Annotated in this window: 62 protein-coding genes and 1 tRNA gene (2 of these 63 cut by a window edge); 23 read left to right on the top strand and 40 right to left on the bottom strand. The window is 66.6% G+C overall.

Features of this window, described 5'->3' with window-relative positions; genetic code table 11:
• The 3 genes from Q0D93_RS06110 to Q0D93_RS06100 all read left to right on the top strand — a co-directional run.
• Positions 1-956: the 3' portion of a M28 family peptidase gene (locus tag Q0D93_RS06110; RefSeq protein ID WP_294392064.1), read on the top strand. 559 nt of this gene lie to the left of the window's left edge; the window shows 956 of its 1,515 coding nt (coding positions 560-1,515); its start codon lies beyond the left edge, outside the window; its stop codon occupies positions 954-956.
• A gap of 381 nt (positions 957-1,337) precedes the next feature.
• The gene (locus Q0D93_RS06105) at positions 1,338-3,791 is read left to right on the top strand and encodes a zinc-dependent metalloprotease (protein ID WP_294392063.1); all 2,454 of its coding nucleotides are present in this window, start codon (positions 1,338-1,340) and stop codon (positions 3,789-3,791) included.
• A gap of 71 nt (positions 3,792-3,862) precedes the next feature.
• Complete coding sequence (locus Q0D93_RS06100) at positions 3,863-5,233, top strand: L-serine ammonia-lyase (RefSeq protein WP_294392062.1); 1,371 nt, start codon at positions 3,863-3,865, stop codon at positions 5,231-5,233.
• Positions 5,234-5,264: 31 nt separating this feature from the next.
• On the opposite strand, the gene Q0D93_RS06095 is transcribed toward Q0D93_RS06100, so the two are convergent.
• The 7 genes from Q0D93_RS06095 to Q0D93_RS06065 form a co-directional block, all read right to left on the bottom strand.
• A complete protein-coding gene (locus tag Q0D93_RS06095; protein ID WP_294392061.1) occupies positions 5,265-5,882 on the bottom strand; it encodes a flavin reductase family protein in 618 nt (205 codons plus the stop codon).
• Between the two features lie 60 nt (positions 5,883-5,942).
• Positions 5,943-6,413, bottom strand: coding sequence for a YaiI/YqxD family protein (locus Q0D93_RS06090; RefSeq protein ID WP_294392060.1), 471 nt, complete (start codon positions 6,411-6,413; stop codon positions 5,943-5,945).
• A gap of 132 nt (positions 6,414-6,545) precedes the next feature.
• The gene (locus tag Q0D93_RS06085; RefSeq protein ID WP_294392059.1) at positions 6,546-8,750 is read right to left on the bottom strand and encodes a TonB-dependent siderophore receptor; all 2,205 of its coding nucleotides are present in this window, start codon (positions 8,748-8,750) and stop codon (positions 6,546-6,548) included.
• A gap of 154 nt (positions 8,751-8,904) precedes the next feature.
• A complete protein-coding gene (locus Q0D93_RS06080) occupies positions 8,905-9,576 on the bottom strand; it encodes a spermidine synthase (protein WP_294392113.1) in 672 nt (223 codons plus the stop codon).
• Positions 9,577-9,710: 134 nt separating this feature from the next.
• Positions 9,711-9,974, bottom strand: coding sequence for a hypothetical protein (locus Q0D93_RS06075; protein ID WP_294392058.1), 264 nt, complete (start codon positions 9,972-9,974; stop codon positions 9,711-9,713).
• A 34-nt stretch (positions 9,975-10,008) separates the two neighbouring features.
• On the bottom strand, positions 10,009-10,707 hold the full coding sequence (locus Q0D93_RS06070) for a DUF2161 family putative PD-(D/E)XK-type phosphodiesterase (protein ID WP_294392057.1): 699 nt from the start codon (positions 10,705-10,707) through the stop codon (positions 10,009-10,011).
• Positions 10,708-10,711: 4 nt separating this feature from the next.
• Positions 10,712-12,013 carry an Hsp70 family protein gene (locus Q0D93_RS06065; RefSeq protein ID WP_294392056.1) on the bottom strand — a complete coding sequence of 434 codons (1,302 nt, stop codon included), beginning with the start codon at positions 12,011-12,013 and terminating at the stop codon, positions 10,712-10,714.
• A 137-nt stretch (positions 12,014-12,150) separates the two neighbouring features.
• On the opposite strand from Q0D93_RS06065, the gene Q0D93_RS06060 reads away from it, so the two are divergent.
• Positions 12,151-14,529: a glycoside hydrolase family 127 protein gene (locus tag Q0D93_RS06060; protein ID WP_294392055.1), complete on the top strand. Its 2,379-nt coding sequence runs from the start codon at positions 12,151-12,153 to the stop codon at positions 14,527-14,529.
• Positions 14,530-14,585: 56 nt separating this feature from the next.
• Entirely contained in the window at positions 14,586-15,929 is a 1,344-nt protein-coding gene (locus tag Q0D93_RS06055; protein ID WP_294392054.1) for a glutamate--tRNA ligase, read from the top strand.
• Between the two features lie 3 nt (positions 15,930-15,932).
• Here Q0D93_RS06055 and Q0D93_RS06050 read toward each other — a convergent pair whose 3' ends face one another.
• The 10 genes from Q0D93_RS06050 to coxB all read right to left on the bottom strand — a co-directional run bounded on the left by Q0D93_RS06050 (position 15,933) and on the right by coxB (position 25,435).
• On the bottom strand, positions 15,933-16,799 hold the full coding sequence (locus Q0D93_RS06050; RefSeq protein WP_294392053.1) for a class I SAM-dependent methyltransferase: 867 nt from the start codon (positions 16,797-16,799) through the stop codon (positions 15,933-15,935).
• On the bottom strand, positions 16,796-18,025 hold the full coding sequence (locus Q0D93_RS06045) for a pitrilysin family protein (RefSeq protein ID WP_294392052.1): 1,230 nt from the start codon (positions 18,023-18,025) through the stop codon (positions 16,796-16,798). Before Q0D93_RS06045 ends, Q0D93_RS06050 begins: the two co-directional genes overlap by 4 nt.
• Positions 18,022-19,422, bottom strand: coding sequence for a threonine synthase (gene thrC / locus Q0D93_RS06040; RefSeq protein WP_294392051.1), 1,401 nt, complete (start codon positions 19,420-19,422; stop codon positions 18,022-18,024). The genes Q0D93_RS06045 and thrC overlap by 4 nt, the downstream gene beginning before the upstream one ends.
• A gap of 11 nt (positions 19,423-19,433) precedes the next feature.
• A complete protein-coding gene (locus tag Q0D93_RS06035; protein ID WP_294392050.1) occupies positions 19,434-20,075 on the bottom strand; it encodes an SURF1 family protein in 642 nt (213 codons plus the stop codon).
• 27 nt (positions 20,076-20,102) lie between these two features.
• Positions 20,103-20,924 (bottom strand): cytochrome c oxidase subunit 3, encoded by an 822-nt coding sequence (locus Q0D93_RS06030; protein WP_294392049.1) that lies wholly within the window; start codon positions 20,922-20,924, stop codon positions 20,103-20,105.
• A gap of 34 nt (positions 20,925-20,958) precedes the next feature.
• Positions 20,959-21,516, bottom strand: coding sequence for a cytochrome c oxidase assembly protein (locus Q0D93_RS06025; protein WP_294392048.1), 558 nt, complete (start codon positions 21,514-21,516; stop codon positions 20,959-20,961).
• On the bottom strand, positions 21,516-21,638 hold the full coding sequence (locus tag Q0D93_RS06020; protein WP_294392047.1) for a hypothetical protein: 123 nt from the start codon (positions 21,636-21,638) through the stop codon (positions 21,516-21,518). The genes Q0D93_RS06025 and Q0D93_RS06020 overlap by 1 nt, the downstream gene beginning before the upstream one ends.
• Complete coding sequence (locus Q0D93_RS06015) at positions 21,635-22,543, bottom strand: heme o synthase (RefSeq protein ID WP_294392046.1); 909 nt, start codon at positions 22,541-22,543, stop codon at positions 21,635-21,637. Before Q0D93_RS06015 ends, Q0D93_RS06020 begins: the two co-directional genes overlap by 4 nt.
• A 101-nt stretch (positions 22,544-22,644) precedes the next feature.
• On the bottom strand, positions 22,645-24,318 hold the full coding sequence (gene ctaD, locus Q0D93_RS06010; protein WP_294392045.1) for a cytochrome c oxidase subunit I: 1,674 nt from the start codon (positions 24,316-24,318) through the stop codon (positions 22,645-22,647).
• Between the two features lie 13 nt (positions 24,319-24,331).
• The gene (coxB, locus tag Q0D93_RS06005) at positions 24,332-25,435 is read right to left on the bottom strand and encodes a cytochrome c oxidase subunit II (protein ID WP_294392044.1); all 1,104 of its coding nucleotides are present in this window, start codon (positions 25,433-25,435) and stop codon (positions 24,332-24,334) included.
• A 167-nt stretch (positions 25,436-25,602) separates the two neighbouring features.
• Between coxB and pyrE the strand changes: the two genes are divergently transcribed.
• The 10 genes from pyrE (at position 25,603) to ribH (ending at position 32,883) form a co-directional block, all read left to right on the top strand.
• Positions 25,603-26,187 (top strand): orotate phosphoribosyltransferase, encoded by a 585-nt coding sequence (gene pyrE, locus Q0D93_RS06000; RefSeq protein ID WP_294392043.1) that lies wholly within the window; start codon positions 25,603-25,605, stop codon positions 26,185-26,187.
• A complete protein-coding gene (locus Q0D93_RS05995; protein ID WP_294392042.1) occupies positions 26,187-26,906 on the top strand; it encodes a pyridoxine 5'-phosphate synthase in 720 nt (239 codons plus the stop codon). Before pyrE ends, Q0D93_RS05995 begins: the two co-directional genes overlap by 1 nt.
• Positions 26,903-27,304, top strand: coding sequence for a holo-ACP synthase (gene acpS, locus Q0D93_RS05990; protein WP_294392041.1), 402 nt, complete (start codon positions 26,903-26,905; stop codon positions 27,302-27,304). Before Q0D93_RS05995 ends, acpS begins: the two co-directional genes overlap by 4 nt.
• A gap of 14 nt (positions 27,305-27,318) precedes the next feature.
• Complete coding sequence (lepB, locus tag Q0D93_RS05985; RefSeq protein ID WP_294392040.1) at positions 27,319-28,197, top strand: signal peptidase I; 879 nt, start codon at positions 27,319-27,321, stop codon at positions 28,195-28,197.
• Complete coding sequence (locus Q0D93_RS05980) at positions 28,194-29,258, top strand: AI-2E family transporter (protein WP_294392039.1); 1,065 nt, start codon at positions 28,194-28,196, stop codon at positions 29,256-29,258. The genes lepB and Q0D93_RS05980 overlap by 4 nt, the downstream gene beginning before the upstream one ends.
• Before the next feature lie 74 nt (positions 29,259-29,332).
• Complete coding sequence (locus Q0D93_RS05975) at positions 29,333-29,656, top strand: hypothetical protein (RefSeq protein ID WP_294392038.1); 324 nt, start codon at positions 29,333-29,335, stop codon at positions 29,654-29,656.
• A gap of 13 nt (positions 29,657-29,669) precedes the next feature.
• Positions 29,670-30,716: a bifunctional diaminohydroxyphosphoribosylaminopyrimidine deaminase/5-amino-6-(5-phosphoribosylamino)uracil reductase RibD gene (gene ribD / locus Q0D93_RS05970; protein WP_294392112.1), complete on the top strand. Its 1,047-nt coding sequence runs from the start codon at positions 29,670-29,672 to the stop codon at positions 30,714-30,716.
• 1 nt (position 30,717) lies between these two features.
• On the top strand, positions 30,718-31,332 hold the full coding sequence (locus Q0D93_RS05965; RefSeq protein ID WP_294392037.1) for a riboflavin synthase: 615 nt from the start codon (positions 30,718-30,720) through the stop codon (positions 31,330-31,332).
• Entirely contained in the window at positions 31,316-32,464 is a 1,149-nt protein-coding gene (gene ribB, locus Q0D93_RS05960) for a 3,4-dihydroxy-2-butanone-4-phosphate synthase (RefSeq protein ID WP_294392036.1), read from the top strand. Before Q0D93_RS05965 ends, ribB begins: the two co-directional genes overlap by 17 nt.
• Positions 32,464-32,883, top strand: coding sequence for a 6,7-dimethyl-8-ribityllumazine synthase (gene ribH / locus Q0D93_RS05955; RefSeq protein WP_294392035.1), 420 nt, complete (start codon positions 32,464-32,466; stop codon positions 32,881-32,883). Before ribB ends, ribH begins: the two co-directional genes overlap by 1 nt.
• A 7-nt stretch (positions 32,884-32,890) precedes the next feature.
• Here the strand turns inward: ribH and Q0D93_RS05950 are convergent, their stop codons facing one another.
• The 8 genes from Q0D93_RS05950 to Q0D93_RS05915 form a co-directional block, all read right to left on the bottom strand.
• Positions 32,891-33,301 (bottom strand): hypothetical protein, encoded by a 411-nt coding sequence (locus tag Q0D93_RS05950; RefSeq protein WP_294392034.1) that lies wholly within the window; start codon positions 33,299-33,301, stop codon positions 32,891-32,893.
• Between the two features lie 143 nt (positions 33,302-33,444).
• Positions 33,445-35,235, bottom strand: coding sequence for an ATP-binding cassette domain-containing protein (locus tag Q0D93_RS05945; RefSeq protein ID WP_294392033.1), 1,791 nt, complete (start codon positions 35,233-35,235; stop codon positions 33,445-33,447).
• 190 nt (positions 35,236-35,425) lie between these two features.
• Positions 35,426-36,061 (bottom strand): hypothetical protein, encoded by a 636-nt coding sequence (locus Q0D93_RS05940; RefSeq protein WP_294392032.1) that lies wholly within the window; start codon positions 36,059-36,061, stop codon positions 35,426-35,428.
• Between the two features lie 85 nt (positions 36,062-36,146).
• A complete protein-coding gene (gene lepA / locus Q0D93_RS05935) occupies positions 36,147-37,949 on the bottom strand; it encodes a translation elongation factor 4 (protein ID WP_294392031.1) in 1,803 nt (600 codons plus the stop codon).
• Between the two features lie 114 nt (positions 37,950-38,063).
• Positions 38,064-38,330 (bottom strand): accessory factor UbiK family protein, encoded by a 267-nt coding sequence (locus Q0D93_RS05930; RefSeq protein ID WP_294392030.1) that lies wholly within the window; start codon positions 38,328-38,330, stop codon positions 38,064-38,066.
• Positions 38,331-38,435: 105 nt separating this feature from the next.
• Complete coding sequence (locus tag Q0D93_RS05925) at positions 38,436-39,182, bottom strand: TlyA family RNA methyltransferase (protein ID WP_294392029.1); 747 nt, start codon at positions 39,180-39,182, stop codon at positions 38,436-38,438.
• 37 nt (positions 39,183-39,219) lie between these two features.
• Positions 39,220-39,969, bottom strand: coding sequence for a DUF6456 domain-containing protein (locus Q0D93_RS14865; RefSeq protein WP_366510254.1), 750 nt, complete (start codon positions 39,967-39,969; stop codon positions 39,220-39,222).
• Positions 39,970-40,057: 88 nt separating this feature from the next.
• Positions 40,058-40,729, bottom strand: coding sequence for a CAP domain-containing protein (locus Q0D93_RS05915; protein ID WP_294392028.1), 672 nt, complete (start codon positions 40,727-40,729; stop codon positions 40,058-40,060).
• 292 nt (positions 40,730-41,021) lie between these two features.
• Between Q0D93_RS05915 and Q0D93_RS05910 the strand changes: the two genes are divergently transcribed.
• Positions 41,022-41,846: a PEPxxWA-CTERM sorting domain-containing protein gene (locus Q0D93_RS05910; protein WP_294392027.1), complete on the top strand. Its 825-nt coding sequence runs from the start codon at positions 41,022-41,024 to the stop codon at positions 41,844-41,846.
• 26 nt (positions 41,847-41,872) lie between these two features.
• On the opposite strand, the gene Q0D93_RS05905 is transcribed toward Q0D93_RS05910, so the two are convergent.
• A tRNA-Val gene (locus Q0D93_RS05905) sits at positions 41,873-41,948 on the bottom strand.
• Positions 41,949-42,254: 306 nt separating this feature from the next.
• Here Q0D93_RS05905 and Q0D93_RS05900 point away from each other — a divergent pair.
• From Q0D93_RS05900 to Q0D93_RS05870, 7 genes are all read left to right on the top strand, one after another.
• The gene (locus Q0D93_RS05900; RefSeq protein ID WP_294392026.1) at positions 42,255-42,428 is read left to right on the top strand and encodes a hypothetical protein; all 174 of its coding nucleotides are present in this window, start codon (positions 42,255-42,257) and stop codon (positions 42,426-42,428) included.
• A 67-nt stretch (positions 42,429-42,495) separates the two neighbouring features.
• Positions 42,496-43,146 (top strand): Fic family protein, encoded by a 651-nt coding sequence (locus Q0D93_RS05895; RefSeq protein WP_294392025.1) that lies wholly within the window; start codon positions 42,496-42,498, stop codon positions 43,144-43,146.
• A 48-nt stretch (positions 43,147-43,194) separates the two neighbouring features.
• Positions 43,195-43,836, top strand: a complete 642-nt coding sequence (locus Q0D93_RS05890; protein ID WP_294392024.1) for a hypothetical protein — start codon at positions 43,195-43,197, stop codon at positions 43,834-43,836.
• 163 nt (positions 43,837-43,999) lie between these two features.
• On the top strand, positions 44,000-44,647 hold the full coding sequence (locus Q0D93_RS05885) for an SOS response-associated peptidase family protein (RefSeq protein WP_294392110.1): 648 nt from the start codon (positions 44,000-44,002) through the stop codon (positions 44,645-44,647).
• A gap of 97 nt (positions 44,648-44,744) precedes the next feature.
• Entirely contained in the window at positions 44,745-44,936 is a 192-nt protein-coding gene (locus tag Q0D93_RS05880) for a hypothetical protein (protein WP_294392023.1), read from the top strand.
• Positions 44,933-45,124, top strand: coding sequence for a hypothetical protein (locus Q0D93_RS05875; RefSeq protein WP_294392022.1), 192 nt, complete (start codon positions 44,933-44,935; stop codon positions 45,122-45,124). The genes Q0D93_RS05880 and Q0D93_RS05875 overlap by 4 nt, the downstream gene beginning before the upstream one ends.
• Positions 45,121-45,399, top strand: coding sequence for a hypothetical protein (locus Q0D93_RS05870; RefSeq protein WP_294392021.1), 279 nt, complete (start codon positions 45,121-45,123; stop codon positions 45,397-45,399). Before Q0D93_RS05875 ends, Q0D93_RS05870 begins: the two co-directional genes overlap by 4 nt.
• 117 nt (positions 45,400-45,516) lie before the next feature.
• Here Q0D93_RS05870 and Q0D93_RS05865 read toward each other — a convergent pair whose 3' ends face one another.
• The 14 genes from Q0D93_RS05865 to Q0D93_RS05800 form a co-directional block, all read right to left on the bottom strand.
• Positions 45,517-46,614 (bottom strand): acyltransferase, encoded by a 1,098-nt coding sequence (locus Q0D93_RS05865; protein WP_294392020.1) that lies wholly within the window; start codon positions 46,612-46,614, stop codon positions 45,517-45,519.
• A gap of 147 nt (positions 46,615-46,761) precedes the next feature.
• Positions 46,762-48,219 (bottom strand): hypothetical protein, encoded by a 1,458-nt coding sequence (locus Q0D93_RS05860; RefSeq protein ID WP_294392019.1) that lies wholly within the window; start codon positions 48,217-48,219, stop codon positions 46,762-46,764.
• A 157-nt stretch (positions 48,220-48,376) separates the two neighbouring features.
• Positions 48,377-48,787 (bottom strand): hypothetical protein, encoded by a 411-nt coding sequence (locus tag Q0D93_RS05855; RefSeq protein WP_294392018.1) that lies wholly within the window; start codon positions 48,785-48,787, stop codon positions 48,377-48,379.
• Positions 48,784-49,053: a hypothetical protein gene (locus Q0D93_RS05850; protein ID WP_294392017.1), complete on the bottom strand. Its 270-nt coding sequence runs from the start codon at positions 49,051-49,053 to the stop codon at positions 48,784-48,786. Before Q0D93_RS05850 ends, Q0D93_RS05855 begins: the two co-directional genes overlap by 4 nt.
• Positions 49,050-49,667: a putative peptidoglycan-binding domain-containing protein gene (locus Q0D93_RS05845; protein ID WP_294392016.1), complete on the bottom strand. Its 618-nt coding sequence runs from the start codon at positions 49,665-49,667 to the stop codon at positions 49,050-49,052. The genes Q0D93_RS05850 and Q0D93_RS05845 overlap by 4 nt, the downstream gene beginning before the upstream one ends.
• A 90-nt stretch (positions 49,668-49,757) precedes the next feature.
• Positions 49,758-50,078, bottom strand: a complete 321-nt coding sequence (locus Q0D93_RS05840; protein ID WP_294392015.1) for a hypothetical protein — start codon at positions 50,076-50,078, stop codon at positions 49,758-49,760.
• Complete coding sequence (locus Q0D93_RS05835; RefSeq protein WP_294392014.1) at positions 50,053-50,544, bottom strand: hypothetical protein; 492 nt, start codon at positions 50,542-50,544, stop codon at positions 50,053-50,055. Before Q0D93_RS05835 ends, Q0D93_RS05840 begins: the two co-directional genes overlap by 26 nt.
• Positions 50,545-50,584: 40 nt before the next feature.
• Positions 50,585-51,454, bottom strand: coding sequence for a hypothetical protein (locus Q0D93_RS05830; RefSeq protein WP_294392013.1), 870 nt, complete (start codon positions 51,452-51,454; stop codon positions 50,585-50,587).
• A gap of 4 nt (positions 51,455-51,458) precedes the next feature.
• A complete protein-coding gene (locus Q0D93_RS05825) occupies positions 51,459-52,319 on the bottom strand; it encodes a hypothetical protein (RefSeq protein ID WP_294392012.1) in 861 nt (286 codons plus the stop codon).
• Between the two features lies 1 nt (position 52,320).
• Positions 52,321-52,752: a hypothetical protein gene (locus Q0D93_RS05820; RefSeq protein WP_294392011.1), complete on the bottom strand. Its 432-nt coding sequence runs from the start codon at positions 52,750-52,752 to the stop codon at positions 52,321-52,323.
• 95 nt (positions 52,753-52,847) lie between these two features.
• Entirely contained in the window at positions 52,848-53,294 is a 447-nt protein-coding gene (locus tag Q0D93_RS05815; RefSeq protein ID WP_294392010.1) for a hypothetical protein, read from the bottom strand.
• Between the two features lie 7 nt (positions 53,295-53,301).
• Positions 53,302-53,640: a hypothetical protein gene (locus Q0D93_RS05810; protein ID WP_294392009.1), complete on the bottom strand. Its 339-nt coding sequence runs from the start codon at positions 53,638-53,640 to the stop codon at positions 53,302-53,304.
• Entirely contained in the window at positions 53,640-54,473 is an 834-nt protein-coding gene (locus Q0D93_RS05805) for a hypothetical protein (RefSeq protein ID WP_294392008.1), read from the bottom strand. Before Q0D93_RS05805 ends, Q0D93_RS05810 begins: the two co-directional genes overlap by 1 nt.
• Before the next feature lie 12 nt (positions 54,474-54,485).
• Positions 54,486-54,776, bottom strand: the end of a protein-coding gene (locus Q0D93_RS05800) for a hypothetical protein (RefSeq protein ID WP_294392007.1). Its footprint extends 609 nt past the window's final position; the window shows 291 of its 900 coding nt (coding positions 610-900); its start codon lies off the right edge, out of view; the stop codon is at positions 54,486-54,488.

Below are 54,776 nucleotides of genomic sequence, written 5' to 3'. Positions count from 1 at the left end.
TCGCTTATGCACGGGCCGTGTGGATCGCCGGCAAACCGCCCAAATCGAGCGGGCCCGTCCGGTTCACCCTCAACGCCGATGCTCTCGCCGCCGTGATCGCCGGCAGCGGTCGCGATGCGGGGCGATTGATCGCCGCCGGCGCAGCCGGGCAACCGCTTCCGGCCTTTGATCCGCCAAAGCCGTTCCATGCGACTTTCCGTCTGGCGCAGCGGACGATCAGCAGCCCCAACGTGCTTGGCATCCTGCCCGGCACCGACCCGTCGCTGGCCGCACAGACGATCGTGCTGTCGGCGCACCTGGACGGCTATGGGCCGGGCGAGCCGGTCGCGGGCGATGCCCTCTACAACGGTACGCTGGACGATGCCGCTTATGTCGCGCTGCTGATCCGGGTGGCCGAGCAGCGCGCCGGCAAGGGCTTCCGCCGTCCCGTCCTCTTCGCCGCGTTTACAGGTGAGGAAAAGGGGCTGCTCGGCGCACGCTGGTTCGTGGATCATCCGACGGTGCCGAAGCCGCGCATCGCCGCCGACATCAACCTCGACCAGCTCCGCCCGATCTTTCCGCTCAAGCTGCTGACCGTGCACGCGCTGGACGACACGACGCTGGGCGACGATGCCCGCGCCGTTGCGGCCGCGATGGGCGTGGAGGTGCAGCGCGACCCGGAACCCGAGCGCAACCTGCTGCGCCGTGCCGATCAATGGCCCTTCATGCAGGCTGGCATCCCGGCGACCGCCTTTGTGTTCGGCTACCGTCCCGGCAGTGAGAGCGAGCGGATCTACCGGCAATGGTACCGCACCGGCTACCACAAACCGCAGGACGACCTTGCGCAGTTGATCGATTGGCAGGCGGCGTCGGACTTCAACCGGTTCTTCACCACCCTCGTCACCCGCGTCGCGGATCAGCCTGCGTCACCAGTCTGGAAGCCCGCAAGTCCCCTCCGTCCGCAAACCGCCAGGTAGCGCGACCTGAACGATGCGGACCTTGTTGGTGGAAAACCAAGCGTCCGGTTTTTGCGGCACCGGCGGTGGGGGAGAGGCGAGCTCCGCCGGCTATCGGTGGGGCGACACGGCGGAGCTCTAAAGCCAGCTTTCGATCCGAGAGGGAAATCGCAAACCGCTCTGCATGGGCGTTAACCATAAAAATCGTTGTTTGCGAAGGCCATTCACGACTGAGGCGAGATCAGGCCGCAACCCTTTCCACGAGGAAGGCGGTCGTTATCAGTCGGAGGCTGCTGGTTCGCCTGCGCTGAGGATGGTGTGGGGTGATGCGATGTGCAATTCCTCGGCAGCCAGCCTGTCGCGTGACGGCGCGCCGGCACATCACAGGGGACACACAGGACGATGAAGCTGTTTGCGCGTGGGGGAATTGCGGCATCGGCCCTGGCACTCGGGCTGAGCAGCGCCATGACGCCGGTGGCGGCGGCGGCGGCACCGATGGCGCTACCGGTGCAAGACGGCGGCGCGCTGCTGCCGGTCAAGGTCGATGCGGCGGAGGGGCGCATCCTCGTTACCCTTCCGCCGGCCGCTGCCGATGGCGTGTCCGGTCGGTTCCTCTACGCCACGGCGATCAAGACCGGGATCGGATCGGCGCTGATCCCGATCGATCACGGCATGCTGGGCGAAACGCGGGTGCTGGCGTTTCGCCGGATGGGGCGAAAGGTGGCGGTGATCTTTGAGAATCCGCGCTTCACGGCCAGCGGCGGCCCGGACATCCAGCGCGGGGTGAAGAACAGCTTTCCCTTCACCACCGTGGCGCTGCTGGACATCGCCGCCACCAATGCCGATGGCGGGGTCACCGTCGATCTCGCGCCGTTGCTTACCCGCGACACGATGCGGCTGGCCGAAACGCTGAACGACACCGCCAAGGGCTTCAAGCTGTCGGACGCGCTGAGCGTTGCCGATCCCGCATCGGTCAAGGTCTTCCCCGACAATATCGAGATGGAGGCGGTGCAGACCTATGTCTCGGACACGCCGGGCAAGGAGGTGGACACGATCGCCCCCGACGGGCGGCAGGTCAGCTTCACCGTGCATCACTCCCTGATCCGCCTGCCCGCGCCGGGCTTCGTGCCGCGCGCGTTCGACATACGATCGGGCGCGCATGCCACTGCGGTCTATGATTTCGGCCTGCCGCTGGGACAGCCGGTGGTCCGGCATTATGCCAACCATTTCCGGCTGGAAAAGGTGGATCCGGCCGCGCCGCGCTCCGCCGTGAAGAAGCCGATCATCTTCTATATCGACAGCGCGGCACCCGAACCGATCCGCTCCGCGCTGGCGGAGGGCGTGGCGTGGTGGAACCAGGCGTTCGACGCCGCCGGCTACATCGACGCCTTTCAGGTCAGGATCCTGCCGCCCGGCGCCGATCCGCAGGACGTGCGCTACAACATGGTGAACTGGGACGAGCGGCAGACGCGCAGCTGGTCCTATGGCGGCGGCGTGATCGATCCGCGCACGGGCGAGATCATCAAGGGCAACGTCATCCTGGAAGGGCTGCGCCTGCACCAGGACATCCAGATCTTTGAAGGGCTGGTGGGCACTGCCGGGGAAAATCGGGGCGGTGCCAACGATCCCGTGCGGGTGGCGCTCGCCCGCATCCGCCAGCTGGGCGCGCACGAAGTAGGCCACGCCATCGGCTTCGCCCACAATTTCGCGGCGAGCACGCAGGATCGCGCGTCCGTTATGGATTATCCGTTCGCGCGGGTGAAGATCAGGGACGGGAATCTCGATCTGTCGGACGCCTATGCGGTCGGCGCCGGCAAGTGGGACATATTTGCGGTCGACTGGCTCTATGGCCAGCCGAAGCCGGGCATCGAGCCGAGCGTGGATGCAGCCCGCAAGGCCGCCGCGATGCAGGCCGCCGGCCTGCGCTACATGACCGATATTGACGGGCGCGCGGCTGATCTGGGCGTGCCCGGCAACAATATGTGGACCGATGGCGACGACACGGCGCCGGAACTGGCCCATGTCATGGACGTGCGCCGCATCGCGCTGGCCCGGTTCGGCACCGCCGTGCTGCACCCAGGCGAACCGCTGTCCAACCTGCGCCGCAAGTTCGTGCCGATCTGGCTGTTCCACCGTTATCAGGTGGAGGCGACCGGCAAGCTGATCGGCGGCGTCAACTACACCTATGCCGTGGCGGGCGACGGCAGCCCGACGCCCACCGCCGTGCCACAGGCGGAACAGGATGCCGCGCTCGATGCGATGCTGGCAACGCTGTCCGCCGACGCGCTGACGGTGCCGGCGGCCTTGTCGCTGCAGCTTTCCTCCGGCGTCAACGGCCCGGCCGATCCGCAATTCGATACGGAGGTGTTCGACACCGCCGGCGCGGCCGTGTTCGATCCGCTGGTAGCGGCGGACGTCGCGGCGCAGGTGACGCTCGACAGCCTGCTCGCGCCGGCGCGACTGACGCGCGTCTACCTGCAGCATGCCCGCAATCCGTCGCTGCTCGGCCTGGACACGCTACTGGACCGGCTGATCGCGGCGACGGTGGAACGGCGGCGGGACGCGGTGGAGCGGCGGATCGCGACCCGCACCATCCTCACCATCGCCGCGACGGCGCGCAATCCGGCCACGTCCATCGACGTGGCGGCGTTACTCGGGGGCAGGCTGGACAGGCTGGCCGCCCGGCTCGCCACGGCCAAGGGCGACGGCGAGGATGCGGCCTGGTCGCGGACCATGGCCGCCCTGCTGCGCGACGACGGCAGGCTGTCGCGTGAGATCGGCAAGGGTGCGCGGCCCGAACCCGCCATTCCCCCCGGCATGCCGATCGGCGGCGAGAGCAACTGGTTCGGCGGGTGACCGTTCGATGATCGGGCGCTGGCGCTACTCACGCCGGCACCCGATATGACGGACATGCCGAAGAGAAGATCATGACGGCGACGTCGCCCGCCGCCTTCAGCATCGTGGACCTGTTCACGATCGGGGTTGGCCCGTCATCGTCCCACACCGTCGGGCCGATGCGCGCCGCCGCCGATTTCGCCGCGCGCGTGCTGGACGAAGGCGATCCGCAAACGGTGCGTTGCGACCTGTATGGCTCGCTGGCGCTCACCGGACGCGGCCATGCGACCGATCTGGCCGTGCTGCTCGGCCTGTCCGGCTGGCACCCGGAGACGGTGGACCCCGATGCCGCGCCCGGCCTGATCGCGGCAATCCGGCAGGATCGGGCGCTGCTGCTGGACGGGCGCCGCAAGGTCGCGTTTTCGGAAGACGGCGACCTCAACTTCCACATGGGCGAGTTCCTGCCCGGTCATGCCAATGCGATGCGATTGTCGGCCGTGCTTGCGGATGGCGGGACGTTCGGGCGGACCTATTTCTCGATCGGCGGCGGCGCGATCCGCAGCGACGGCGACGATGGCCGCGAACGGCCCAACGTGGCCCTGCCGCTGCCCTTTCGTGCCGGCGCCGACCTGATCGCGCTGGGGGAGGAGCATGGCCTTTCGATCGCCGACATCATGTGGACCAACGAGGAGGCGTGGCGCAGCCGGGAGGAGACGGAAACCTTTCTCGACGCGGTGCGCCGGGCGATGCTCGACTGCATCGATCGCGGCTGCCGGCAGGACGGGCTGCTGCCCGGCGGGCTCAAGGTTCGCCGCCGCGCCCGCGCCCTCCATGCGGCGCTGCTGGCGCGCGGCCCGTCCGCCATGCCGTCGCACATTTTCGAGTGGGTCAGCCTGTTCGCGCTGAGCGTGAACGAGGAGAATGCCGCCGGCGGCCGGGTCGTCACCGCGCCCACCAACGGAGCGGCGGGCGTCTTGCCGGCGGTGCTGAAATATTATGAGATGTTCGTGCCCGATGCCGACCGCGCCGGCGCGCACACGCTGCTGATGACCGCCACCGCGATCGGCTTCCTCTACAAGCTCAACGCCTCCATCTCGGCGGCGGAAATGGGGTGCCAGGGCGAGGTCGGCGTCGCCTGCTCGATGGCGGCGGCGGGGCTGACCGCCGCGCTCGGCGGCACCAACCGCCAGATCGAGAATGCGGCCGAGATCGGGATGGAGCATAACCTCGGCCTCACCTGCGATCCGATCGGCGGGCTGGTGCAGGTGCCCTGCATCGAACGCAACACGATGGGCGCGATCAAGGCGATCAACGCCGCCTATCTGGCCCTGATGGGGGACGGGCACCACATCGTCAGCCTGGACCAGGTGATCGAAACCATGCGCCAGACGGGCGAGGACATGCGCTCCAAATATAAGGAAACGAGCCTGGGTGGCCTGGCCGTGAATGTGGTGGAATGCTGATCGCGCGTCCCGGTGCCGCCGTCCGCCTCGATCATGCGGGACGCGGCATCCTGAACAGGGCGTCCTCCCTGATCTCGAAATAGTCTGCGGGCCCACCGCCGCGCAGGATCGGTCGTGCCCGCGCCGTCCGGTACACGCCGTCCTCGATCATCGCGCGGTCGATGTGGATGCCCACCGCCTCCCCGATCACCAGCCATTGGTCCAGCGCGCGTCCCGCCACCGTTTCCAGGCGGACGATCTGCGTCACCCTGCATTCGAAGGTCACGGGGCTGGCCGCGACGCGATCCGGACCGACCAGGCGCGACGGCAGCGCCGCCAGCCCGCTATGCGCGAACTCGTCCATTTCAGGCGGCAGCGTGGCCGAGCTTGCATTCATCTGCTCGGCCAGTCCCGCGGTGGCCAGGTTCCAAACGAACTCACCGGTCGCCTGCGCGTTGGCGACGCTGTCCTTCCACCCCATCGACGAAAAGCCGATCAGCGGCGGTTGGTAGTTGAACAGGTTGAAGAAACTGTAGGGGGCAAGGTTGCGCACCCCATCGGGCGACACCGTGCTGATCCACCCGATCGGCCGGGGCGCCACGATCGCGTTCAAGGGATCGTGCCGCAGCCCATGGCCGGCGGCGGGTTCGTAGAAGTGCCAGTCCGTCATGGACCCATCAACGGCGCGGCGGATGGATCGTGCCGCAGCATGCGGGCAGGCCGGGGCACCTTATCGCCCGAACTTGCGCTGGAGGCCGGTCAAGGCCACGTCCAGCGCCGACAGGAACCGTGAGCGGTCCTCCTTGCCGAACGGCGGCGGTCCACCCACCCGTTCACCGCCCGCGCGAAGGTCATTCATGATCGCGCGGACGGCCACGGCATTGCCGATAGAACTGCTGGTGAACGGCCTGCCATTGGGTGCGATCACGGCCGCAGCGCCGGCTTTGAGGCAGCGATCGGCCAGCAGGATGTCTGCGGTGACGACCACGGTGGCGGTGTCCACCTGCTCCGCAATCCAGTCATCCGCCGCATCGAACGCCTCGCTCACCACCACCCGCTCGATCAGCGGGTGCTGTGGTACGCGCAGATGGGCGTTGCTGACCACGACGACGGGCACGGCCAGCCGGTAGGCGACCCGGTATACCTCCTCCTTTACGGGGCAGGCGTCGGCATCGACCAGAATACGGATCTGCTGCAACATGCACGCCCCATGCCACAGCGACGGCCGGCCCGCGACAGTCGATCCGCTCCGGCCCGGGCAAGGCGGACGGTGCTACGGCTGGTCTGGCGGGGGAGAAGGGCGACCGGCAGCGCGGTCGCCCCTCTTTGAGCGTCAGAAGCGGTAGTTGGCGCCGATCGTGAAGTTGCGCGGCCGCCCGTAGCGGTACTGGCTGAAATTGCCGACCTGGCTGAAATAGGACTTGTCCAGCAGGTTGTCGACATTGGCCTGCACGCTGACCTGCTCCGTCACCGCCAGACGGGCCATCAGATTGACCACCGCGAAGCTGCCCTGCTTGAACCGGAACGGCACCGGCGTGGTTCCGGGGATCGTGCCGTTGGAGTAAGCCGCGCTGCGGTAATTGACGCCGCCACCGAACGTCAGGCCGCCCAGCACCTCGGGGATCGTATAGGTGGTGAACGCCTTCAACAGGCGGCGGGGCTGGTCGGTATTGGCGTTGTCGCCATTGGCGTCATGCGCCTTGAACTGGCTGTAGCCGACATTGATGTTCCAATTGTCCAGCGGGCTTCCGGTCGCCTCAACCTCCAACCCCTTGCTGACCACGCCATCGGCGGCACGATACGGCTGGAACGGCAGGGCGAAACCCGGCCGCGTGATCGGCGGGCCGTCGATCTGCGCCAGATTATCCTGCTCGATCCGGAACAATGCCACCGAGGTCTGCAATGCTTCGTTGAAAAAGGCGCTTTTCAGGCCGACTTCATAGGCCTTCCCACGGATCGGATCGAGCTGCGTGAACGTGCGATCCTGGGCGTTCTGCGGCAGGAAAATGGTCGTGTAGCTCGCATACAGCCGATGGTTGGGCGTGATGTCGGCCAAGACGCCCACATAGGGGATGAAGACATTCTTGTCGCCATAGTCGCGATCCACGCCATAGGCGACGCCCTTCAACTTCCACTCCGCCAGGCGCCCGCCGCCGATCACCTTCAGCCAATCGGCGACGTTGACGCGTACCGCACCGTAATAGCCGATCTGCCGGATCCGCTCTTTCTCGACACCAACGGTGGGCGTCTCGGCAAAGCCGGGGAAGGGATAGGAGTTCTCGTTCCAATTGTTGAAATCGCCGGCGGGCGGGAACTGGAAGTTGCCGAATGGCGGGATTTCATTCAGCGCCTGGTAGGTGTCCGTTTGGCGATTGAGTTCGCTGTTGAGATAGCCGAGCACCAGTTCATGGTCGCGCCCGAACAGCGAGATGCGGCCCTTGAGTTGGGTGTCGTAGCTGTTCTGGATGCTCTCGCCATATGCCGAATAGGGATTGCTGCTCAGGCCCAGCCCGGTGACGCGGTCCACATTGCCGAACAAATACAGGATCTGGGTGAACTGGGTGTTGCGCAGCCGGTTGTAATTGCCGGTCAGGCTCCAGCCTCCGCCGAAATCGTGGCTCAGCGTCGCAAAGAAGTTCTGGTTCACCGTGGTCCAAGTCGTCCACGGTTGCGCGGTGCTCTTGGACCGATCCCATTTCGCGATGGTGCCGTCGCTGTAGAAGGTCGGCAGGCTGCCCCAGAAGGCACCATAAGGCTCGTTGCGCTGGTGGCTGAACCCGACCCGCAGCAACGTATGGTCGGTGACATCAGCTTCCAGGGTGCCGTACAGGACCAACTTCTTGTTGTTGTAGAAGTCGGTGAACGAATTGCCCTCTTCGTAGCGGCCGACGCCACGCACGCGCAGGCGGCCGTCCGAGGTCACGGCGCCGCCGATGTCGCCGGACACGCGCCAGGTGTCCCAGCTGCCATAAGCGGCATTGAGGTAGCCGCCCCAATCCTTGCGGTCGGCATGCTTGCGGACGAGGTTGATCGACGCCGAGGGGTCGCCCGCGCCGCTGAGCAGGCCGGTCGCGCCGCGCACGATCTCCACGCGTTCATAGATGGACACGTCGGCAATGGTTTCGCCGCGATCCCCGCCCAGCGCCCAGGCGGTCGGCACGCCATCGATCTGCGTGTTGCGGATCTCGAACCCGCGCGCAAAGAAGGAGTTGCGGACGTCATCCGTCTCGTTGACGGCCACGCCGATGCCATTCTCGATCACGTCGCGGACGCTGATCAGGTTCTGGTCGATGATGCGTTGCGCGGTGACGATGCTCACCGATTGCGGCGTCTCGCGGACGGTCAGGCCCAGGCCCGTCGCCGTGTCGATCCGATCGGGGATGGTATAGGCGCCGGTGACGACCAGCTCTTCCGCATCCGACACCGTCGACGACGTTGCCGCCGTCTTGCTTTCCTCCTCGCCGGTCAGTGCCATGGTCGGCGTGGCGGCGAAGGCGCAGGCTGCGCACCCCAGTGTGAGAGAAAGCTTGAACGACATGGATGCTGGCCCCGATTGTTGATTCCCCGCATCGGCTCACCCTTCTGTTGAGGTGCGACCCCGATGCGTGGGGGCCTGATAGAGGTTGTGCGAATAACTCGCAATAGCAGTCGAGCGATGAATCGGCGGGGCGGGTGGCAGGGCGAAACCGGGCCTAGCGGCGGGTGGCGAACCAGATGGTGTGGATCGGGCCCTTGCCATTGTCCCGTGCCCTGACCTGGACCTCGTCCACGGCGAAGCCTTCCTGCTTCAGCCGGCGGGTGAAGGCGGGGTCGGGGCCGGCCGACCAGACCGCCAGGATGCCGCCGGGCGTGAGCGCCGCCCGCGCGCGTGCCAGGCCATAGGCGCTGTAGAGGCCGTCATTGGCCTGTCGGGTCAGCCCGTCCGGCCCATTGTCCACATCCAGCAGGATCGCGTCGAACCGGCCTTTCCCGGCGTCGATCACTGCGCCGACATCCGCGATGCGGACATCCACCCGGGGGTCGTCCAGGCAGTTGCCGGTCATGGCAGCCATCGGCCCGCGCGCCCATTCGAGGATGCCGGGCACCAGTTCCGCCACGGTCACCCGCGCATCGGGGCCGACCTCTCCCAGGATTGCGCGCAGGGTGAAGCCCATGCCGTAGCCGCCGACCAGCAGGCGCATATCGGCGCGCGACCGCAGCCGGGCACAGGTCATGGTGCCGAGCGCCACCTCCGAACCGCTCATGCGGCTGCTCATCAACTCGTTGCGGTCGAGCATGATGATGAAGTCGCCGCCATGCCGCACCAGGCGCAGCGGCGGGCCGCCCGGCACCTCCGCCACGCCGACCAGTTCGCGCGGGATCATCGCGCCTCGGCCCCGCATGCCGCATCGACAGCGCCATGCGCGATTGCGGATCGGGCGCCGCAACTGGAAATGTCCTGAACTCTCATGTCAATCCGATACATCACTTCAGCCGAATAGCGCGGCGGAAATGGTACTCAGTCTTCCTCGATCTCCGCGTCGGCCATGTCCATGAAGTCGCGCGCGGCCTCCCGGTCGTCCTCATCCTCGAATGCGGATTCGAGGTCGGGCGCGACGCCGAGCATGTACATCAGGCACCACAAGGCGAAGCGGCGGCCGGAGTCGCGCTCCAGCCCGAATTGCAACCGCACCCGTTCCACGCCGGAGACCAGTTGCTCCTCCGACATGCTGGCGAAATCGTCGGTTCCGAAGAAACGAACAAGAAGCTGATCGAAGTCCATGCGCCTTTGTAGCCGCAAACCGCCCGCGCGCCCATCACCCGTGTTGGAGCGATCCGCCGGGTTCCGGTTCGATCGGCTCCGCTGGCTGATCCCGCAGCGCGGTCAAGCCGGCTTCGCTCAGGCGGTAGATGCCTTTTTCCGCCCGATCGAACCAGCCATAGACGTTGCGCAACAGGATGGCGCCCGCATCCTCCGCCAGATGCTTCAGGTCGCGCGGGCGGGCGGTTCCGCCGCCGATGGCGGCCGCGCAGGCCAGCGCGCGCTGGCGATAGGCGGTCATGATCGGCTGGCGGGTCGATCCGCCCCGGGTGGGATCGCCCTTGCGGCTGGCATGTTCCCGCAACAGCCGGCGACGCCGCGGCAGGTTGGGACGCGGCCGGTAGGGCGTCGGCTCGCACAGCAGGACCACCTTGCCCAGCCGCATGTCGACCGCGAGCAGGCCCAGGCCGAGCAGGCGGCACAGCCGATGCACGCGCTTGTCCTGGTCGCGTCCCCGTCGGCTCGCCACCACGGCAAGGTAGACCTGGTCCGCCGCGCGCAGCCGATCCACCGCCTGCAACGCCAGTTCGAGGGTGAAGGACAGCTTCAGCTCGGCAATGACCAGCACCGGCGGCTCGCCCGGCCGCACCGCGACCACGTCGCACCCACACACCTCGCCCTTCACCGCGAAACCCTGCGCTTCGAGGAAGCTCTTCACCGGGCCATAGAGCGCGGTTTCAGCCAAAGCGGTCACTGCGTCATGCCGTCCAGGCGGACAGGTCATCCTCCTGCGCCACCAGCGCCAGGCCGTGCGCAATCGAGGTAAGCTCCCCACCCGACATGATCCGCTCCGTCCCGAAGCGGCTGGTGAAGACGGCGCGGACCGCCGGCACCAGTGATGTGCCGCCGGTCAGGAACACGCGGTCGATGTCCGCCTCGCCCAGCCCGGCATCGGCCAGCGCATCGTCCACCGCCGCCGCCATCCGGGCGATGTCGGGCGCGATCCAGCCCTCGAACGCCTCCCGGGTGACCGCCGCCTCGATCTCGACGCCCGCGCCGGAAAAGTGGAATGTGGCAGCGTCCTGATCCGACAGCGCGCGCTTCAGCCGGCCCACCGCATCGTAGAGCGGGAAGCCCAGTTCATTCTCGATCATCGCGATCATGCGGCCGATCGCGTCCGGTTCCAGCGCGTTGCGGCGCAGCCGTTCCAGTTCGTCCAGCGTCCGCCGGTTACGCATCAGCGCCAGCCGGGACCAGTCGGAAAAATCCGCGAAATAGCCGCCGGGTATGTCCAGCAGCTTGTCGAACGACCGGTATTGCCCGCCCTTGCCCAGCATCGGCAGGACCAGCCGGTCGACGATGCGCTGGTCGAACCGGTCGCCGGCGAGGCCCACGCCGGCATGGCCCAGCGGCACGCAACGCTGCGCCGCGCCCGGTTCCTTGACCTGCACCACCGAGAAGTCGCTGGTGCCGCCGCCGAAGTCGGCGACCAGCAGGGTGGCGGGTTCGGTCAGGCGCGCGGCATAGCTGAAGGCGGCCGCCAGCGGCTCGTAGACATAGTGGATCTCGCGCGCGAAGCCCGTGAACATGGCGTCGTAGCGTTGCCGCGCCAGCGCCGAATCGGGCCGCGCGCCCGCGTAATGGACCGGCCGCCCGACCACCAGCCGGTCGAGCCGGTCGAGCTTGCCGCCGCCATGGGACGCCAGCTTGTCCAGAAACAGCCGGCCCAGTTCCTCGAACCGGAACCGCTTGGTGAAAACGGGCGCGCTGTCGAACGAGGCCGTGGCCGCAACCGACTTGAACGATTGCAGGAAGCGGCTGTCGCTTGGATATTCCAGATATTCGTGGATCGCCGCCGGTCCCGCCTCGACCGCCAGGCCGCCGCGCGCATCCTCGTCATGCCAGAAGCACAAAGCGGAGCGGAATACGTCGGTCGGCCCGCCCGGCCCGTCGAGCGCGATCAGCTGCGGCGCGTCACCGGAGCTGCCGGCAAGCGCCGCGACGCTGTTGGTTGTACCGAAATCCAGGCCGGCCGAGCGGCCCTGATGAAGGGAGGTCATGAATCGGGAGGTGCCTGAACAATGCGGGGGAGCGCGGCCTTATGTTCGCGTGGGCGGATCGGGACAAGCCACCTGCAAACTGCCTTGACTAGGTGCGCGCCATGCCCAATCGTATACCATATTCTTGGAGAGGGCGTATGATGCTGAGGACGAGCCGCCGCGAATTGCTGCTGGGTGCCGGCGGCCTGGCGATCATGGCGCATGTGCCCGCTCGCGCCGCCGCATCCGCGCTGCCGACCCGGACCGCGAGGCCGTTGCCGCTGTGGGCCGTGCGCCTGCGCCCGTCCGATTATGCCAACGCGGTGGAGGTCAACCGCGCCTATCTGTACCGCCTCCAGCCTGACCGGCTGCTCCACAATTTCCGCAAATATGCCGGGTTGGAGCCGAAGGCGCCGATCTACGGCGGGTGGGAAAGCGATACGATTGCGGGCCATACGCTCGGCCACTACCTGACCGCGCTGGTGCTCACCTACGAGCAGACCGGCGACCCCGAAATGCGCCGCCGTGCGGACTATATCGTCGATGAACTGGCCGAAGCGCAGGCCAAGCGCGGCACCGGCTATGTCGGCGCGCTCGGCCGCAAGCGGAAGGACGGCACGGTCGTCGACGGGGAGGAGATCTTCCCGGAGGTGATGCGGGGCGAGATCAAGTCGGGCGGGTTCGACCTCAACGGTTCCTGGTCGCCCCTCTACACCGTGCACAAGGTCTTTGCCGGCCTGCTCGACGTCCATGGGTCATGGGGCAATCCCAAGGCGCTGACGGTCGCCCAAGGGCTCGGCGGCTATTTCGAGCGGGTCTTCGCCGCGCTGACGCCCGAACAGGTGCAGGAGGTGCTGGGCTGCGAATATGGCGGCATGAACGAAAGCTATGCCGAACTGTATGCGCGGACCGGCGACGCCCGCTGGCTGAGGATGGCGGAGCTGATCTACGACAATCGCGTGCTGGATCCACTGACCCGGCGCGAGGACAAGCTCGCCAATTTCCACGCCAACACGCAGGTGCCGAAGCTGATCGGCCTCGCGCGCATCCATGAGGTGCGGAAAGGCGATCCGGCCAAGGCGACGGCGGCCACCTTCTTCTGGGACGCGGTAACCAAGCATCACAGCTACGTCATCGGCGGTAACGCCGACCGCGAATATTTCTCCGAACCCGACACGATCGCCGACCACGTCACCGAACAGACGTGCGAGCATTGCAACACCTACAACATGCTGAAGCTGACCCGGCATCTCTGGTCGTGGCAGCCGGACGGCGCCCTGTTCGATTTCTACGAACGCGCCCACCTCAACCACGTCATGGCGGCGCAGCACCCGTCCACCGGCGGCTTCACCTACATGACGCCGCTGATGACCGGCGCCGAGCGGGACTATTCCTCGACGGAGGACAACGCCTTCTGGTGCTGTGTCGGCTCGGGCATGGAGAGCCATGCCAAGCATGGCGAGTCGATCTTCTGGGAAGGGGATGACGGCACCTTGTTCGTCAATCTCTACATCCCCGCCGACGCCACATGGGCGGCGCGCAAGGCCGCCGTGACGCTGGATACCCGCTATCCGTTCGAGCCGGAGTCGCGGATCACCTTCAACCGCCTGCGCGGCGGCCGCTTCCCGGTCGCGCTGCGCGTGCCGGGCTGGGCCGCCGGCAAGGCGCTGGTTTCGGTCAACGGCGAAACGGTGACGCCCACCTCCGAGCGCGGCTATGCGGTTGTTACCCGCCGCTGGAAGGCGGGGGACACGATCGCGATCACGCTGCCGCTGGAACTCAGGACGGAGGCGGCGCCCGGCAGCGCCCGCACCGTGGCGGTGCTGCGCGGGCCGATGGTGCTCGCGGCCGATCTCGGCCCCAAGACGCAGAAATGGGCGGGCGCCGACCCTGCCTTGGTCGGCGCGGACCTGCTCGCCGCCTTTGCGCCCGCCGACGCAGCGCGGGGCAGCTATGCCACGCGCGGCATCGCCCGACCGCGCGACCTCACCTTCGTTCCCTTTTTCCGCCAACATGACCGGCTGAGCGCGGTCTATTTCAAGACCTTCTCCGAAGGCGAATGGGTGACGGAGGAAGCGGCGTTCGTGGCCGAGCAGGCGCGGCTGAAGGACATTGCCGCGCGATCGGTCGACGTCATGTTCCTGGGCGAGATGCAGCCCGAGCGCGATCACGCGCTGACCAGCGAAATCTCCTACCCCGTCACCTATCGCGCCCGTCAGGGCCGCGACGCGCGGTCGGGCGGCTATTTCGAGTTCGCGATGAAGGTGAAGCCGGGTCCGCTGGTCCTGCAGGCCACCTATTGGGGTGGCGAGCGCGCGCGCGACTTCGACATTCTGGTCGACAATGTGAAGATCGCGACCCAGCATCTCGACAATGACCAGCCGGGCAAGTTCTTCGACGCGGAATATCCGCTGCCGGAAGGGGCGACTCGGGGCAAGCAGTCGATCCGGATCAAGTTCTTGCCGCATGATCGCAGCTCGGCCGGGCCGGTCTTCGGCGTGCGCCTCTACACCGCCAGGCCGGGCGTGACGGCGTGAGAGCGTCGCCGCGATAGGCCATGACGGCGCGGCGGCCTTTCGGTAGAGCGCGCCTCATGTCCGTCGTCACCCGTTTCGCCCCGTCGCCCACCGGCCGCCTGCATGTCGGCAATATCCGCGCCGCGCTGCATAACTGGCTGTGGGCGCGCAAGCATGGCGGGCGCTTCCTGCTGCGGCTGGACGATACCGATCAGGCCCGCTCCACGACCGAATTCGCCGATGCGATCGAACGCGACCTCGCCTGGCTGGGCGTGACCGCCGACGGCTCGGCGCGGCAATCCGAGCGGTTCGACCTGTATGCGCGGCGGTTCGAGGAATTGTACGCGGCGGGTCGGGTCTATCCCGCCTACGAGACCGCGCAGGAACTGGAGCTCAAGCGCAAGATCCTGGCGGGCCGGGGCCTGCCGCCGATCTACGACCGCGCGGCGCTCTCTCTGTCCGATGCGGAGCGTGCGGGGCTGGAGGCGGAGGGGCGCCGGCCGCACTGGCGTTTCAAGCTCGACCACCATCGCCCGATCCAGTGGGACGACCTGATCCGGGGGGCGCAGCAGATCGACCCACGCCTCCAGTCCGATCCGGTGATCCGGCGCGAGGATGGCAGCTGGCTCTACATGCTGCCGAGCGTGATCGACGACATCGACCTGGGCGTGACGCACATCGTCCGGGGCGAGGACCATGTCACCAATGCCGGCCTGCAATTGCAGATGTTCGAGGCACTCGGCGCGCCCGCACCCGCCTTCGCGCATGAGGCTCTGCTGGTCGGCAGCGAGGGCAAATTGTCCAAGCGGCTCGGCTCGCTCGGCACGGATGCGTTCCGTGAACAGGGGATCGAGCCGCTGGCGCTCTGCGCGCTGCTGGCGCGGATCGGCACCAGCGATCCGGTGGAGCCGGTGACGGACTTGGTCCTGCTGATCGACCATATCGATTTTGCCCGCTTCGGCCGCGCGCCCGCGCGGTTCGACCTGGACGAACTCACCGCGCTCAATGCCCGCACCATCCACCTGCTAGACCATGATGCCGTCGCCGACCGCGTTCCGGACTGGGTGAGTGCGCCCGTCTGGCAGGCGCTGCGGCCCAATCTCGCGACCGTGCAGGCCGTGGCGGAGTGGGAGCCGGTCCTGCGCGGCAACGCGACCTTCGATGTGGCGGAGGAGGATCGCGCCTATGTCGCTCAGGCGGCGGGTGTCGCGGCGGAGATCGACTGGTCGGCGGATCCGTGGGGGCAGTTGACCGCGCGGCTCAAGGCCGCAGCGGGGCGCAAGGGCAAGGCCCTGTTCCTGCCGCTGCGGCTGGCGCTGACCGGGCTGGGTCACGGCCCCGACATGGCGGCCTTGCTGCCGCTGATCGGGCGGGAGCGGGCGATCGAACGGCTGCGCGCCGCCGCCGACGCGCAGGGCTGACGATCAGCGCGACCAGCGCGCGAAGATGGCGGTCGGCAGCAGCAGGCCGCGCGCTTCCTCCCGCACCGCCATCTCGCCGACCTCCACCGTGCCGCCGAGGTCGGCGAGCGCCTGGTTGAGCAGTTCACCGATCGCCAGCGCCGACATCCGCACCGCATAGACGGTCAGCACCAGGAACTTGCTGTTTTCGTCCAGCAGCGCGCGGCAATGCTGGATCAGGCCGGGCAGATGCTCTTCCAGCCGCCACACCTCGCCATCCGGGCCGCGCCCGAACTTGGGCGGATCCAGCAGGATGCCATGGTAACGCCGCTCGCGCCGCCGCTCGCGCGCGGCGAACTTGACCGCATCGTCCACCATCCAGCGGATCGGCCGGTCCGCCATGTCGGACAGAAAGGCATTGGCCTTGCCCTGCTCGACCGACTTCTTGGATGCATCGACATGGGTCAGGCGCGCGCCCTTGGCGGCCAGAGCCAGCGTGCCGACGCCGGTATAGCCGAACAGGTTCAGCACCTCGTCGCCCTCGCCGGTGCGATCGCGCATCCAGCTCCACTGGGCCGCCATGTCGGGAAAGAAGGCCAGGTGGCGGAAGGGTGTGTTCTGCGCGGTGAAGCGCACCTCCTCCCACTTCATGTGCCAGCCGCCGCGCGGAACCTCGCGCGACAAATGCCACTTGCCGCCGCCTTCCTCGTCCGACGCGGCGATGAAGTCGCCGTCCGCCTCCCAATTGGATTGCGCCGGCGTCCACATTGCCTGCGGCTCGGGCCGGATGAAGCGGAAGCGGCCGTAACGCTCCAGCTTGCGGCCGTGCCCGGAATCCACCAGCCCGTAATCGGGCCAGGGTTCGGTGACGAGCGTGTGGAGGATCGTCATGCCACCTGCGCCAGCTTGCCGCCGACCGTCGCCAGCGCCTCGGCCGAGCCCAAGGCGGCCGCCCCGGCGGCGCGCGCCTGGGCGACGGTAACCGCATCCAGCTGGGCCACCGTCTCGCCTGGCGGGACGATGCGGCCATGGATCTGGATCTGGCGGGCGAGGTGGTCGGCACGACTGGCAACCGATTCCAGCCCCATCAGCAGCCCCGCCTTGGCCTGCGCCCGCGCCCGGTCCAGTTCCTCCTGGCTCAGCGTCTCGGCCGTCTGCGCCAGCACGGTGCGGGACAGCGCCAGCGCCTCCGCCGCGTCGGCGCGGGCGGCCGCGCAATACAGGCCGAACAGGCCGGTGTCGGCATAAGGCTGCACCCAGCTGTAGATCGAATATGCCAGCCCGCGCTCCTCGCGCACCTGCTGGAACAGGCGCGACGACATGCCGCCGCCGAGCGCGCTGCCGAACAGGCTGAGCGCATGGAGGTCGGGGTGGGTGTGGCCGACGCCGGCATGGGCCAGCGCCACATGCAACTGGTCGAACCGGCGGCGATCATGGTGCGTGCCACCGCCGAACGTGGCGGGGACGGATGCCGGCGGAGCGCCAGATGTCATGTCCCCGAACAGCCGTTCGGCCAGCGCAAGCAGCGCATCCTCGTCGACCTTGCCCGCCGCCGCCAGCACCAGCCCGTCCGGCCGATATTGCTCCGCGATCCAGCTACGCAGCGCGGGCACGTCGATCGCGGCGATGCTCGCCTCGTCGCCCAGCACGGCCTCGCCCAGTTGCTGGCCCGGATAAGCGGCGGCCTGGAGGTGATCGAAGATGATGTCGTCGGGCGTGTCCCGCGCCTCGCCCAGTTCCGCCAGCACCACCTGCCGCTCGCGCTCCAGTTCCTCGCCGTCGAGATGCGGGTTGCGCACTAGGTCCGCGATCAGCTCGGTGCCGAGCGCCAAGTCGTCCGCCAATGCGCGCGCCTGGAACACCGTCTGGTCGCGCGCGGTCCAGGCGTTGAGCGATCCGCCCTTGTCTTCGATCGACTCGGCGATCTGCTTGGCGGATCGCGCGCCCGCGCCCTTGAACACCATATGCTCGACCATGTGGGCCAGGCCGGACAGACCCTTCGGCTCCGATCGCGCGCCGACATCCGCATACAGGCCGACCGCCACCGTCTCGACCCCCGCCATCGGTTCGACCGCCACGGTCAGGCCATTGGCCAGGCGATGCGTGCGCGCGCTCATGCCGCGGTTGCCCGGTCGGCGATATAGGCGCGCACGGCTGCCAGGTCGTTGGGCAGCACGTCGTAGCGTTCCTCCCGCTCGAACAGGTCGCCGGCACGCGCGGGCAAGGCCGGCGTCTCGCCGGTCGCGCGGGCGACGGCGTCCGGGAACTTGGCGGGATGCGCCGTCGCGAGCGTCACCACCGGCACGTCGCGCGGCAGCTCCGCCGCCTGCGCCGCCGCCAGGCCGATCGCAGTGTGGGGGTCGATCAGCATGGCCGACCCCTCCCACGTCTCGCGCATCGCGCGCTCCATATGCTCGCCATCCACGCGGCAGCTGGCGAACAGGCCCGCCGCCTCGGCGCGCATGGCCGGCGTCAGCGCCAGCGATCGGGCGGAATCGAAGCCGCGCATCGCACCCGCCAGCGCACCGCCGTCGCGCCCATGCAGGTCGAACAGCAGCCGTTCGAAGTTGGAACTGATCTGGATATCCATCGACGGCGCGGCGGTGGGCGTCACCGTGCCGACCGAATAATCCCCCTCGCTCAGCGCACGGTGGAGGATGTCGTTGACGTTGGTGGCGACGATCAGCCGCGCGATCGGCAGGCCCATCCGGGCGGCGGCATAGCCCGCGAACACGTCCCCGAAATTGCCGGTCGGTACGGAGAAGGCGACCGGCCGTTCCGGCGCGCCCAGCCGCACGGCGGCGTAGAAATAATAGACGATCTGCGCCGCCAGTCGCGCCCAGTTGATCGAGTTCACCGCCGACAAGGTGAAGCGCCCGGCAAAGTCGCGGTCCGCGAACAAAGCCTTCACCATCGCCTGCGCGTCGTCGAAGCTGCCGCCGTCCAGCGCGACATTGTGGATGTTGGGCGCGATCACCGTCGTCATCTGCCGCCGCTGCACCTCCGACACGCGGCCCAGCGGGTGGAGCATGAACAGGTCCACCTTGGCGCGCCCCGCCAGCGCGTCGATCGCGGCCGAGCCGGTGTCGCCGGAGGTCGCGCCGACCACCGTCAGATGCGTGTCGCGCTGGCTGAGGAATTGCTCGAACAATAGGCCCAGCAATTGCAGCGCCACGTCCTTGAACGCCAGCGTGGGGCCGTGGAACAGCTCCAGCATCCAATGCTGCTGATCGAGCTGCAGCAGCGGCGTCACTGCCTGATGGGCGAAGCGGCCATAGGCACGGTCGCACAGGCCCCGCAATTCTGCGCGGCTCAACGCATCGCCCACGAACGGGGCCAGCACCTCCACCGCCGTGTCGACATAGGACAGGCCCGCCAAACCGGCGATCTGCTCCCGCGTGAAGGCCGGCCATGTTTCGGGCACGTAGAGCCCACCGTCCGAGGCGAGTCCGGCGAGCGTCACGCCCGTGAAATCGAGCGCGGACGCAGCCCCGCGCGTGCTGACATAGTGCATAAGGGTCGCGCTTACCGACCCGCCGGCCCCGGTGCAACCAAACGCCCGCGCCGCCACAGGGCCAGCGCGTAGATCAGGAGGGCGACGGCGGCAAAGGCGAACCACTGCACCGCATAGGCCAGGTGGTTGTTGGGCAGATTGGCCGGGTTGGGCGACGCGCTGGCGGACAGGCTGGGTGCGGGCTCGGTGCTGACGATCATCGCCATAGCGGGCGCGGCTTTGCCCATCCCCGGCAAAGCCGGTTCGCGCGACAGGATCAGCCGTCCGCGCACCGGTCCGCCGCTCCAGCGTGGCGCATCGGCGGATGCGGACACGCCCATGTCGACGGCGAAGCCCGGCACCTTCGCCCCGGTGCGACACTCCGCCACATGCCGCCAGCCGCCATTCCCTGCCTGGTCGCGCCCGGCCCGGATCTGCCAGCGCGTCACCTCCAGGCAATAGCCGCTCACCTGGCGATAGAGATCATCCTCGCCGACCGCGAACAGGGCGGCAAGCGGCGCCGGCGGGCGATTGGCATTGGCGGCATAGTGGGCCAGCATCGCCGCCTTTTCATGCCTTCGGTCAAGCTGCCACAGGCCCAACCGCACCATCAGGCCGACGGCGAGCAGGACCAGGATCGTCGCAACGATCGGGATGCGCCGCCGGTCCGTCATGCTGCGGTGGAGAAGCTGGGCCGGGCTTCAGCCGCCGTGCAGCGTCGCGCCGGCCGAACCCCAGACGTAGATCGACACGAACAGGAACAGCCACACCACGTCGACGAAGTGCCAGTACCAGGCCGCCGCCTCGAACCCGAAATGCTGCTTGGGCGTGAAGTCGCCCTGATAGGCGCGGACTAGGTTCACGATCAGGAAGATGGTGCCGACGATGACGTGGAAACCGTGAAAGCCCGTCGCCATGAAAAACGCCGCGCCATAGTTCAGGCCTTTGAAGGCGAACGGCGCATGGGCATATTCATAGGCTTGGATGCAGGAAAACAGCAGTCCCAGCAGGATCGTCGCCCACAATCCCTTCTTCAACCCGTCGCGATCGCCGTGCAGCAAAGCATGGTGCGCCCACGTCACGGTCGTGCCGGAGCAGAGCAGGATCAGGGTGTTGAGCAAAGGAAAGGCGAAGGGGTCGATCACCTCCACCCCCTTGGGCGGCCACACGCCCCCGACCGCGTCCACGGTCGAGGGGAAGAGCGAGAAGTCGAACCACGCCCAGAACCAGCCGACGAAGAACATCACCTCCGACGCGATGAACAGGATCATGCCGTAGCGCAGGTGCAGGCCCACCACCGGCGTGTGATCGCCCGCGCGCGCCTCGCGGATCACGTCGGACCACCAGGAGAACATGGTGAACAGCACGCCGGCCAGCCCGACGAAGAACACCCACCCGCCGAATGCCGCATTGTGCATCCACATGATGGCGCCGGCCGCCATCACCAGCGCCGTCATGGAGCCCAGCAGCGGCCACGGGCTGGGGGGAAGGATATGGTAATCGTGGCTCTTGGTTCCCGCCATGCGCTCCACGCTCCTTATGTCCTTGCGGCCGAGCTTAGCTTGCCGGCCTGGTCGATGCTACCGGGAAGAAAGTGTAGGACAAGGTGATCTCGTCGATCGTCTTCGCATCGGGATCCTTGGCGAATCCGGGGTCGATGAAGAACACCACCGGCATCCGCACGCGTTCGCCCGGCAGCAATGTTTGTTCGGTGAAACAGAAGCACTGGATCTTGGTAAAGTAACGCCCGGCCTGCGGCGGGGAGACGTTGAACGCCGCGCTGGCGGTAATCGGCTTGTCGCTGAGGTTGGTGACGGTGAAGAAGGCCATCTGCCGCGCGCCGACCGCAACCCGCATCACCCTTCGGTCCGGCTGGAATTGCCAGGGCAGGTTGGGGGAGACGTTGGCGTCGAACCGCACGTCGACCAGCATCCCCACCGGGCCGGGTGCCTGGTCCAGCAGGCTGCGCCGGACCGTGCCGTCCCACCCCGTCGCTTGGCAGAACATGCGGTACAGCGGCACGCTGGCAAAGCCGAGCGCCGTCATGCCCGCGACCAGCAGCAGCATCAGCCAACCCGTCCGGCGCTTGGCGCGATCGAGCGGGTGGCTCGCCATCAGCGCATCCGGGCGATGGTGATGGCGAAGAACAGGATCGCCAGGCCGCCCAGCACCAGCGCCATGGCCCGCGCCCGCGCCCGCTGGCGGCGGCGATATTCCGCCTCGAACTCGGGCGTCATGGCAGCAGCATCCGGTCGGCCACCAGCGCGCCGAAGATCGCGAACAGGTAGAGGATGGAGAAACGGAACAGCGCGCGCTCCGCCTTCATCGCCTGCTGGTCGGCCTCGCGGCTCACCCCCACCCGTATCGCCAGGATCAGGAACCAGCCGGACAGGATGGCCGCGCTTACGCCGTAAATGGCGCCGGTCTGCCCCAGCGGCCAAGGCGCCACGGCAGCGGCGACCATGGGAAAGGTGTAGAGCAGCACCTGCCGCCGCGTTGCCTGAGTGCCCGCGACCACCGGCAGCATCGGCACGCCGGCGGCGGCATAATCCGTCCGCACGAACAGCGACAGCGCCCAGAAATGGGGCGGCGTCCACAGGAATACCAAGGCGAACATCAGCACCGGCAGCAGGTCGATATGGCCGGTTGCGGCCGCCCAGCCGATCAGTGGCGGAAACGCGCCCGCCGCGCCGCCGATCACGATATTCTGCGGGGTCCGCCGCTTCAGCCACACGGTGTAGATCAGCACGTAGAACAGGATCGACCCCGCCAGGATGGCGGCGGCCAGCAGGTTCACGGCCAGCCCCATCACCAGCACCGACCCGATGGCCAGCGCCACGCCGAACTGCAGCGCCGACTGCCGCTCCATCCGCCCGGCGGGCAGGGGGCGGCCGCGCGTGCGCTTCATGTGTGCGTCCAGATCCGCTTCGTACCACATGTTCAGCGCACCGCTCGCGCCCGCGCCCACTGCGGTGCAGAGGATCGCGGTGAAGCCCAGCACCGGATGGATGTGGCCCGGCGCGGCCAGCATCCCGCACAAGGCGGTGAACACCACCAGCGTCATCACGCGCGGCTTGGTCAGCGCCACGAAATCGCGCCATTCGGCCGGCAGCGCAGGCGTCCAGGGAGCGGCGGGGGTCATGGGCGGCCTATAGGCGATCTCGCCCGCGCAGGAAAGCGCAAGCCCGTACTGGCCCGCGCGGAGCGGGCGCACGCACCGGCACGCCCGCCGTCCCTCCGGCATCAATCGATTCGCGGCAACTGCTCGAACTGGTGATAGGGCGGGGGGCTGGACAGCGTCCATTCCAGCGTGGTGGCGCCCTCGCCCCACGGATTGTCCCCTGCCTTCCGGCCCGCAAACAGCGACCAGACGACGTTGACGAAGAAGATCACCATGCCAACCGCCATGATCTCATAGCCGTGGCTGGCGAGCGTGTTCCACTCGGCGAAGGAATCGGGATAATCCGGGATACGCCGCGGCATTCCCTGCATCCCCAGGAAATGCATCGGAAAGAACAGCAGGTTCACGCCGACGAAGAATATCCAGAAATGCAGCTGCCCCAGCAGCTCGTTATACATGCGCCCCGACATTTTCGGGAACCAGTAATAGAAGCCGGCGAAGAGGCTGAACACCGCGCCCAGGCTCAGCACATAGTGGAAGTGCGCCACCACATAATAGCCGTCGTGAAAGTAATTATCCACGCCGCCATTGGCCAGCAGCACACCCGTCACTCCGCCCACCGTGAACATGAAGATGAAGCCCAGAGCCCACAACATCGGCGTGCGGAACGATAAAGACCCCTCCCACATGGTCGCGATCCAGGAGAAGATCTTGATGCCGGTAGGTATCGCGATCACCATCGTGGCGGCGGTGAAATACATCTTGGTATAGACGCTCAGGCCGGTGGTGAACATGTGGTGCGCCCACACGATGAAGCCGACCACGCCGATCCCGACCATGGCATAGGCCATGCCGAGATAGCCGAAGACCGGCTTGCGGCTGAACGTCGCCACCACATGGCTGATGATGCCGAAGCCGGGCAGGATCATGATGTAGACTTCGGGATGGCCGAAGAACCAGAACAGATGCTGGTACAGCACCGGATCGCCGCCGCCGCTGGCGTCGTAGAACGTGGTGCCGAAATTGCGGTCGGTCAGCAGCATGGTGATGGCGGCGGCCAGGACCGGCAGGGACAGCAGAAGCAGGAACGCCGTCACCAAGACGGACCAGGCGAATAGCGGCATCTTGTGCAGGGTCATGCCCGGCGCGCGCATGTTGAGGATGGTGGTGATGAAGTTGATCGCACCCAGGATGGAGGATGCGCCGGCAAGGTGCAGTGCCAGGATCGCCATGTCTACCGCCGGCCCGGTCGATCCGCTGGTGGACAGCGGCGCATAGGCCGTCCAGCCGATGCCCGCGCCGGGCCCGGTGCCGCCCGACACGAACGCCGATCCCAGCAGCAGGATGAAAGCCGGCACGATCAGCCAGAAGCTGACATTGTTCATGCGGGGGAATGCCATGTCGGGCGCACCGATCATGATCGGCACGAACCAGTTGCCGAACCCGCCGATCATCGCCGGCATCACCATGAAGAACACCATGATCAGCCCATGCGCGGTGATCAGCACGTTCCAAAGGTGATAGGCCTGATCGACCGTGCCCGGCCCGTGCAGCAATTCATACCAGTGGCCCAGATACTGGATCCCGGGATGCGCCAGCTCCGCCCGCATCAGCCCGGAAATCCCGCCCCCGATCAGCCCCGCGAAGATGGCGAAGATCAGGTAGAGCGTGCCGATGTCCTTGTGGTTGGTGGACATGAACCAGCGCGCGAAAAAGGCCGGCTTGTGATCGGCATGATGATGCGCGTGGCCATGGTCAGCCTGGAAGTGGCTGGGGTGGGCGGCGGTATCGGTCATGGTCTTTGGGCCTTCAGTTCTGCGCGACGGCAGGCTGGGGGTCGATGTTCGGCTTGGCGACGGTGCCGGGCAGGGCCGGGTCGGTCGAAACCGGAGCGTTGGCTGCCTTGCTGCCGGCGGTGGCCGGGGAAGAAGGGCTGGTCGCGTCCGGATTGGCCGGCGGTCTGGTGCCCGGCATGGTGCCGCCCTTGAACGCCACCCATTGCGCGAACCGCGCGGGCGGCACCACCTCCACCGCGATCGGCATGAAGGCATGGCGCGCACCGCACAATTCCGAACATTGGCCGAAATAGACGCCGGGACGGTCGATCCTGAACCAGGTTTCGTTCAACCGGCCGGGCACGGCATCCATCTTCACCCATGCCGCCGGGAGCGCGAAGGAGTGGATCACGTCGGCCGAGGTGGTGATCAGCTTCACCGTCGCGCCCGCCGGCACCACCATCCGTTCGTCCACCGCCAGCAAGCGCGGCCCGTCGGCGTCGGTGCGGAACCGCTTGCCGTTGGCATCCGCCCGCTCCGGCAGCATGTTGGACACGATCTCGAAGTCGCCATTGTCCGGATATTGGTAGGTCCAATACCATTGGTTGCCGACCACCTTTACGGTCAGGTCGGCCTTGGGCGGCGAATATTGGTGCGCCAGCAGCCGGATCGACGGCACGGCGATCGCCACCAGGATCAGCACCGGCAGCAAAGTCCACACGATCTCGATCACCGTATGGTGGTGCGTCCGCGATGGCGTGGGATTGGCGGCGGCGCGATAGCGCAGGATCACCCACAGCAGCAGCGCCAGCACGAAGACGGAGATGATCCCCATCATCGGCATCAGCCAGTAATCGTGAAATCGCCGCGCTTCATGCCCGATCGGGCTTTCCTGCGGCTGGAGGGCGACACGGTCGGTCGGCTGGCCGATGCCGGGCGTGGGGGCAAGGTGCGGAATGTCGGCCGGCTTGGCGGCGACCACCGGAGGGGGCGGCGTCGACACGGGGGCGCCGGAATTGGGCGTGCCGGCATTGAGGGGGGCGGCCGGCGACACCGGCGCCTGGGCGGCGACGGCCGGGATCGCCGCCACGGCAACTCCCATCATCACGGCGAGCAGCGAGCCTCGTATCGACTTCAACACTCGATCGCTCCCCAGCTGACGTCATTATTGTCTGGCGGACCGGTGCGGTTATTGGCCCGCCGATCTTGGGTGAACACCGGTTCGGGGCGAAATGCAAGCTGTTGAAGGGCTGCGCTTGCGGGTCTATCGGCAGCGGGACTTGAACTGTTGGGACGATGCGCGCGATGACCGATGACGAGGTGCTGGCTGAATTTCGCGCCGCCGCGGCATTGCTGGAAGGGCATTTCATCCTGTCCTCCGGCCTGCGCAGCTCGCGCTACCTCCAGTGCGCCCGTGTCCTGATGAACCCCGCGCGCGCCGCCCGGCTGGCCGATGCGCTGGCCGCCAGCATCCCGGGTGAGATCAGGGACAGGCTGCGGGCAGTGGTGTCGCCGGCCATGGGCGGGGTGATCGCCGGCCACGAAATGGGTCGCGCCCTCGGCCTGGACGCCATGTTCGTGGAACGGCCGACCGGCACGTTCGAACTGCGCCGCGGCTTTGCGCTGGAACCCGGGCAGACGGTGCTGCTGATGGAGGACGTGGTCACCACCGGCCTGTCCTCGCGCGAGGCGATCAAGGCGGTGGAGGCCGCCGGCGGCACGGTGATCGCCGCCGCCGCCCTGGTGGATCGCTCCAACGGCACCGCCGACCTCGGCGTGCCCTTCTTTCCCCTGATCCGGCTGGACGTGCCGACTTACGCGGCCGATGCCTTGCCGCCCGAACTGGCCGCGATCCCCGCGATCAAGCCGGGGAGCCGGGTGGCGGCCTGATGCTGCGGCTGGGCGTCAACATCGACCATGTCGCGACCGTGCGCAACGCGCGCGGGGTCGGCTATCCCGATCCGCTGCGCGCCGCTCTGATCGCGCAGGGGGCGGGGGCGGACGGCATCACCGCCCACCTGCGCGAGGATCGTCGCCACATCAGCGACGACGACATTGCGCGGCTGAGCGAGGCGCTGAATATTCCCCTCAACCTGGAGATGGCGGCGACGGACGAGATGCGCGCCATCGCGCTGCGCCACCGGCCGCATGCCGCCTGCATCGTGCCCGAACGGCGCGAGGAGCTGACCACGGAGGGCGGGCTGGATGCCTCCGGGCAGCATGACCGGCTGGCTCCGCTGGTGCGCGAACTGGGGGCGGCGGGTATCCGGGTCAGCCTGTTCATTGAACCCGCCCCCCGTCAGATCGCGGCGGCGATCAGTCTCGGCGCGCCGGTGGTGGAACTCCACACCGGCCACTATTGCGAGCTGGACGGCGCCGCGCGTGAGGCCGAACTGAAGCGGATCGCCGATGCGGCGGCGCTCGCCGCCAAGAACGGGATCGAGGTCCATGCCGGCCACGGCCTGACCTATGACAATGTCGCGCCGATCGCCGCCATCCCGCAACTTGCCGAGCTCAATATCGGCCACTTCCTGATCGGCGAGGCGATCTTCGTCGGGCTGGACGAAGCGGTGCGGCGGATGCGCCACGCCATGGATGCGGCGCGGTGATCGTCGGCCTGGGCTCCGACCTCTGCAATATCGAGCGGATCCAGAACTCGCTCGACCGGTTCGGCCAGCATTTCGTCGACCGCGTCTTCACCGATGTGGAGCGCGCCAAGGCAGAACGGCGGACGCTGACCCGCGCCGCCACCTATGCCAAGAGGTTCGCCGCCAAGGAGGCTTTCTCCAAGGCGATCGGCACCGGTTTCTCCCAGGGCGTGTTCCTGAAGGACATCGGCGTCGTCAACCTGCCCTCCGGCGCGCCCACGCTGGCATTGGGCGGGGGAGCGAAGGCCAGGCTTGACGCATTGACGCCGCCGGGCCACGCGATGGACATTCATGTGACGCTCACCGACGACCACCCATGGGCGCAGGCGTTCGTGATCTTGTACGCCCGTAAGCTTTGAACAGGACCAGACGTTTGAGCGACAGCCGACCCGATCTTGCCGCGACTCGGGCCAAGCCCGCCAAGACTCCGCAGGCCACCGACTGGTGGGCGGAAATACGCGGCTTTCTCTGGCTGATCCTGGCCGTGCTGGCGGTGTGGAGCTTTGTCGCCAAGCCCTTCTACATTCCGTCGGAATCGATGATGCCCACGCTGATCAAGGGCGATCGGCTGGTGGTGACCAAATATCCCTACGGCTGGTCCTACGTCTCGCCGTCGCCGTTCCACGTTTTGCCGTTCATCCACGGTCGCCTGTTCGGCCGGATGCCGGAGCGGGGCGACGTGGTGATCGTCAAGCCGCCGGAGTCGGACGCGGACTATATCAAGCGCGTGATCGGGATGCCGGGCGACCGGATTGCGGTGCGCGAAGGTGTGGTCTTTCTCAACGGGTCGCCGGTGACGCGGGTGCAGATCTCGCCGGCGATGCTGCCGGTGGACGACAATGTTCCGTGCAGCAGCGACAATGAAGCGCCGTTCCGCACCGCCGGGCCGGACGGCAAGCTGTATTGCGCGCTGCCGCGTTTCCGGGAAACCCTGCCCAACGGGGTCAGCTACAACACCATCGACCTCGGCTATCGCCCGGGCAGCCCGGACGATTTCGAGGAGACGGAGGTGCCGGTCGGCCACGTCTTTCTGATGGGCGACAATCGCGACGAATCCGCCGACAGCCGCGTGTCTTCCTACCAGATGGGGCTGGGCGGGCCGGTGCCGTGGGAAAATCTCGGCGGGCGGGCCGAGTTCATCACCTTCTCCTATGACGGCTCGACCAGCTACTTCAATCCGCTGACCTGGTTCACCGCGCTGCGTGGCGGCCGCGCCGGCACCAGTCTGCACCCCCACAAGGACTCGCAATGACGCCGCCGCCAGCAGGCCGCAAGGAGCAGCCCGGCCCGGCCGACTTCACCGATCCACTGACCCAGCGTGAGGTGCTGCGTGCCGGGGTTTGGATCGGCATGGCCGCGGCGGTGGTGGCTTTGTGGTTCCTGGCGCAGCCCTTGCTGCTGATCGTCGGCGGGCTGGTGTTCGCGGCGATCCTGGACGGGGGCACGCGCCTGCTCGGCCGCATCCTGCCGATCCGGCGCGGCTGGCGGTTGGCGATCGTCACCATCGCCGGCTTCGCCTTTCTCGTCTGGACCTTTTATTACGCCGGGGCGACCATCGCGGCGCAGGCGGAAACGCTGCGGGTGGTGGTGCAGAACCAGCTCAACGGCCTGCTCGCCTGGGGGCGTTCGGTCGGCATCGTCACCGGCGAAAACCAGATGGCGGATCTCGGCCGCCAGGTAATGGGCTCGCTCGGTCGCCTGACCTCCGCCGTCGGCAGCGCGCTGGGCGCGGTGTCCAGCCTGGCGATGATCCTGGTGATCGGCATCTTCGTGGCGATCGAGCCGCGCCTGTACGAGCGCGGATTCGGCTGGATGCTGCCGCTGGATCGGCGCGACGCTTTCTACGCCACGTCCAAGCGGATGGGGCATACGTTGCGCCTGCTGATGTTCGGCCGCCTGCTCGGCATGGCGGTGGAGGGGCTGTTCACCGGCCTGTTCGCCTGGGTGGCGGGCGTGCCGATGGCGGCGCTGATCGGCCTCATCACCGGCCTGATGGCGTTCCTGCCCAATATCGGCGCGATCGTTTCCGGCGTGCTGCTGGTGCTGGTCGGCTTTTCGGCCGGGTTCAACACCGGCATCTGGGCGATCGTGATCTATGTGGCGGTGCAGACCATCGACGGCTACCTGATCGTGCCGATGGTGGCGAAGCGTTCGGTGGACCTCGCCCCTGCGCTGGTGCTGGGGGCGCAGCTGCTGCTGGGGGCCCTGTTCGGCATCCTCGGTTTGGCTCTGGCCGATCCGATCGTGGCGATGATCAAGGTGCTGCTGGAGGAAAAGAGCGAGCTTGCCGCCGAGGAAGCCGGCGTAGCCTGATCCTGGCCCTCGGGGGGGGGGGGGCGGCGCGGCCAAGCCTAGCGTTCTGCCCGCCCGCGTCTTATCTTGCGCGCATGGCCCTTCCCCGTCCCGCCAAGCCTGCCGCCCTGATGGCCGATGTTCGCGCCTTTTTCGCGGGCGAACAGCGGCACAAGCTGCTGATCGCGATGCTGGCGGTGATCATGCCCGCCCTGATCGTCTATCTGTTCGTGCTGGACGCGCGCAGCGGCATCCTGCCGACCGGTCCGCAGATCACCTATGTGTCCGACTGGACCGATGCGCGCACCGATGGCGAGATCATCGCCCAGCAGAAGGTCGACCAGAAGATCAAAGACAAGGCCGACGCCGAAAAGCGGGCCGCGTATCAGCGTCTCGCCAAGCAGCTCGGCATTGAGTGACCCTGCACGCTGGATGGCCGCCGCACTGGCGCTGAGCGAGCGCGGGCGCGGCCGTACCACGCCCAATCCCAATGTCGGCTGCCTGATCGTCAAGGACGAGCAGGTCGTCGGCCAAGGCTGGACCCAGCCCGGCGGCCGTCCCCATGCCGAGGCGATGGCGCTGCAACAGGCCGGACCGGCCGCGCACGATGCCACCGTCTATGTCACGCTGGAGCCGTGCGCGCACCGTGGCCCGCGTGGGCCCGCCTGCGCCGACCTGCTCGTCGCCGCTCGGCCGAAGCGCGTTGTTGCCGCTTTGACCGACCCCGACCTCCGCACCGCCGGCCAGGGCTTCGCCCGCCTGCGCGCCGCCGGAATCGCGGTGGTGGAAAACCTGTTGGCCGACCGTGCGCGCGAGGTGATGGCAGGCTTCCTCACCCGCCAGGCGCTCGGCCGGCCGCACGTGACGCTGAAGCTCGCCACCTCGCTCGACGGCATGATCGCGCGGGCCGATGGCGAGAGCCGCTGGATCACCGGCCCGGCCGCCCGCGCGCACACGCATCTGGAACGCAGCCGCCATGACGCGATCCTGGTCGGCCGGGGGACGTGGGAGGCGGACCAGCCCCAACTCGACGTGCGCCTGCCCGGGCTGGAGGACCACTCTCCCCGCATCGTCATCCTCTCGTCTTCCCTGCCTTTCCCGCCCCCGTCATCCCTGCGCAGGCGGGGATCCATCTCTCTCCCGACCAGCGATGCCGCTGGGGATAAGGCGGATGGAGCCATGCCTGCGCAGGAGCGACAGATCACGGTTCTGCGTGCGCCTCGCGACATCAACGACCTCGGCGGCGTCGACCACCTGTTCGTGGAGGGCGGGGCCCGTACCGCCGCCGCCTTCGTGGCCGCCGACCTGGTCGACCGCCTCCTCCTCTATCGCGCGCCCATCCTGATCGGCCATGGCAAGCCCGCTCTGGCCGACATCGACCTCCACCGCCTGGCCGACGCGCATGATCGCTGGCGTTTGGCGGATACCCGGATGCTTGGCATCGACCGGCTCGAAGTCTACGAGCGCCAGCGGAGCTGACATGTTTACAGGTATCATCACCGACATCGGCCGTATCACCGGCGTGGAGCAAAGGGGCGACCTGCGCCTGCGCATCGGCACGGCCTTCGACACCGCCAGCATCGACCTGGGGGCTTCCATCGCCTGTTCGGGCGTGTGCCTGACCGTGGTGGACAAGGGCGCGGGCTGGTTCGCGGTGGACGTATCCGCCGAAACCCTGTCCCGCACCGCCGGCACGTGGGAGCAGGACACCCCGCTCAACCTGGAACGCGCGCTGCGGGTCGGCGACGAACTGGGCGGCCATATCGTCACCGGCCATGTCGATGGCGTGGCCACCGTGACCGGCATCCGTCCGCAGGGCGACTCGCACTGGATCGGCTTTTCGGCCGCGCGCACCCTCGGCGCCTATATTGCGCCCAAGGGATCGATCACGATCGACGGCGTGTCCCTGACCGTGAACGAGGTCAGCGACGATGCCGACGGCACCACCCGTTTCGCGGTCAACATCATCCCGCACACGGCGGAGATGACCACGCTCGGCGCGCTGGTCGAGGGCGCGCAGGTCAATGTCGAGATCGACGTGCTGGCCCGCTATCTCGGCCGCATGGAGCAGCTTCGGCATGTCCTCCCGGCCTGAACTGACGCGCCTGCGCCACGCCTTCCTCTCCAGCCCGGAGGAGGTGATCGAGGAAGCCCGCAACGGCCGCATGTACATCCTGGTCGATGACGAGGACCGGGAGAATGAGGGCGACCTGGTCATTCCGGCGCAGATGGCGACGCCCGAGCGGATCAACTTCATGGCGCGCCATGGCCGCGGGCTGATCTGCCTCGCCATGACGCGCGAGCGGGTCGATGCGCTGGGGTTGCCGCTGATGAGCCGCAACAATGGCACCCGGCACGAAACTGCCTTCACCGTGTCGATCGAGGCCAAGGAGGGTGTCACCACCGGCATTTCCGCCGCCGACCGCGCGAGGACCATCGCCGTCGCGATCGACGCCGCGCAGGGTTCGGACGCGATCGTGTCGCCCGGCCATGTCTTCCCACTGGTCGCGCGCGATGGCGGGGTGCTGGTGCGCGCGGGCCATACGGAGGCTGCGGTGGATGTCGCGCGGCTGGCCGGCCTCAATCCCTCCGGCGTGATCTGCGAGATCATGAACGAGGACGGGACGATGGCCCGGCTGGACGACCTGGTCGGCTTCGCCCAGCGCCACGCGCTCAAGATCGGCACGATCCGCGACCTGATCGCCCATCGCCGCCGCCACGACCATCTGGTCGAACGGCGCGCGGAAACGCGCTTCACCAGCCGCTGGGGCGGCGACTGGCGGGCGATCACCTTCTACAACAAGGCTACCGGCGACGAGCAGATCGCCTTGGTCAAGGGAAAGGTCGATCCGGCCCGCCCGACACTGGTGCGGATGCACGGCCAGGCGCTGTTCGCCGACATGTTCGGGGAAGTATGCCCGCGCGGCAGTTTGCTGTCGGGGGCGATGGAGATGATCGGGCGCGAAGGGGCGGGCGTGATCGTGGTGCTCAATCGCCCGATGACCGGCGGGCTGTTGAGCCAGGTGGTGGCCGCGCATGGCGGCCGGGGGGAGAGCGATCCCGAGGAGTTGCGCGATTACGGCGTGGGCGCGCAGATCCTGGCCGAACTCGGCATCCAGGACATGATCCTGCTGACCAATTCGCATCACACATTGGTGGCGCTCGACGGTTATGGCCTGTCCATCGTCGGCGAGCGGCCGATCCCACCCGCACATGAGGATATTTGATGGCCCGTTTCCTGATCGTCGAAGCGCGTTTCTATGCGCACCTGAACGACATGCTGCTCGACGGCGCGCGGGACGCGTTGGAGCAGGCGGGCCATACGCATGAGACGATCGCCGTGCCGGGTGCGCTGGAGATTCCGGCGGCCGTGGCGCTCGCGGCGGAAACGGGGCGGTATGACGGCTTCGTGGCGCTGGGCGTGGTGATCCGCGGCGAAACCTACCATTTCGAAGTGGTGTCGAACGAGAGTGCGCGCGGGCTGATGGCGCTGACCCTGGACGGGCTGCCGATCGGCAACGGCATCCTGACGGTGGAGGATGAGGCGCAGGCGCTGACCCGCGCGCGCCCGACCGAGAAGAACAAGGGCGGGGAGGCGGCTCTGGCGGCACTCGCCATGTTCGACCTCAAGCAGCAATTCGCCTGAGGGGGGCTCAGGCGGCGATCGCCTTGTCCAGCAGATAGGCGACGCCGTCATGCTCCCGCTGCAATTGCGTGCGCAGACGCGTGATCGCCTGCGTCGCGGCGGCCTTGTAGGTCGTCCAATTGTCGAGGATGGATACGACGCTCCATTCCATGATGTAGGCGCGATATTCCTCGCCTGACCGGATGCAGTCCGCCTTCATCCGCCGCGCCTTGCGGGCCCGGTCGTCAAAGCCGTGCTCGAACTGCACAAAGATCCGATTGTGCTTCATCAACTGATACTCGCGCAGCAACCGGGCAATTTCCCAACGCGTCTGGCCCATGGTGGCGATATCGGGCTCGCCCGCGGCATTGAGCGCGCGCTCCGCCCGATCGATCACCGCGTGGAGCCGCCGCTGCAAGGACAGGAACTGAATGTACACGTAAGCAACTCCGTACAGACCTCCCGTCTAGCGCCCGAAAGTTAACGAGGAGCGAGCGTCCGCAGAAATATCCCCCGAAATGAAGATGTTACATGCTGCACCCGCACAATGGGCCTGCGGAGGCAAGGGCCGATATGGAGCGATCAGGCGGCCAGCCGCGCCCGTGCGTCGTCATTGGCGGGCATGTGGGCCAGTCCGCCGTCATGCGCCAGCTGGGTGAACACGCCGCCCAGCGCCACCAGTTCGTCGAAGCTGCCCTGCTCCACGATCCGGCCCTGGTCGAGCACGATGATCCGGTCGGCCGAACGAATGGTGGACAGGCGATGCGCGATAACGAAGGTCGTGCGCCCGGCGCGCAGCCGGTCCAGGCTCTCCTGCAAGCGCGCCTCGGTAGCGACGTCCAGCGCGGAGGTAGCTTCATCCAGCAGCAGGATCGGCGCATCCTTCAGGATGGCGCGGGCGATGGCGATGCGCTGACGCTCGCCGCCCGACAGGCCCTGTCCGCGATCGCCGACTGCGGCCGCGAAGCCGCCTTCCCTGCGCATGATGAAGTCGTAGGCGCCGGCCAGCCGGGCGGCATCCTCGATCTGCTCCATCGTGGCGTGCGGATTGCCCATCGCGATATTCTCCGCGATGGAGCGGTTGAACAGCCCCGCTTCCTGGAACACCACGCCGGTGGAAGCCCGCAGCGACGCCAGCGTCACCTCGCGGATATCCTGCCCATCGACCAGGATGCGGCCCGCTTCGGGGTCGTAGGCACGCTGGAACAGGCCCATGGCGGTGGACTTGCCCGATCCGGTCGGGCCGACGATGGCGACCGTCTGGCCGGGCTGCACTTCGAACGACAGGTCGCGCACCTTGCCCGACCCCTTGGGATAGCGGAACGACACGTCCTCGAACCGGACATGGCCGTGTTGGACCGTCAGCGGCTGCGCGCCGGCGACCTCCACGATATGCGATTCCTCGTCCAGCACGTCGAAGAATTGGCGCAGCGCGGGCAGGCGCTGGGCCATGCCGACGATGAATGCCGTCAATTGCTCGAGTCGCGCGATCAACAGGGTGGTGAAGCCCACGAACGTCACCACGTCGCCCACCGTCGCCAGGCCCTGCGCCGTCAGCGCAGCGCCGAAGCCGAAGATGGACACGATCGCGATGGAGGATGCCCCGCGCGTCAGCACCGCCGACACCGCCCACCAGTTCAGCACCGGATATTGCGAGTGGAGCAGATCATGCAGTGAGCTGCGGATCGAGCGCAACTCGCCCGGAACCGCCAGAAAGCTCTGCAGCACCGACACATTGCCGAACAGGTCGCCCAATTGGCCCGACAGATCGGTGAACTGATTCTCCACCTGCGCCTGGCCGGTCGAAGTGCGGCGCATCACCAGCACGTTGATCGCGGTGTAAGCGACCATCAGCGTGACCAGCACCAGCGCCAGCCGCCAGTTGGTCAGCGCCGCTACCGGCAGCAGCGCGCACAGGATCACGCCGTTGATGATCTGGTCGCGCAGCAACGGCAGCCACAGGCCGAACAAATTCTCGCAGCCCGAAATCATGATCCGCATCAGCCGGCCCGATCGTGCTTCGGTATGGAAGGCGGGCGGCAAGGCGAGCAGATGTTCCACGAAGCTCGACATGGCGGCCAGTCGGCGGCGATGCGCCATGCGGTCAGCGCCGAGCGAGATGACCATGCCTGCCAGGAAGCTGCACACGCTGATCGCGCACCAGGCCGCGATGAAGCGGAACGTGCTGGCGCCGGAGGTGAGGCCGTTCACCGCCTTGCCGAACAGCACCGGCTCGATCACCTGCAGCAGGGCGACCAGCGCGCCCGATCCAACCAAGGCCAGCGCCTTGCCGCGTTCGGGGCGGAGCAGGGCCATGCTGCGGAGGAACACATTGGATCGCACGCTTTCGGGACGGGCGCGGCGGTCGGCCATGACGCTTACTCACATTGTCGATGTGGGGGCGTCCCTCAGCCGCGTCGCACGCCGCCCGGGACAGGTGCGCCTCTAGGCCGGGAATAGTTAACGTAGACTTCACGGGCAGGGAAAAGACTGCAATCCGGCGTGCAATAAAGGCACCTGGAACATGCGGACCCGCGCCGTCCGACGCGGGTCCGCTCGGGTCTTACTGGCCGCCGGTGGTGGTCACCGTCGTCCGGGTGGTTTCAACCGCGCGCGGAGCGGAGCGGGTAGTGGTGGCCGTCCGCTTTACCGGCTTGCGCGGCTTGGCGGTCGCGGTGCGGGTCGGCGTTGCGACGGACTTGGTGGTTTCGGTGGTCACCGTCGTCACCGGCGGAGTGGAGGCCACGACGACCGGCGGCGCGGCGCGGGCGGCGGCGGCATCGGCCTGCGCCGTGCTGGCGGCGCGTTCGGCCGCATCCGCGCGGGCATTGGCGTCGGCCGCCTGCTGCTCGGCCGTGGCGACGCTGGCGGACTGTGCGGCGGCGGCATTGTCACGGCGCGCATTGGCGGTGCCGATCGCGCTGTCGGCGGCCTGCTGCGCACTGAGCGCGGCCTGGATCGCCTTCTGCTCGTGCCCGCTCTTCAGCTCTTCCTGGGCCAGCCGCAGCGCCGCCTGTGCGCGGGCATAGGTGTCGGGCGTGGCCTTGTCCGCGTCGATCCGCTGGGCGGCGTCGATCTTGCCCTGCGCTTCGGCGATGGCGGCGCGGGCGCGCTCCTCGTCGCCGGCCATCGCCGGAGTCGCGAGGGCAAGGGCGAGAGCTGCGGCAACGCCACCGGAGATGAACGACAGATTACGCATAGAAACTCCTGCACTAACAAGCCGCGACCAAACGGCCTGCCCAAGTACAGGTTCCTTGTTATGCGACGACCCGCCTGCGTTAACCCTATTCCTCGCCCATGCGCAAAGCAGCGATAAACGCCTCCTGCGGGATGCTGACCGAACCATATTCGCGCATCCTTTTCTTGCCTTCCTTCTGCTTTTCCAGAAGCTTGCGCTTGCGGGTCGCATCGCCGCCATAGCATTTGGCGGTCACGTCCTTGCGCAGCGCCGCGATCGTCTCGCGCGCGATCACCTTGCCGCCGATCGCCGCCTGGATCGGGATCTTGAACATGTGGCGCGGGATCAGGTCCTTCAGCCGCTCGCACATGCCGCGCCCGCGCGTCTCGGCGGCGGCGCGGTGGACGATCATGCTGAGCGCATCGACGGGTTCGTCGTTCACCAGGATCTGCATCTTGACCAGGTCGCCCTCGCGATACCCGATCTGGTGATAGTCGAAGCTGGCATAGCCGCGGCTGATCGACTTCAGTCGATCGTAGAAATCGAACACGACTTCGTTGAGCGGCAGCTCGTACTTCAGCTGCGCGCGCCCGCCGACATAGGTCAGGTCCTTCTGGATGCCGCGCCGGTCCTGGCACAGCTTCAGGATCGCACCCAGGAATTCGTCGGGAACGTAGATGGTCGCCTCGATCCACGGCTCCTCGATGGTCTCGATCCGGTTGGGATCGGGCATGTCGGCCGGGTTGTGCAACTCGATCGTGTGCGCATCCTCGGTCTTCGAGTGCGTCAGGTGGATGTGGTACACCACCGACGGCGCGGTGGTGATCAGGTCCAGATCATATTCACGCGTCAGCCGCTCCTGGATGATCTCCAGGTGGAGCAGGCCCAGAAAGCCGCAGCGGAAGCCGAAGCCCAACGCCGCCGACGTCTCCATCTCGAACGAGAAGCTGGCGTCGTTCAGGCGCAGCTTGCTGATCGATTCGCGCAGTTTCTCGAAGTCGTTGGCGTCTGTCGGGAACAGGCCGCAGAACACGACCGGCTGCACTTCCTTGAAGCCCGCCAGCGCGGTCGTCGCGGGATTGCGCACGGTGGTCATGGTGTCGCCCACCATGGCGAGGCCGACATCCTTGATCTGCGCGGTGACGAAGCCGATCTCGCCCGGGCCCAGTTCGGCCACCGTCTCGATCTTGGGGCGGAAGCAGCCGACCCGGTCGATCAGATGCTCGGTCCCGCCGGCCATCAGCTTCACCTGCAGGCCCTTGCGGATCACGCCGTTGATGACGCGGACGAGGATGACGACGCCCAGATACGGGTCGTACCAGCTGTCGACCAGCATCGCTTCCAGCGGCTTGTCGGCGTCGCCCTTGGGCGCAGGGATTCGCTCCACCACCGCGTCCAGTATCTCGTCGATGCCGATGCTCGCCTTGGCGGAGGCGAGGATGGCGTTGGACGCGTCCAGGCCGATAATATCTTCGATCTCCGCCTTCACCTTGTCCGGTTCGGCGGCGGGCAGGTCGATCTTGTTGATGACCGGCACGATCTCATGGTCATGCTCGATCGACTGATAGACGTTGGCCAGCGTCTGCGCCTCCACCCCCTGCGCCGCGTCCACCACCAGCAGCGCGCCTTCGCACGCGGCCAGGCTGCGGCTCACCTCATAGGCGAAGTCGACGTGACCCGGCGTGTCCATCAGGTTGAGGACGTGGCCCTTCCATTCCAGGCGCACGGTCTGCGCCTTGATGGTGATGCCGCGTTCCTTCTCGATGTCCATGTTGTCGAGCACCTGGGCCGACATTTCGCGATCGGTCAGGCCGCCGGTGCGCTGGATCAGGCGGTCGGCGAGCGTCGACTTGCCATGGTCGATATGCGCGATGATGGAAAAGTTGCGGATCTTGTCGAGGGGAGTCATGTCGCCTGCCGCCTAGCAGGCGGAAGGCACGGCGCAAAGCGGCACGTCATGGCCGTGTCCGATCCCCGGACCCGTGCGACGTGGGCCCCCGCCGCGATGGCGGGGGCGACGGCATCATTCCGGATTGAAGCCTGTGGATGCGGCCGGGGTGTTGCGCGCGGCCAGCTCGGCACGCAGCGCGGTCACTTCGTCGCGCGCTGCGGCGGCCATCGCCTTCACCGCCTCGAACTCCTCGCGGCTGACGAAGTCGGCGCCGCCGATCCACTCCTTGATCTTCTCGCGCGCGCCGGACTCGGCCTCGCGGGTCATGCCTGCGACCGTGCCGGCAAAGCCGTTGGCCATCTTCACGAAGTCTTCGAAGATCTTGTTGTCGCTCTGCATCGGTCGGGCACTCCAAGGGTGTGTTAGCGGGATAGATGGGTGGATGCGGGCGCAATGCAACCGGATCGGCGCGCACGCCGGCGAATTCGCCCGTCGTGGCGGCGGTCAGGGTGTCGCGCCCTGCCTTTCCGCACCGATCAGGAATTCCACATTGCCTTCCGGGCCGGTGATCGGGCTGCGTTCGATCCCCGCGACGCGCCAGCCTTGGCCTTCAAGCCACGCGGCCACCTCCGCGCAGACGCGTTCGTGCACGGCGGGGTCGCGCACCACGCCGCCCTTGCCGACCTCCTCCCGCCCCGCCTCGAACTGCGGCTTGATCAAAGCGGCGAGGCGCGCGTCCGGCTTGGCGAAGGACAAGGGGCGCTCCAGCACCTTGGCCAGCCCGATGAAGCTCGCGTCGCACACGATCAGGTCGACGGGCTCGGGGATATGCGCGTCCGTCAGGATGCGGGCGCTGGTCTGTTCCAGCACTACCACGCGCGGGTCCTGCCGCAATTTCCAGGCAAGCTGGTTGGTGCCGCTGTCGACCGCATAGCCGCGCGCGGCGCCCCGGCTGAGCAGCACGTCGGTGAACCCCCCGGTCGAGCTGCCGACATCGATCGCGACCGCGCCCGTCACGTCCCACCCGAAATGGGCCAAGGCATGGTCCAGCTTGATGCCCCCGCGCGACACCCAGGGATGGTCGCGCCCGCGCACCTCCAGCGGCGCGTCGGCGTTCAGCTGTTCACCGGCCTTGGCGATCTTGCGCTCGCCCGAAAAGGCCAGCCCGGCCAGGATCAGGGCCTGGGCGCGGGTGCGGCTTTCGGCCAGGCCGCGATCCACGAGCAACTGGTCGGCGCGTGCCTTGGCCATCAGTGGCGGTCGGTCGCGAAGGAGGCGAGGCGGTAGGTCATTGCAGCCCGTAATAGTCTGCCACCCGGTCGAGCGCCATCAGCAGCACGAGCTTGCCCGCGCGCTTGGGCCAGCCGAGCGCCGCCTCCGCCGCCTCCAGCCCGTCGCCCGAACAGACCACGCGCCACAGGATGTCGCCCATGCCCGTCCCGGCGGCGGCGATCGCGCCTTCGAACCGGCGCTTGGCGGCGATGCCCGCCAGCGTGGGGTCGAGCGGCGCGTCCGGCCCGGCCCGGCGGGTGGAGGCGGGCGCCGCGTCCCACCGCATCGTCACCCGCGCGCCCAGCCCCGCCATGGTGAAATCGCCGCGCAGCCGTTCGCCCGCGTCGAACTGGCGCTGTTCGATCAGCCCGCGCGCGTGCAGCCAGCCGAGCGGGCTTTCCATCACGTTCACCGTCACGCTGCGGCGGGGGCGGCGGGGCAGGGTGGATGCGTCGGCGGGCTCGGGCAAAGCGCGCTCCGCCAGCAATCGCGCGGGCCGCGCCGTCCACCGGATTCGCGCGCGTCCCATGTCGGTCAGGGCCAGCCCGTCGTCATCCTCCCGCAGCAGGGCCGCGCGCGACAAGTCTCCGATCAGGCTCGGCGGCGCACGCAGCGCCCCCGCCCGCCAGCCGTCGCTCTTCAGCCGAAAGACGCGACCGTCCGCCAGCGCCTCCAGGATTTTCAGTCCATGCCCGCTCAGCTGATCCGGGTGCGTGCCCTGTAGTCCCCCTGCGCGGTCGCCTGCCTGTCCGTTCAGTTTCGCCATCGCCCTCTTGTCCCCGTTCCGAGTCGAACAGGGTGTGCCAGACGAATTCCGACATTGGAACAAATAAAGAACAAACCTACGTGCCGCGTCAGCGCGACGCCACCACCAGCGGCTGTTTGTCAGGAAAGCGTCCTTCGGCGGTGATGCCCAGGTCGATTACGCACATCGTTCGATATTCGGGGTGGGTGCCGCACGACACGCCCGCGAAGCGCAGCTCGGGCGAGAACAGCACCGATCGGTGGCCGCGATCGGGCACGCCGTCATCCACGATCAGCTGGCGCACGACGTCGGCCGGATCGATCGAGCCATAGGCGATCACCTCCGCCACATAGGCTCCGCCGCCGCGCCGCTCGACCCGGTCGCCGGGGGAGGAGCCGTCCTCGCCGCCATGGCCGGTGCTGCCGCTCTCTGCCTGCTCGGCCACATGGTCCGCCGCCGCCGTGCGCAGCAGGCCCGCCGTGCGCACCGGATCGAGCGGGCGCTGCCGATCGAGGAATGCGATCGTCTCGTTGACCACGCCGACGCCTTCCTCCGTCTGGATCGCGGCCTTCAGCCCCGGCATGTAGATCAGCTTGTCGTGGAAAAAGGCGCGGTAGCCGCGCAGCCGTTCCAGATAGGCGGCGGGGTTGCTGCGCGCGGCATTCAGCTCCGCCAGCACCGCCTGCTCATACGGCGTTTCCGCCGCCGCCGGCGCGGCTGCCCCCGCCGCCAGCAGCATGCCGCAAAGCAGGATCAGCACTGTTTGGAGCCGGTTCGTCATGGGCTCGCCCAATGCCCGTGTGGCGGTTATCGCTGGTCTAAATGCCTTGGTTAACGATGTTTAACGCCCTGATCGCGAACCCGGAGCGCTTCTATTAAGAATAGTTTTTGCGGACTGTCGCGTTTAAGCCACGGGTTAACCTTGTAAGAACCAAGCTTTCATCGTAGCTGGGCCGTGGGGAAAACAATCCACATCCGGAACAAACTCCTTGTTCGGGGTTACTGTCCGGGTGGATTTGGCATGTGAGTAGGACATGCGGGTAGTACGAGTTTTTGTAGCACTATCATTGTGTTTGAACGCACCGATCTATGCTCCGGCAGGGGCGATCGTGGTCGCGCCCGCGCCTCTTGCCGGGGCAGGCGGGCAGACGTCGCTGCTGGATTGCACCGAGTCGACCTATCATGCGTCGCCCAGGCCGCTGCCCGTACGGGAACCGGTTCGCCGGCGTAGCGCCAGTGCCCGGCCCAAGCCGCGGCCGCATGGCCCGCATGCGCCGACTCGGCTCGCCGCCAGGCGCCCGGCGGCCAAGCAGCTTGCCGCCCGCACGCCGGTGGCCAAGAAGCCGGTGCAGACCGCCCATGCCGCGCCGCTCAAGCGCAAGGTGCTGGCCCATCGCTCCACGCCGATCCGCAAGCGCCTGCCGATCGCATCCCGGCCGACGCAGTTGGCGCAGGCCGACATGCCGGTGCTGCGGCGCCTGACCTATGCCAGCCCGATCTGCACCACCCGGCTGGCCTCGCTCGATCTGGGCGACATTCCGCTGGTGGACGCCATCAATGCGCCCACCGCGCCGGTGATCTCCGGCGTGCCCGACGGCCCGTTCCGCCGCATAACTGACGGCTTCGCGCCGCGCGCGCCACGTGTGCCGGCCTTGCTGCCCCCGCCCGGCTTCCCCGGCACCTATGTGCCCCCGCTTGGCGGAGGGGGCGGGTTTCCGGGCGGCCCGGGCGGCTCGAACACGCCTGGCAATCCCGGAACGCCCGGCAATCCTGACACGCCGCCGATCGTGATCCCTGTGCCGGAGCCGTCGAGCTGGGCGCTGATGCTGGGTGGGTTCATGCTGGTCGGCTATGCCCTGCGCCGGCGGCGCGGCAGCTGGGCGACCGTCAAGGCCTGATCCTCAAGGGCCGACCTCGGGCCTGCTGGTGGGCGGTGACGGGCTCGAACCGCCGACCCTCTCGGTGTAAACGAGATGCTCTACCAACTGAGCTAACCGCCCTCCCGCAGGAGAGGCCCGGAAATACGCGATTTTTCAGGCAGCGCAACCCGCCTTGTGCGGGAACAAAGCGGAGCCGAAAGGGAATGAGCGCGCCCTAGAGTCCCGGAATAGTCCCGAACGTACAAGGTCGTACTATGGCGCGGTAACCGTGCGGTTCGTCGCGGCGTCAAGCAGAAAATGTTGATCGATGGTTTGGATGTGTTACGAGCGCGATGTCAGCATGGCCGGGTGGCGGCGGCAACCTTCGTTTAAGGACGCCGTTATATAGCTCGTCCGCTGATGTCCTCAGGGGTAGGGATTGGAGCAATGCAAGCACAGCTTGATATGTTGGTGGCGCGGGCTCGCGCACACCGGATGACACCAGATGAGCGACGCGCCCAGCGTGTTAGCCTTGTCATGGGGCTGCGCGGAGCAAACTCGACGTTGACCAAGGAGAAGGTCGAGACGCTCATTGAAGAGTTTGAAGGGCATGCTGGCTAAAGCTTAGGCCACGTGTAATACTTGAAAGCCCGGCTCAACGGCCGGGCTTTTTGCTATCGGGGGATGGATGCTCGACCATAACTGGGAGATGATCAACGGCGATGCCGCGCACGCGATCGAGGTCCTGAACTACTCGAACCAGGTCAACGTCATCGAGGCCTTGGTCCACTATCTCTCCTTCCACGGTGGCGTAGACCCGGAACGTGGATGCCTGCAATGCCCCACAGAGCGAGCGATGCAGGAACTGCATCGGACGGGGACCCTCTTCTTGCTGGCGAAGCCCGGCGAGTATCGTGAAGAGGAGGTGCACATCGCAGCCAACGGGGTCGTCGTGTATGTGCCGCCCGTCCATACGGAAGTAGCCGAGTACATGCGGCAGTTTGCCATGGATTTGGCTGTGAAGTGGGGAGGTATGTCAGCGGTGCAGATCGCGGCATTTTGTCTCTGGCGAATTAACTGGATCCACCCTTTCAAGAACGGAAACGGCCGAACCGCGCGCGCTGTTGCGTACACCTGCATCTGCTTGAAGTTGGGCTTCATCCCAGGTGGCAGTCCCACCATGATCGATCTGATCATGCGGAATAAGCCTGAGTTCGAGCGGCTACTGATGCACGCCGACAAGACGCTTGACGATAATGGCGTTGAAGATATCGAGCCGCTTGCGGCGTTCGTCGAGCGGCTGCTGGTGGAGCAGCTTTCCACGATACCGATGGCCTAGCGTACGGCAGATGGGTTCGCTGTAGGGTTTTCCGATTGGGAAGCAGACATGGTGCCGAAAGCAGCGGCGGAAGCTCGAACCCGGCTGGAACGAGCGCGACAAGCCGCTTCTATTTTGATCGAGGCGCAAGAAGGATGGAACATATCCGAGGGCAGTAGCGGAGCGCCTACGCAGCTCAAGGATGACGACTATCCTGATTTGCATACAGCCTGGTGGCAGTTCCTGCTTGCAGCCGGTGGAGTGTACTCCCGATTGGAGCAGGGCGCTAAAGCCTCAAACAAGAGTGCCAGTTGGTTTGGTCGCGAAAAGAACAAACGTAAGACAGACCCGTTGCTGAGCTATATACATCACGCTCGTAATTCCGAAGAGCATGGCCTTGAAGGCAGTTCCCGAGCGTCAGGCCCTAGGTTCAAGGCCAAAAGCGGTGGGCGGGTCATTAATCATGATGATGGAACGTTCGATTTCATTATGGATGCCAGCGCTGACAAGATGGTGCTGCATTGGGACCCGCCGGGCATAAGGCTTTCTACGGTCCGCGACGATAGATTTGGTGACAGCTTTGATCCACCTCGTGAGCATCTCGGGGTATTCATCGATGGCGAAAGGCCTGGGAATGTGGCGAAGGCAGCCATTGCTTACCTGGAGAAGATCGTCGCGGAGGCAGAGGCCCTTGCCGCGTCCCAAGCCTGATAGGGGGGTGTGCTAAGATGCTGGCAATGGGCCGTTAGCGTTGTGCATCACTAGCCTTCCAAGCTGGTGCATTTGGCAGATTTCAGCCGCTCCCGCTGTAAAAAGACGCGAAAACCAGCCACGCACTTTCAAATAGTTAGCGGCAGTGCGTAAAACCGATCGCATGTGCAACCGAGCCCGCAACCGGACAGAGCCTGAAACCCTGAGGGAGCGTTTCGGCGCCGGCTGGGCGGCGCCCCGGCCGACCGACAACCGCTTCAACTGGCAGGAGCTGGCGCCGCGCAGCCGCGCCTATGTGCTGCGCCAGAACGATCGCGGGCTCGGCCTGGACGTGATGACGTGGGACGTGCTGGACGGGCAGGTGGCCTGGCCGATGACGAACGTGCGCCAGCTCGGCCTGCCGCAATGGCGGCGCCTGGCGGAGCGGCCGGAGAACCGCTGCCTGATCCCGCTGACCGAGTTCTGCGAATGGACGCCGAAGCCGGTCGACCTCGGCGACGGCAAGAAGCCGATCAAGGGTGAAATGTGGTTCGAGGTGACCGATCAAGACATCTTCATGGTCGCCGGCTTCTGGCAGGCGATCGGGGAGACCAGGGGCTTCACGATGGTCACATGTGACCCCAACGAGTTGGTCAAGCCGATCCACCCCAAGGCGATGATCACGATCTTGCGGTCAGAGGATCACCAACGCTGGCTGGAGGGCAGCTACGACGATGTGGTCGCGCTCCAGCGCCCGTATCCGGCCGATCGTATGACGGTGCGCGGGCCAGAGTTTCCCACGCGCCGAGCACCCGAACCGACACTCTTATAACCGGTTGCAAAATCGTGAGCTTGCCGAATCTGTTCTCCTGATGTTCTAAGTCTTGCCAGCGGTCAAAGGGCCGACTCGACATCGTTGGAGCAAGACCATGCAGCATGACGTGCGGCTACGCGCCGCCGCGCGGGTGATCTTTGACGCCTGCTACCCGTCCGAGGATTGGTGCCCGTTCAGCTTCGAAGAGGCGGAGCGGTTTGGCACCATCCACTATCGCCAGGCAGTCGACGCGGCGCAGCAGGCGCGAGGCGAGCTGGTGGCGCCTGAACAGCCGGCACTGCTGTGACGCACCGCTGTCGCCTCTGCACGACCAACGACCGACACGGGCTGATCGAGCGCACCGCAGAGGACATGTGGGAGACGCGCCGCCACGGCACGCTGGATGACTGGCGGTGGGAGAAGGCCGGCAAGTGGCAGCAGGTCTATCGCGAGCTGGCGACGGCTGCGGTCGATTCGATGGAGCGGGCGCAATGAGGATCGTTGACCACGACGAGCTTGCGACCGCGATCAAGATCGCGCTCACGGTCATGCGTCGCCATGAGCGGCGAGAGCTGGGCACGATTGGCGATCGGGCGATCGACGCGGCCACGCAACGAGTGATGCGCTGTCTCAATGGCGCGGTCATCCTGGCGCCTGATCTTGTCGAAGCGCGCAACGGGACAGCGAGATGGGGTATGGTTCCCGGCAAGTTCGGCCAGACCGAGCCATGGCCGTTCGAGGAGGGGTGCCGGCCGCCGGAGAAGGGCTGAGCCGGCGCTGGCCTAGATCAGCGTGCCGGCAACGCTCCACGTTCCCGCTCCATACGGCCGCCCCTAGAAGCCAGCGGTCGGATCACGCGGTGTCGATGCGCGGAGCCTCCATGCCCGTTACAGAGTTGCTGCAAGCCCGCCTGTAACGCCGAGTGCGAACAGCGCATAGGCGGTTATGGCCAATCGTTCACCCACGATCGGGGTGTACCACTCTGCCCGATGCGCCAACACCTGCCGATCAACCAGAGCCCAGGCGACGAAGCCGACCAGCACAGCTGTTGTGTACGCAAGCACGATGTGTGGCACGGTCGGCATGTGCGCTTTCTCCGCAACCTTGTTCGCGATGAAACTGCCTATCCAATGGTTGAGATAAAGCGGGTAAGATACTGCCCCAAGCAGAAGCCAGGACCGCCGCCTTCGGCCTTTTGTAGCCAAGCATAGGACTAGCGCGGTCGAAAACAGCGCTCTTACGAAGGTTCCGTTCGACCAGAACATGGCTGCAAAAAACAGGCAGCAGCACGCAATCACGGCAGCTCTGCCCCAACCTTGAGCATGCCAAGCACCGTACTGGCGGTGCAGCACCGCCGCAGTCACGCCGAGGGCGATAGGGGCAAAACGCAGGTCAAGCGCTGCCATGACTACAAATACAGTACCCCAAGTCCACCACGCACGCCCCTTGGCAAAGGTGAGCATGATCAATGGCGCAAACAAGTAGAATTGCTCTTCTACAGACAGGCTCCAAAAATGGTTTCCCGTTCCTCCCAGCGGTAAGCGCAGCATATTGCCGGCAAAATGCACGAAATTGTAATGAGTGAACGTCACGTCGTAAAATAGAAACTCAAACCAATCGCGACTGACGCCATCTCTCACTGCGGCGAGCAGGTACACTGCGGCAACGGCGAAGGCGTAGGGTATCCAAATTCTTGTAGCGCGGTTGAAAAAGAACCGGGGCATGTCGGACGGCTTTGATCGAAGAAGAATGCCGCCGATTAGCCAACCGCTGAGCGCGAGAAAAACATCAACAGCAAGAGCACCGTCTACGGGGCCAATATCGGGCAGGCCCTGGTGGCCCAGAGCCACCAAAGAAGCGAGGATGAAGCGCAGCCAGTCCAGGTGAGGATACGACTCCAGTTTTTGCGCTTCAGGGTTGGCAACGCGTTTTTGATCGAATGATGCCACATCGGCACCGATGCTCGCAGCTACGCTATTGGTCACTATGCCCCCTGTTCATGCACCGCGCCTTACACGATAGGCAGTCGCAACACTGCCATCTGCCCCAGGGCGGTGTAGGGCTGAGACCGGCTTCTTCAAAGTGGTTTTGGCTTGCCGCGTCGCCGGCGGGGAGATTTGCTTTGAGTCGGATCAGTGAGGGAATGCGCCGCGTTCCTTGGCCACCCGGTTCAGGCCGATCTCGCGCACCAGCATGTCCATGACCGGAAACGGCTCGTTCACCGCCGTGTTCGGGATCGCACCCCAAAAGCCGTACTGGCTGCCGGTTCCGGCCAGGTCGTAGAAGCTCCAGTGGCTCACGCCGGCGGCGGTGCCGTCGTGGATCATGCGGCGCACGATCTCGGCCGCTTCCTTGCTGTAGAGCACGCGGCCGCTGAACTCGGTCACCGCCGCCCGGTCCGCGTCCTTGATGAACGGTGCCTGCGTGTAGAGGCTGGTGTTGTACTCATAGGCCCACAGCTCGGCGCCGATGCTATCCGCCAGCTTCTTGTTCTGTGCGAAGTAGGGCGCGCGATCCTTGCGGCGCTGTTCCAGGAAGGCGAGCGCGCCGGCCACGTCGTTGCGGTCGGAGAAGCCCTTCCACGTCGACTGCATCTCTTCCTTGCTGCCGATCCCGATGTAAGGCGCGATCGTCCAGGCGCGGATCAGGCCGCGCGACGCGCCGGACTGGTCCCAGCCCTTCATGACCTTGGCGAAGCGCGCCGGATTAACGAACTGGCCGTTGAGCGCCCAGCGTGCGCGCCCGGTCACCTTGGCCACCACACGGGCTGCCTGGCCAGAGCGCAGGCCGTAAACCTCGTCCGGGTTGCCCCGTGCCTTCACGTAATTGTAGTTGTTGGAGATGCCGCCCCAGCTTTCGTTCGACCATTCCAGCACCAGTTTGCGCTTGTAGCTGAGCGTCGAGTTGATCGTCCGGATTTCGTCCGTGATCTGGGCATCCGTCATGTCGCGGTGGAAGTTCCACCACATATCCGCGCCGAGCAGGTTGGCGAGCTGGGCGGCCTCCTTGGCGTGCCGAGCGGCCAGGCCGGGAAAGGCATTGTCGCTGTCGCCCCAGCTCTTGAACCGGATCATGCCGAACGGCTTCAGCCAGTAGACATAGTCCGGGCGGAACGTCTCGCCTGCCTCGTACCGGGGCAGCAGCGCCGTTTCCACCATGGAAAAGCTGACCGGGCCGGTTCCGGCCGGGGTGAGCTTCGCCTGCGCGGTGAAGTCCACAGGGCCGGTCAGGGTGACGGTGCCGCGATCGCCATCGAACTTGACGGGCACGTTGCGGATGCTCAGCGCCTTGATGTCGCCGCGCTTGATGATCGTATAGCTGCGCGTGCCCGGCAGCACCGGCACCATGCTGGTCAGCTGGCCGGCGCTGTCGCCGAGCGGCCAGCCGTCCGCCCCGACCTTGGCCGGCGTCTTGTCGGCGTTGGTCCAGTCGCGGTGCAGCTGCGCCTGGTCAAGGAACGGCTCGGCGGCGGTGTAATCCAGCAGCCGCTGGACATGGATGCCGTGGAGCGGGGTGTCGGGCGGCGGGGCGGCCAGCACCGGGGCGGCAAACAGGCCGAGGATGCAGGCGAACAGGCGCAACAGCTTCATGGGTCATTCTCCCTTTAGGGCGGGTGGGCATTCGATTGCGTTGCCGTTGGCGCGGCTCCACCGGCAGATCCGGCCGACAGTGGCCCATCCGCGCTTGCCCCACGCCTCGATACTGGCGTCGTAGGCAGCCGCCGCCTGGGCGTCGGTGACGATCGCGTCAGTGGGACGGGGCTGCGCCTCCACCGCCAGATCGACACGTGGCGGGTAGAGAGGCTGGATCACGGCCCGCTTGGCGCAGGCGCTGACAGTTGAGAGCGACGCGAGCAGCGTCAGGTGCGCCAGCAGGCGCGGTGCGGATCGCATCGGCTTGTTCCTTCTGTTGGGTCTGGATGGTGGCGTGGTCGGCGGTGCGCTCGATGGTGGCCGTGTCCTTTGCGCCGGCGTCGATCTGCATGGCCGCGACGCTGGCCTGCGCCTGCCGGCCGCTCTCCATGGCTTCGCCGGTGCTGCGCCCACTGCATTGGCCGAGCAGGAAAAACAGCGGGGCGGCCAGCAGCGCGCCGACGCCCGCCTTCCACCAGTCCCGCGCGATGCCGGCGGCGGCGGTGAGTGCGAGGCCGGGGATCATTCGCCTTCCACCGTGGTCTTGACCGGTGGCTCGGGCGCCGGGACTGACGCGCCCAGCATCCGGTTCGCTTGGTCGGCGCTGCGCTGGGTCCAGCGTTCCTTGATCGCGCCGACGATCAGGGTTAGCACCACCAGATAGGCCGAGGGATCAAACGCCCTGTCGGCCGTGGCATTGGCGAGGCCGATGCCGGTGACGATCATCACGCCGATCGCGATCAGGGCCAGCAGCGCGATCTCGGTCCCGTGGTCGGTGAGGCGGGGCGTCATGCCGCGAACCTCCCCCACCAGGCGCTATCCGGCGTGAAGTGAGCCGTCCGGTTCAGCCAGCCGAGGATGAAGGCTAGGTTGGTCGGCTTCTTCTTGGTGATCTCGGCATAGAAACGAGCGCGGACGAACGACCACTCCCATGCGACCGCATCCAGCCCGCGCGCCGCCAGGTAGGCTTGGTAGGCGCCGACAGTCGCCGGCCCGATCTTGCCATCGTCAGCGACCTCGATCATGCGCTGGAACAGCCGGACGGCCTGCACCGGGCCGGCGCCCCATGCCATGTCGAACAGGCTGGCGGTCACCTGATTCCAGCCGAGCCGATCCAGTCGAGGGGTGCGGTAGTACGGCCCCAAGGCAATCTGCCCCGCCTCATCCAGCGTCAGCGCGCGCATCACGTCGAGCGTGATCTTCTGGACCGTGACACCGCGATGCGCCGCCAGCGCCGCCGGCGTAACGCCATGCTGCGATCCGACCAGCGCGCCGCTGCCGACCTTGCCGCCGGTCCAGTTGCCGTTGTCCTCCCGCAGTAGCGAATGCGTCTTGACCGGGTCGGTCGAGCCACCGTCCTCCCAGGTGCGGATGAAGTCCGCGGCGAATGCTTGCGGCGTCATCATCGAGCGTCTCCAGCGAGCGCGCGCAATCGCGCCGCCCGCGCCGTGGCACGGTGGGTCATGGTGTCCTCCGATGTAGGTGGGTTGGTTAGGTCAGCGACGATCCAGGCTGTCGCGCAGCCGTTCGATCTGATGGGCCAGTTCGCGATCGACGCCGGTGGTCTCGCGCTTCAGCTGGGTGTTCTCGCGGACGGCTTCGGCGCAATCGCGCAGCCGGTCCGACAGCATCGTCATGGTGGCGTTCTCCATGATCGTCGCGCCGACGATCTTGGCACCCTCGGTGCTGGCAGCTTCGCCCTTCACTTGCTTCAGGCCAGTCTTGATGCCGGCCCACATGGCGGTGACGAACCCGCCTATCATTACGATCGCGCCAGTCACCGCCTGGACGTCAATTCCTCCCAGCGTTTGCGGCACGGCGTGTCCCTCCGGAAGTGATGCGGTTATGTTCTGCAACAGCCATATCGACGCTCGCCCGGTACGCCGAAGCCAGGTCAAGCAGGAGGAGCCACGGGTAGACGGCGACCCCGGTGTTCGCGGCGTCGGACTTGGCCAGTCCGATCGCCACGCCTGTCCAGATGATCGCGCTGATCATGCTCGAAATGAGCCGCACCACCGGCGTTCGGGCATAGGCCCCGTTGATGAACAGGGCGGCGGCCCGGAGCAGCCCCACGGTTAGCGCCAGGCTTCCCCATAGCCCCGCCGGCGGGAACCCTGATCCCTCTACCAAGGCGGCCATGCCGCTGAACATCGCCCGCGTCTCAGGCGCGGTGAAGATGCCAGGGTGGAGGATCACGTAGATCCCCCATGTCGCCATCACGGAGGCCATGAACCACTCTGGCAGGCGCGCCGGGAAGTGCTGTTTGAGCGAGGCGATCAGCATGGTCGCTCCCTCTGGATGGCGGGATGTTCGGGCATGGTGCTCAGCTCCACCCCGATGTGTCGATGCCCGATCGCGGATAGGCGGCAAGAACATCCTTCACCACGTGACGGATGTACGTGACCTCCGCCTCTGTCGGAGGGACGCGTGCCACGTTGTTCACGTCCTTGCCAAATCCTTGGCGGGGGCAAAGCTTCGGGTCGATCCCGAACACTCCCGCCAAGAACATCAGCATGTTAACATACTCGCCGTTGTTGCTCTGGTGGAAGTTGTCGTTCGGTAGGAAAAGGTCTTGGTAGAAGGTGGCGGACGGTGCGGTGCCAGCCACCGTGTCCCGGTAGAACCGGAGCCAGACGAGCGAGCCAGGGATGACCCGAGGGATTTTCTGCCCTGGAGGGCACGCCGCGATCGACTGGTCTTGGATCAGTTCATACGCCGCGATCCGCGACTGGCTGGCGGCCACAACATCGCCACTGCTTGTTGCCCACGTCGACCAAAGGAGAGTTTCCGCCCCGAGCCCTCCACGACCATTGGCCCAAGCGTGGTTTATCCATTTCCGTCCGTATGAAACATCCTCGTTGATGTTGGCCCCTGGATTGAAAGCGCCGCTGTAATTGGTGAGATGGAGAACGTCGAACTCACCAATGTTCAGCTTGGCGTCCGGATACGCGGTAGGTGCATCTGGCGCGTCGGGATCGTCCCACCGATATTTCCACGGCGAACCTGGGATAGAGGATACCCCGATCCGGCCCGGAAGGACGCCGCGCACGGCTTGGAACATCTTCTGGAGGCCATCGCCGAAGAAGATGCGATCGACGCCAGAGTTGCCGCTGACGATAACCGGAGTAGCCGTTTCAGCCGGAGCGGGGTATTTCGGGGCGAGGACGGAGCGGTTGGTGCCGAGTTTCAGCATCGAATCACCTCGAAAGATTGCGGCCAGTCAATGCCACAATGCCAAACCGAGCCGTGGCACCCGAGTTTGCGACACCCATCGCTAGCTGTAGCCAAAGGTTCAAGTTCGTTGCGGGCATGGCGGCGGTGGCGGGAATATCGCCTGACCAGACCGTTGCGCCGTAGGTGTCTTGGCCGGTGGCGGTCACACCCGTCACGGTCCGCACCTCGTAATGAAGCGCCTGATCCACCCCCATCGGGCACGACAGGATAACGTCGTAGATAGTCAGCGCGGCGGTTGTGATCCCCGTCAGTGGCGTCTTCAACACGGTGCCGTTGCTGGCAGTCGTGATGATTGACATATCACTATCTCCGGCGTCCTTGCCAAAGCCGAAGATGTTGGACGCAGAGGACGGGTCGCTCCCGGCGTCAATCGCCACAGGGGGCGGGGATTGTGCGGCACCGGCCAAGCCCGCAAAGAACCGGTGGCCTGCATTGTAGCGGTCAAAGCCAAACTGATAACGGACCGTAAATCCACCCCGGCCCGCTTCCGAGCCGCGATAGCCCGCAAAGGTAGATCCGCGCAAAGACGATGACGCGGTGGTGGCCGTGTCCGAACTGCTGCCGAAGTAGTAGGCGCTGCGCTTCTTCAGTTCAGTGGCTAGGTCCCGAGAAACATACGTTGCGTTATTGGTCACGCCGTTCGCACCGGTAAAAACCAGCGCGGTAGAACTTCCGGCAGGGAAAGCCGACCAGCTCATGCGATCCGCCGAGCCAGCCAGCGAATAGAGTTCCGCGTTCATCGCATCCTGCTTGCGGAACGCGCTTTCCACCATCTCGCCATCGTTGGGCGCGGACGAGCCGAAATCGAAAGCAGTATAGGGCATGTTATCCGATCCTTACCAAAGGGGTGTCGATGCGAAGGGTGCTGCTGTCGATCCTGTCATTCGACGCGGCGATGGTGATGGTGATCGTCGGGGACCACGCGAACGTGGTGGTGCCGCGAACCACGCGGGCGCGGAGGTAATAAGTGCCGGGGTAAAGCGGCTCGGTCTGATCCGTGAAGCTTGGGCCGCCGATCACCGCTCCCGCATTCTGCACCGCAGTGCTGGTGAACGACGGGTTGGTGTCGATCTGCCACTCCAGAACATCGCCGGTCTGCCAAGCGCCTGAAATCGTAGCGGCGATGGTGGGCGTGATATCGTCCGCAGGCGAGGTGTTGGCGAGCGCGACGAACACGTCTCCGGGCACCACCACCGGTGGCACCAGCCGCCGCAACGCACTTGGCGACGTCACCCCCAGCCCGATCCCGATCCGCATACGTGGTGTCCTCCGAAGGCATGATGCGGCAGCCGCACGCCAATGGCGCTCGGTTGGTCGGCTGCGGCTGTGGGTTGCGCCCGTTAGGGCAGAGGCTATTCGGCCGGGTAGCCGGTGGTCACGTCGATCGCGCGCACGGCCTCGACCGTCTTGGCGGCCTTGATCGCCACGCTGATCGCCTGCCAGGCCATGTAGGCGTCCATGAAGTCGGCCCCGTCGCCGATCCGCCGATCGCGCTCGGCCAGCGCCGCCGCGCGCTGCTGGGCCTTGACCTCGTCCAGCGTGTAGGGCTCGACCTTCCAGATCCGCTCCGGGCGTCCGCCGACATCGACCAGCTCCATGCCGATCACCCGCGCGTCGGTCGGAGCTGGGCCGGGCTCGGCAATCTCGCAGATGTCGGCGGCGGTGCGATCGTCCGCGCTCATCGTCTCCACCCACTCGGGCGGGCATTGGATATAGTCGGTGCCATCGGCGGTGGACAGCCGGAAGCCCTGCGGCCCGATCTCCTGCCAGAGACCGTCCGTCATCATTGCATATGCCATGGGTGCCTCAGTTCAGCTGGTACAGCTCGATGTCGGTGATGGCGAAGGTTGTCCCGCCCTGATTGTAGAGCGCGATCTCTGAGGTCGGCTGCGAGTAGCCCGGCGGCACGATCGCGGTGAAATACATCTCGACCGACGCCGTGCTTGCCTGACCAACAGTTTGTCCGGTGCTCGTCACCGTCGCGACGTTGCCAGGGTTCGGCGTGCGCCAGCGGATCAGGCACCGCGACCCAGACCGGACCTGACCCACGCCGAAGCCCTGCGCGCTACCGCCGGGCAGGGTCAGGTTCTTCCGGGTTGCAACATCCGTCAGCCGGGGCGGAGGGAACCCGCGACCGGGCAGCATCAGGCTGCCGCCTTGAAGGTGCGCGATCCGTAGATGAAGATCTCTGACGACCCCATGACCTCGCCGAACAGCACGACACGCTGGCCGACCGCCTGGGCAATCGCCGGCAGCACGTCGTTCTCGAACGAGTAGAAGCTGCCGAACGCCAGCGATGCGCCGGACACCCCGGTCGTGACCGTGATCTCAAACTTCTTGCGCTGGACCATGTTGGAGGGGTTGGGCAGGGTGCGCGCGCCGCCGATGGTCCAAGCGAAGTTCTCGCCCGCCGCCAGGTTGAAAGCGATCGTGCCGCCGTCCGCGATATTGACCGGGGCGAGGGCGTCATACACCGCCTTCACGGTCAGCAGGGCCTCAGACGTGCCGGCGCGGACTTCTGACGTGCTGGCAATGTCCGGCGTCGCGCCGAGCGAGATGGTCCAGGCCGAATAGGTGCCTGATCCGGTCCGCGAGATGACGTTGACCGTCAGCGCGCCGGTGCCCGAATTATAGGCCGTGATCCTGCCGCGCATCTGCGTGTCGGGGTCGGCGGTGTTGGCGATCACGACGCCCTGACCGACGCTGTAGGCCTTGCCGGTCTGGATCGTCAGCGTCTTGCTGCCGGTGCCGATCGACAGCGACGTGGTGCTGGTGGCGGAGGCGCCGGGGGATGAGAAGGCCGCAGCCGCGGCCGTTTCCGCGCGCACGGCGAGGGCGTTTGCCTCCAGTTGCTGCTCGTTACGCTCCAGCGTGTTGATGACCAACGCTTCGGCCCAAGTGTCGGCCACATCGATATAATCTTCCCGACCGAGGGCGCGTTTCGGCGCCTCCGGCATCGGAGTGAGTTGCTTGACCATGAAGATCCCCGGTTAGAGGCTTTCGACGCCCAGATCGCACACGGCGATGCCCGTCAACCGGGCGACGCGAAGCTTGAAGTTGTTGAAGTAGCCGTAGGTCAGCATGGCATCGAGATTGGCGCTACCAATCCAGACGGTTGGTGTCGCCCTCAGGTCCGCCAGCCTCTTTTTTACGGCGTCGATCCGCGCCATCTGCACAGCCACCGAGTAGGTCAGGCTGTCGCTATACCCGCGTTCCTGCACCGTGATGACGCCGTAGTCGTTGCGCTGCTTCTTCGAGAAATCCACGATCCCGATGTCGAC

Source organism: uncultured Sphingomonas sp. (assembly GCF_934560975.1).
In the GTDB taxonomy this organism is placed as follows: domain Bacteria; phylum Pseudomonadota; class Alphaproteobacteria; order Sphingomonadales; family Sphingomonadaceae; genus Sphingomonas_I.
The sequence above is the reverse complement of the archived record's forward strand: the minus strand, read 5'-3'. Positions and strand labels throughout refer to the sequence as shown.

Bases quoted from the DNA above. Each gene is read 5' to 3' on its own strand.
- Q0D93_RS05890 (WP_294392024.1), top strand. From the start codon at position 43,195: ATGGTGCCGAAAGCAGCGGCGGAAGCTCGAACCCGGCTGGAACGAGCG.
- Q0D93_RS05880 (WP_294392023.1), top strand. From the start codon at position 44,745: ATGCAGCATGACGTGCGGCTACGCGCCGCCGCGCGGGTGATCTTTGAC.
- Q0D93_RS06055 (WP_294392054.1), top strand. From the start codon at position 14,586: ATGTCCGTCGTCACCCGTTTCGCCCCGTCGCCCACCGGCCGCCTGCAT.
- Q0D93_RS05845 (WP_294392016.1), bottom strand. From the start codon at position 49,667: ATGATGACGCCGCAAGCATTCGCCGCGGACTTCATCCGCACCTGGGAG.
- Q0D93_RS06020 (WP_294392047.1), bottom strand. From the start codon at position 21,638: ATGACGCCCGAGTTCGAGGCGGAATATCGCCGCCGCCAGCGGGCGCGG.
- Q0D93_RS05825 (WP_294392012.1), bottom strand. From the start codon at position 52,319: ATGCCCTATACTGCTTTCGATTTCGGCTCGTCCGCGCCCAACGATGGC.
- Q0D93_RS06035 (WP_294392050.1), bottom strand. From the start codon at position 20,075: ATGACGGACCGGCGGCGCATCCCGATCGTTGCGACGATCCTGGTCCTG.
- Q0D93_RS05930 (WP_294392030.1), bottom strand. From the start codon at position 38,330: ATGCAGAGCGACAACAAGATCTTCGAAGACTTCGTGAAGATGGCCAAC.
- Q0D93_RS06045 (WP_294392052.1), bottom strand. From the start codon at position 18,025: ATGAGCGCGCGCACGCATCGCCTGGCCAATGGCCTGACCGTGGCGGTC.
- Q0D93_RS05945 (WP_294392033.1), bottom strand. From the start codon at position 35,235: ATGGCCGACCGCCGCGCCCGTCCCGAAAGCGTGCGATCCAATGTGTTC.
- ribB (WP_294392036.1), top strand. From the start codon at position 31,316: ATGTCCTCCCGGCCTGAACTGACGCGCCTGCGCCACGCCTTCCTCTCC.
- Q0D93_RS05835 (WP_294392014.1), bottom strand. From the start codon at position 50,544: ATGCTGATCGCCTCGCTCAAACAGCACTTCCCGGCGCGCCTGCCAGAG.
- Q0D93_RS05975 (WP_294392038.1), top strand. From the start codon at position 29,333: ATGGCCCTTCCCCGTCCCGCCAAGCCTGCCGCCCTGATGGCCGATGTT.
- Q0D93_RS06090 (WP_294392060.1), bottom strand. From the start codon at position 6,413: ATGTTGCAGCAGATCCGTATTCTGGTCGATGCCGACGCCTGCCCCGTA.
- Q0D93_RS05900 (WP_294392026.1), top strand. From the start codon at position 42,255: ATGCAAGCACAGCTTGATATGTTGGTGGCGCGGGCTCGCGCACACCGG.
- lepA (WP_294392031.1), bottom strand. From the start codon at position 37,949: ATGACTCCCCTCGACAAGATCCGCAACTTTTCCATCATCGCGCATATC.
- Q0D93_RS05850 (WP_294392017.1), bottom strand. From the start codon at position 49,053: ATGACGCCCCGCCTCACCGACCACGGGACCGAGATCGCGCTGCTGGCC.
- Q0D93_RS06060 (WP_294392055.1), top strand. From the start codon at position 12,151: ATGATGCTGAGGACGAGCCGCCGCGAATTGCTGCTGGGTGCCGGCGGC.
- pyrE (WP_294392043.1), top strand. From the start codon at position 25,603: ATGACCGATGACGAGGTGCTGGCTGAATTTCGCGCCGCCGCGGCATTG.
- Q0D93_RS06080 (WP_294392113.1), bottom strand. From the start codon at position 9,576: ATGATCCCGCGCGAACTGGTCGGCGTGGCGGAGGTGCCGGGCGGCCCG.
- Q0D93_RS06025 (WP_294392048.1), bottom strand. From the start codon at position 21,516: ATGGCGAGCCACCCGCTCGATCGCGCCAAGCGCCGGACGGGTTGGCTG.
- Q0D93_RS06095 (WP_294392061.1), bottom strand. From the start codon at position 5,882: ATGACGGACTGGCACTTCTACGAACCCGCCGCCGGCCATGGGCTGCGG.
- Q0D93_RS05940 (WP_294392032.1), bottom strand. From the start codon at position 36,061: ATGCGTAATCTGTCGTTCATCTCCGGTGGCGTTGCCGCAGCTCTCGCC.
- Q0D93_RS05980 (WP_294392039.1), top strand. From the start codon at position 28,194: ATGACGCCGCCGCCAGCAGGCCGCAAGGAGCAGCCCGGCCCGGCCGAC.
- Q0D93_RS05855 (WP_294392018.1), bottom strand. From the start codon at position 48,787: ATGATCCCCGGCCTCGCACTCACCGCCGCCGCCGGCATCGCGCGGGAC.
- Q0D93_RS05810 (WP_294392009.1), bottom strand. From the start codon at position 53,640: ATGCTGCCCGGTCGCGGGTTCCCTCCGCCCCGGCTGACGGATGTTGCA.
- Q0D93_RS06015 (WP_294392046.1), bottom strand. From the start codon at position 22,543: ATGACCCCCGCCGCTCCCTGGACGCCTGCGCTGCCGGCCGAATGGCGC.
- Q0D93_RS05805 (WP_294392008.1), bottom strand. From the start codon at position 54,473: ATGGTCAAGCAACTCACTCCGATGCCGGAGGCGCCGAAACGCGCCCTC.
- Q0D93_RS06085 (WP_294392059.1), bottom strand. From the start codon at position 8,750: ATGTCGTTCAAGCTTTCTCTCACACTGGGGTGCGCAGCCTGCGCCTTC.
- Q0D93_RS06105 (WP_294392063.1), top strand. From the start codon at position 1,338: ATGAAGCTGTTTGCGCGTGGGGGAATTGCGGCATCGGCCCTGGCACTC.
- Q0D93_RS05870 (WP_294392021.1), top strand. From the start codon at position 45,121: ATGAGGATCGTTGACCACGACGAGCTTGCGACCGCGATCAAGATCGCG.
- Q0D93_RS06065 (WP_294392056.1), bottom strand. From the start codon at position 12,013: ATGACCTCCCTTCATCAGGGCCGCTCGGCCGGCCTGGATTTCGGTACA.
- Q0D93_RS05965 (WP_294392037.1), top strand. From the start codon at position 30,718: ATGTTTACAGGTATCATCACCGACATCGGCCGTATCACCGGCGTGGAG.
- Q0D93_RS05895 (WP_294392025.1), top strand. From the start codon at position 42,496: ATGCTCGACCATAACTGGGAGATGATCAACGGCGATGCCGCGCACGCG.
- Q0D93_RS06030 (WP_294392049.1), bottom strand. From the start codon at position 20,924: ATGGCGGGAACCAAGAGCCACGATTACCATATCCTTCCCCCCAGCCCG.
- Q0D93_RS05820 (WP_294392011.1), bottom strand. From the start codon at position 52,752: ATGCGGATCGGGATCGGGCTGGGGGTGACGTCGCCAAGTGCGTTGCGG.
- Q0D93_RS06050 (WP_294392053.1), bottom strand. From the start codon at position 16,799: ATGACGATCCTCCACACGCTCGTCACCGAACCCTGGCCCGATTACGGG.
- Q0D93_RS06075 (WP_294392058.1), bottom strand. From the start codon at position 9,974: ATGGACTTCGATCAGCTTCTTGTTCGTTTCTTCGGAACCGACGATTTC.
- ctaD (WP_294392045.1), bottom strand. From the start codon at position 24,318: ATGACCGATACCGCCGCCCACCCCAGCCACTTCCAGGCTGACCATGGC.
- Q0D93_RS05995 (WP_294392042.1), top strand. From the start codon at position 26,187: ATGCTGCGGCTGGGCGTCAACATCGACCATGTCGCGACCGTGCGCAAC.
- Q0D93_RS06100 (WP_294392062.1), top strand. From the start codon at position 3,863: ATGACGGCGACGTCGCCCGCCGCCTTCAGCATCGTGGACCTGTTCACG.
- Q0D93_RS05830 (WP_294392013.1), bottom strand. From the start codon at position 51,454: ATGCTGAAACTCGGCACCAACCGCTCCGTCCTCGCCCCGAAATACCCC.
- Q0D93_RS05860 (WP_294392019.1), bottom strand. From the start codon at position 48,219: ATGAAGCTGTTGCGCCTGTTCGCCTGCATCCTCGGCCTGTTTGCCGCC.
- Q0D93_RS05925 (WP_294392029.1), bottom strand. From the start codon at position 39,182: ATGGCCAAGGCACGCGCCGACCAGTTGCTCGTGGATCGCGGCCTGGCC.
- Q0D93_RS05885 (WP_294392110.1), top strand. From the start codon at position 44,000: ATGTGCAACCGAGCCCGCAACCGGACAGAGCCTGAAACCCTGAGGGAG.
- thrC (WP_294392051.1), bottom strand. From the start codon at position 19,422: ATGCACTATGTCAGCACGCGCGGGGCTGCGTCCGCGCTCGATTTCACG.
- Q0D93_RS05815 (WP_294392010.1), bottom strand. From the start codon at position 53,294: ATGGCATATGCAATGATGACGGACGGTCTCTGGCAGGAGATCGGGCCG.
- ribD (WP_294392112.1), top strand. From the start codon at position 29,670: ATGGCCGCCGCACTGGCGCTGAGCGAGCGCGGGCGCGGCCGTACCACG.
- Q0D93_RS05915 (WP_294392028.1), bottom strand. From the start codon at position 40,729: ATGACGAACCGGCTCCAAACAGTGCTGATCCTGCTTTGCGGCATGCTG.
- ribH (WP_294392035.1), top strand. From the start codon at position 32,464: ATGGCCCGTTTCCTGATCGTCGAAGCGCGTTTCTATGCGCACCTGAAC.
- Q0D93_RS14865 (WP_366510254.1), bottom strand. From the start codon at position 39,969: ATGGCGAAACTGAACGGACAGGCAGGCGACCGCGCAGGGGGACTACAG.